The following is a 57671-nucleotide window of genomic DNA, read 5'->3' on the forward strand; positions in this document are numbered from 1 at the left end:
TACATTCCAAAATTGTCATAGTAAGTTGTTGTACTATTTGAACCCTCGGTTTCAGCATAATTATACCAAAACTGGGCAACATCTTTACCTTCTTTCATTTCCGTTTCGGCATCAGTTAAAGTATATATACGATTATACAAAGTTGATTTTAATGAACGATAATATACCAATCCTAATTCGCCGCTAGTATCGCCATTTAATTTTGTCTTTTCTATAGTTATAGAATTTTGAAGTGCCACTTTTGTAACAGTAGCAGTAGTGATACACTGATTTACCGCACGTAATTTTCCAACACACACTTTATAATCTTCATATTCTGTACCAGCTTCTTGTTCATAAATTTGAATTAAATCCTCTAATCGCTCTTTTTCAACTAATAATTGATTGTATCCAAAATTATCATAATACATTGCTGGGTGAGAAGAAGTCGGGTAGTTGATCCAAAAGCTGTTATCATATAGTCCATATTCATCTGAAGCAACGGTACATATTTTATTTATCAACGTGTCAAGTTGAGTGGTGTAAGTTACTAAGTCGCTTACACCACCAACAGTAAGATTTTGATAAATTACTTTTTCAATAGCAAAATTATCGAGATAATTCTTATATGCCACAACTAAATCTGCACCCATCCATTCATCAGTGTGGTAAAAGGATAAGTCAACTATATTTGATTGTCCGAGATTTAACTCTCTAATGTTAAGATTTTCGCCATCACTTCCTTTATCTTCTCCACCATTTACCTTTAAAGAAGTGATAATGTCATCACACTTATAATCTACATTTATCTCTTTGATTAAATTTTGAAATGACACATAAATACTTGTATTTTCGCCTATGTTATCTTCCTCGTAGATATTAATTGTATTATTGTAAGTATTAAATAGAAATACACAACCAAGAGAGTCGGATACGTTCTGTTTGAGAAAACTGTATACATCCTGATAATCTATACTGAAAGAGTGTTTTTTTGTTGTTAGTCCAATGTCAATATGCCCGATTGACCAAGCCGACATTTTTTCTAGACAAATATGCAAAAGACTTAATGATGTATTGTTCGTATTATAGAATTGCACATCATCGATACTATTATCTTCACCGGTATTAATATCAAAATCATCCAAGTATACCCTTGTAAACCTATATTCAAGGCTAAATGCAAGTATTTCTTTATATTCTTTACTGTCGCCTTCTTTGACAATTTTTGGTTCTTGAATTTCAAAATAACCTAATTCCTCTACATAAATCACACGCAAGGCTTCAATTTTGTCATAGTACGGACAAGTTATTCTATTACCGTTAATATCATAATAAGAACGCGGTACATTGAACGATAACTCATTTATATCGTTAAATTTTGCGGTAAAATTTAACTCATTTACCTTTAATGCTCCAATTAAAGATTTATCTACTTCACATAGATAGACATTTGGATATTCGACTACATCAAATGGATTAAAACGAAATGACATTAAAAATCACCTATCTTTCTTATAAATCTATATTTAAACTCAATTGTACCAGTACCGCTGATTTCAAGATTATTTATTCCAGATTTCATTTCAACCCACTTAAGATTAAACATATCTTGAATTGGACGATATGTGCTGGTGTCATCTGTAATAATTTGATTAAAATTGTCTATTACAATAGTTTCAGCATTAACTAATCCAGTTAATTGTGTAACTCTATTTGTAGACATATTTTTAATTGTAAAAATTGAGCTTGTGTTTGAAACTAAAGCGGGAGTAGCAATAGTAACAATAGGACATAAATATCCCTCATAATCAGAGTCGTTGTAAAATTCCATTTTAAATGGAATATCCAATGTGTGATTAATCTTATACCTTTCAGTTTTCTCACTAGAAAATGAGAATGGTGAAGTGCAAGTCCATGCTAATTCCAATCCGGCAACCTGACTACCTATTTTCTTTTTTGTGATATTTGTACATCTACAATGAAAGTTAATATCCTCAATTTCTTTGTCAAATACCTCTAACCACTGAGGCTTATTAAGACCTAATAACCATTGAGATATTTCTCTAATCTGTGACCTTGTAAAATATGAATTATTTTTATGAACAACCTGAATTTTAAATTCTAGAACTCCACTGTATTTTATACCATAATCAGTTAAAAAAGGAGAGTGTCCTTCATCAGAAATGACCTCAATTTCTAACCCTGTATCGGCATCATAAAGTCCCGAATCATCAAATGAGGCAATACATAATCCAAAATCTCTCGAATCATATCCATTATAATTAAAAGAACTTCCGTAAACCATATTAATCCTCCTTTCATCATAGTTTCGCTTATTTATATCATAAAAATCCACCCAACCTAGATGGACTGAATTACCGTTTTTTGCATCAAAAATAGCACCTATTTTTAATCAGTAGGTGCTTAGTATTGTATTTGCTATATTAAATTATCTTAGTTTCATATACATTGGAACACAATTTTCATTAAAATGTTCCCTTGGAATTTCTTCAAAACAATTATTTATACAATCGAATTTTAACTTTTTATAAAATCCTTCTGCTTTGGGATCTGCACACAAAACAATATATTTTACACTTGAAACTTCGTTTAGCTCGTTTGCTGTATTTATTGCACTCATAACCATTATTGTACCAATTTTATTATTGACATATTCTTTGTGAACGGCAAGTTCTGATATTTCTAAAGCAGGATAACCATGTTTTTTGCAACCGTCTACGTCTTTGATTAAAGAAGACATTCTTAATGTTATGTATCCTATAATTTTTTCATTATTAGAATCATCTGCTTCTATAAATAGATATGTAACTCCGTGTCCGTTATTTAAATCTAAAAGAGCATTATATTTTAAATAGTCTTCATAGTGTTGTGGGTTATCACACATGTCCTCAGAAACTTTAAATGCCCACGCTAGTTCTATATTTTTTGTGTTGATTTTCGTTTGATAGCGTTCCATTACCTTTTTGGATATTTTGCCGCAACTTTTTTGCAAGCTTCTAAAAATTCCTTAGATACTACCTTTTCTTCACATTTGTTATCTGTTTTTACTTTTACTTCATATACATAATTTCTTGCTACTGCTGACATAATATCATCCCCTTTATTCTTCTTCGGTTCACTTTGTTCATTTTCGTTTACTTTTTTATTATCCATGATTTGTTCCTCCAATAATCATTTATATTAATAAGGTTAATAATTTATGACTATTATTGGACATTTAGATATTTTTTATGTGGGATTTTCTTTGTAATTACATCTTAGCACCAAAACACTCTTATATCAAGTGTTTTTTGTTATGTAATACTTTGCATAGCTATGTTTACTTTGAGTGTTATTAATTTGGTTATGAAACTAATTTACTCAACGTAACAAAAATAATAAAACATAAGATGCCTAGCACTTAAATCTACTTAGCGTTTTAGAACATTAATAATATTTTGATAATAGCACCTCTAAGTAGGAGGTGCTATTTAATCAGGAACCACTCTTTTTTAAAGAATAGTTCAAAGTCTTGAATGTTTTATTAATCTGAGCTGTGACGACCGACTTTATTTCATTTAAATTAGAGTCGCTTACACTTCCTTCAATATTGACCAAATTTCCAATCTGTACAGTTTTACTTGAGGAATTTGTTGTTACATTTGGAGCAGAAGATAGAATATTACTGGACAACGTATTACCAAATAAAGAACTAGGACTAATATCCCAATCTGCCAATCTAAAAAGATTATCAGTTTGTTTTTTAGTGAGGACTTGGTCTCCCTCCTCCATTATTCTCCATTTTCCGGACTGTGCCTTACCCAGAATTAATTCTGCGCCTTCTTCATCGACATTAGCTAGTCCAGCTTTTGCACTTCGAGTTCCGTTTTTATAAGCTGATACAGAAACGGTTTTCCCTTTTGTTTTGGCATAACTTGTAGCAATTTTCTGTGCATATGCTTCAGCTTCGGCTTTAGAGGAGAACTGTTTAATTACAGTCCCACTGCTGTCAACAACTTGGTATCCATTTACTTTGCTCGAACTTCCACCACTTGAAGAACTACCAGAGCCACTAGAACTAGAAGAACTACCGCTTGATGCATCAGGGATGTCAGCAGTACCAACACTCTGACTATTTAAAGCATTTAAAATACTTGTAGCTGCCTTATCAGCAGATGCGGCGATATCATCAATCGCATCTTTTACATTATTTAGTTCGCCTACAAATGCGCTTGAAGCACTCGAAAGAGTTTCACCATAACTAGCAATAGCACTCTCTCCTTGTGTCCAAGGGTTCATAATTGCATCAGATACAGTGAGATTATATTCGCTTGCTAATCCGTTCAATGTCGAATATACAGTTTCATAGTTTGCTTGAACTAAAGCCAAAGAAGTAGAAATTAATAATTCTTCATTTTTTAGACTTGCTTCCAATGTGTCAATTTCGGACTGCTTTGTTTCTTTGTATTTCTTTAATTCAGCATCTAACGCATCAACTGCCGCATCATAAGCATTATCATGATAGGTATCATCTAAGTCTGATTGAGCATCAGCCAACTCTGCTTCAAGTTTTCTACGTTTTGCCACTCCAGAAACACTAGTATCTCCAGACAAAGCATCAATTTTACTTTGTATCGTATCAACGTTATCTTGTTGTTCATTTAGCTTTTTCTGTAATTGATATTCTTCTTCAGCAACTTCTAATGCTTCTTTTCTCTTTTCGATTAACTCTTCATAAGCATCTATTTCATCTTCAATTATAGATTTGGCAGCTTCCACACGTTCTTTATTTAATTCGATTATTGCCTGACGTTCTTCTTCAGCAGCATTTACCGCTTCAAGTTGGGCAGCCTTTAATTCATTGAGCTTCTCCATATATTCCGTTGTGGAATATTTACCCTTGCGATAATCCTTTTCTAAATCGTCGATAGCTTTTGCATATTGTTGTGCCTTGTAGGTACTTGTTTCATACTGTTGAGCCAAAAGTGCAAGAGAAGTAATACCTGCGTCAGACCAACTTCCGTCCTCATTAGTCATGGACTTATTGTCGAGCAAATCCATTAGTCCGTCAATTTCATTTGATATATTGTCAATCTGATCCGTCAACAATTCGAACTTTTCCCATTTGAGATCATTAATTGCATTTTGAAATTCTTCAATCTCAATGGTACACTGCATGATTTCGTCTTTGGTGTCTTCGATACCCTGAGTTAATTTATACCAATTTTCATCATACTTATTAATTGTACCATTAGCTAATCCGTCATCTAATAACTTTTGATACTCGGAGATTTTCTTATTTAAAAGAGACATCTCTTTATTTGATTCAGATATTAACTCTTTATACAACTTAGACGATACTAAATTGCCTTTTGTTTCTTCAAGTTTAAGAGCATTTTGAATTTTCTCTAAACGGTCAGTTAGAAGAGTAGACATCTTATCGTAATCAGACTCTAATTTAGAAATTGCATCAGCCAGTTCTTCAACGGCCGTCTTAGCTTCTTTAGCTGCCTTTTCTGCATCCTTTAAGTTATCAGCCAATGCATCTGCCGTTTTTGCGCCACCTGAATAGTCAATAGAAGGAGCCGAATTTGATAATGAAGTCGTTGATTTTAATGCACTATCTAAAGCGGCTTGTGCCTCTGATAAAGCATTTTTCTTCATTATCTCCATATCTGCTTGGCTTGTTCCGCCCATTCCAATCTGACCGGATTTAGCAGCATTATAAATGCCAATAGCGGTAGTAGCTCCACCGAGTGCTGCAACAAGAGCTTGCAGATTTTGAATGTCAGAGGCCGTGCCTAAGACATTTTCACTAGCTAATTCTTTTTGTAATGCATAAATATAAAGAGCTTTAGCTGTTTCACCCGTAATCTTTTCTTCATTTATTAATGCCTGAACCTCTTGATATGTAATATTCGCAAGGTCAATGCCACGCTGAGCGGCAATAGCTTTAAGTTGAGCATATTGGTCGATTGTTAATCCTAATTGTGAATAGACATATTCCTCTGCATTGACAACACCCATTTCTTGTAGTGCCTGAACTACAAAGTCAGCTGTAGCTAAGGTCAAGTTATCCATTGCGCCACTGTTATTGATGTATTCTGTAGTTAAATCACTAAATGCTTGTTGTACTTCTTCAGCAGTAGAAGCAGTATTGGATATAACAGAGGCAAAATTTTCAAATCCATCTAGTTCACCAAAAACTTCGTTGAGAGAAGTTAAATCAGAGAAATCTATTTTGTCATCGTTTGATATGATTTTTGCACGGGCTTCATCTAGCTTTGTCATTCCATCTGAAATTTTAGACAGCGAATCGATTGCATCAGAAGTATTTAAATCTCCAATACGGTTTGATGTTTCTAAAATTTGATCTGCAATAGCGGTTATACTGTCAGTTAATTCAGTAGGAGCAGAAGTACCTAAAGTTTGTAATAATGCCTTTAATTCGTTGCTTATGAGTTGTTTTATTGCACCTTGTAGATTATCAGTTTCACCGGAAAGTGTTGGAAATTCTTGAATTAAATCTACCAAGTCTGAGTCTGAAAAATCACCAGATTTCAAACTTTCTAAAGTCGTAGAAAGTGAAGATACTTTTGACTGAAAATTATCTATTGCGGTTGACTGGTCATCGGTGAGAGAGAATGAAATTGGGTTTTCATTTGACGATGTGTTTTTTACACTTTCATACATATTTACAGCTTGTGCAGCACTTTCTGCACCATCTGTTACATCATTCCAATAATCGACCTCTTCACGAGTATTTATTGAATTTTCTTTAAAATAAACATCTAAATCTACAGTACTCGTGTTATCTTTGAACTTATTAATAGCACTTTTATAGTCAGCTACTAAAGTGTCAGTATCTTCAAAGCCTAAAGCGATTTTTAATTGGAGCTTTCCTTCTTCACCAAGATTAAGAGCATTTGCAATTTCTGTTAAAATAACATCAATTTTTTGCTGAATTTCTTCTGGTGATAACGTAGTTGCATCAAGATCTAAATTAAATAACTCATTAAACGCATCATTAACTCCATCTTTGTTGTCTTTCAGCGAAGAGATAAGGCTATTTACAAAGTTTTGCATACCTTCTTCTGTATCTAAATTATTAGTATCAACAAAAGCTGGAGTAATTCCATTTAACAATGTTTGAAAGTATGTTTGTAGTTCTGAATCTAATCCCCAGTAATTGTCAGACATTTTTCCGTATGTGATAGCAGTAGAAGCAATTTGAGCCATCTGTGTGTCTATATCAGTCTGTAACCCCTGTAAGTCTGTTTTAATATTTTGACGAACAGTTTCAATTTCTTGGTCTGTGCTATCTTTATCTAGTCCATATTGCCTTAATATATTGCCTAATATAGAATTATTTTCTTCAACACTTCCTTCAGAATAATGAAGATATCGTTTTGTAGATAATCCTACTAAATCTAAATTACTTAACTTGGATAACTGTTCAAGAAAATCAAGCTGTTGATTTCTGGAAACTTTTGTATCATAATAATTTGCAAGTAACTTCCAATCATATGATGGCATTGAAGAAGCTGACTTGGAGTTCTTATAATTATCAAATATTGATTCAACGTCACCGTCGTTGTATGTTTTTATTGCCTCGTTTTGCTTGTATTTTTCATATTCGGCATTTAAGTCAGCTAAATTTCCTTTGACAGTTAGTATTGCATTTCCTTGATCATCATAGCCCTTTACTAAATCAGGTATAATACTGGCAACCTGATTACAAATATCTTGATAGCGAGAATATTCGTCGGTCGTTAATGATACATTTTCTCCAAGTCTATTTACTCCATCTGAAAGAGCCTTATATTCATCATTAAGTTCAGAAATAGTAGAAGAGTTTGAATTTTGATTTTCTTTTAAATCATTAAAAGTATTTGTTAGTTCTTCTGCATTTTTCCTTGCTATATTTGCTTGATTTGCAAAGTTATACAGTCCCTCAACAACTTTTGAAACGACGATAGCTATCGCCATCCCGGCTATCATATTACCTGCAAGTGCAAGCCCCTTTAATGCCACTGTACTTGCTTTAGTAGCTACAGTTGTTTGTTCAATAGAAGCTCTAAATCCTTTTTCTGTTAGCTCACCAGCTTTAGCTGTCTTAGCATAATTTACAACTGAACTGTCAACTTCTCCGTAAGTTTCAGATAAAGCCTCTGCACTTAATCCGGTTTCCATCATTTTTTTTCTGAACGCTGTAAATTGAGGAATTAAATCATCTACATTTTTTTGTACACTCTTTAACGAATTTATCCACGTTTTTATTCCAGTTACACTTTTTGTAGTATCATTATATTTGAATATCAAATTTGCTTGGAGGCACTATATAATATTTTTTTATTTTATGATACAATATAAAAAAAGTAGGGGGATTTTTATGAGCGATATATATTTATGTACTAAATGTGGGTATTTTAAATTCTTTTTCAAAAAACCAGAAAGTTGCAATATTTGTGATGGTGATGTTGTCGAAATCACAACTCTAGATGACTACACTTTTGCACACATGACCGACACTGAAAAAGAGCAATTCGCAATCAACTATGTAGGTCACGATTTTGATCCCGTACTTAAAAATAAACGTATAGATTATGATGCAAATAGGAGAGCAGAGATACGAGAAAATTCTAATAAATTTGAAGCAACACATCCTGAATGTCCTTATTGTCACGGAAGAGACACTAAGAAAATTACAACAACTGCAAAAGCAATAAATACAGTTGTGTTTGGATTACTAGGAACCAAAAGACATAAACAATTTCATTGTAATAATTGTAAGAGTGATTTTTAAATATTTTTATTTATCGGCAATGAAGTAATTTATATTTTCACATTAAAATAAGATAAAAAATGAACTTCAACCGAGAATGAACTGAGTTATCATATTTTTGCATATAAAAAGCACCTTCAATTAAATGAGGTGCTTAAAAATTTATGTATTTAGTTTTGTTCTTCTGTTGCAGCTACTTGGGCTTTTATGTCATAATTTAAATATATCGATTCTAATAATTTGAAATCACAACATGCATAATTGAGTTTATGATTTTTGTTACATCCTATTTTATATACAGATGTAGCCTTTTTGTAGATTTCATCCTTATGTTTTAAACAATACATATATTCCGAATACAACAAGTCTGCATATTTTTGATCTTGTTTCGCAATCTCTTTAAATTTTTTTTCGACTAGCACGTTGTCATACGCTGGTATCATAAAAGAAAATTTTATCGTTGAGATGACTTTGTCATCTTGAAAAATTTGTAAGTTTGTTTGTTGTTTATTTGTAATATGAGAAATGGGAGCATAATAAGCTATCCCATTACATTTAAATACAACTCCACAGACAAATTTATTATTGGTTGAGTATTCTATATTTGGCACTTTCTTATCAAATTTTTGCAGATATTTAACATAATCTTTATCAATATCGTAAAATTTCATTATATTCTCCCATATGTACAATAAAAGAGCGAAGATATTATCCTCGCTCCGCATTAAGCTTTCACCTTTTCGGTAGTGAGACACCTAGCATTAAATCCTTCTGTCACGGTCGAAGAACACCTCGCATTAAACCCTAACTTATGGTGCTAGAAACCAAGCATTACTTAAATTAAAAATTATATTATAATAGGCATTTGCCCAGTATAAACATTTATTAAACGTTAGATAATTGATAACGTTATCACTTCTTGTATGTTTACTATAACACAGTAAAGTAGAATACACAATAGTTTTTATGAACAAAAGTTCAATATATTTGTTAAAAAACTGCCCAAACGGTGAACTACCCACAAGCTAAAGCTAATGGGATTTCTGACGGTTTTCTTGTTAAATTTCATCACTAGATGTACTATTAAAATAATAGAAGAGTAGTAGAACTCTTTAGAACAATATAAAAATTTGCCTCCAAGCAAGTGGCTAACGACGCCACCACAAAGTAATATCCATAATTCCCTTGTGTTTTGGACTGTATGTTTTGAGCTAATCAACTTAGCCCAGGATTGTCAGTCTCTGGGGCGTAACCCATTCGTTAATAAACGAGTTGTTCTACGCCTGCTTTCCTCTATAAAATAGAGTACCTATAGACCCTCCCTTAAACAGAATAAAAATATGGTCTGCCATATGTATATGTCTTTTGAACTTATACAAAATCAATATGTTTTTTCCGGATTTCTCCACCATTGCCGTATATTTGTTTCCAAATTCCGTTTTGGTATATTGATATAGTGGGGGAGTTCCCAGCATATTCTCCACGTAAAAGTCTGTTATCTTTCATTTACTACGTTACACGAACGGTGCTTATAGTAAAGGGCAATTCAAATTATGAAAACTTGAGTGTTTTACCTACGTCTTTTGCTCCTAATATAGAGCCTATTCCCGCTCCCAAAGTTCCTAATGGAGTAAGAAAATCTACAATTCCAGTCCCCGCTTTTGTTAAAGCAGTACCAAAATCTATGAAAAAGTTTACTAGTCCAGAATCGAGCATAGTATTAGCAAATTCAATACCTGCATTCTTCATTTTTTCTAGATGAGCAGTTGTTGATTCCTGATAAGCATTGAATTTATCCATTGCTTGTCCAGAGGAATTTAATGATGCATCAGTATATCTAAGAGCCGTGTCATAGTTGTTCATCAACACAAGGAAGTTTTCCATGTGGTTTACACCGGCAAAAGCACTAGCAATTGCTCTTTGCTGAACGTCTGAATAAGTACCCCAATTAGCACCAGTTTCATCTAATACTTCATCAAAATCTCTAAAAGTATCCATAGAATCTCTTAAAGAAATTCCGACACCTTTAAGAACCGTTTCAACATTACTTAAATCTTCACCTGAGTTCTGATAATCTTTTAATCTTGCTAATTTAATATTACCCATTCGTGAAAATACAGCATTAAGTGATGTTCCCACTTCAGACATGCTAGATTGAGTTACTTCACCAACAACTGCAGCATAACCAAGCAACTTGTCCATGCCTACACCGGCTAAGTTGGCATTATTAGCAACTTGACTCATTGCCTCGGCTAATCCACCTACGTCGGTTGCTGATATCAAGTCGACCGCCGACAATTTATCTACCACATCTAATGTATCTTTTGCGGCTACATTGTAACCTTTCATTGCACTGGTAAGGTATTTGGTACTATCCGCCGTTGACAATTTTCCGATTTTTGATAGTACTATTGCATCTGTAATAAGTGTTTCAGTATCGGCTATACTTTGTCCCTGTTTTAACCATTCAGTACCAGATTCAGTAATGTCAATGACAGTAGCACTTAATTTATCTCCTAATTGTGAATATGAATCCATATAAGATTCTATTTGCGTCTTGGAAGCACCAGTAGCCATAGTTAAGTCGGTTATTGCGTCATTAGTTTCCTTAACTGCTTTTGGGATTTTCTGTATTTGGTAAACTAATCCCATGACGGCAGAACTTACAGATATCCATTGAAGGAAACTATCTCGCGCTTGCGTTAATTGGTCTTTTACTGAAGCTCCAAGTTTTCCAATGCTTCGCATAGAATTTTCAGCAGTTTTAAAACCATTAACAATTTCGTTAAATTGCATTTTGGTCATTTGAGAGTTTAGGGCTCGTAAACTGTCTATATATGCTTGGTTTGCAGCTCTAACAGACTTTGTTGCTCTAGTATTTTTTAGGTTCCACGCTTCAATAGCATCAGCCTTACTTAGTCTTTGTTGGTTTGTGACTAATAAGCTATATTCAGAGCGAAGCATAGATAAGTCATTTTTTGTTTCACCAATCGCAGATTGAAGTTTGTCAAACTGTGCTACAATCGCAATATCATCGCCACTTTCCATAATAGATTTTAGCTGAGTAAACTCAGTATTTACAGACGACATTTTCTTTTCTACAGTTTCACTAGAAAGCCCAAGTTTAGTAAAACTGTTTGTAATGGTCTGTATTTGCGCAGTAGTGTCTCCGTTGTCACCAACAAGTACTTGAATCTTATCAAGCTTTTGATTTAATGCATTTTTAGTTCTTTGAGCTGTTTCCTCTGCCTTCTTTGCTGTTTTTTCTAGCTCAGTTTGCAAACGTCTATTGTCACCTATTACCTGATTTATAGTTTTTTCAATAGTCTTGTCATCAATTTTAATATCAATACCTGTGACCTTTTTCAATTCAGCTTCAAGTTCAGGTAATATTTGTTTAACTGTTTTTATTAATTCAGCTTTATTTAAGTCAGCAGCTAGATTTAAGTGATATTTATCTAAAACTTTTTGAACTTCTGAGATGTCTGATTTTCCAATTCCACTTGAATCTAAGACTGCTTGTAGTAGGACTTTAAATTCATCCATTTGTTTAATTTCTCCCTTCGTGAATTAATTTCTACATAAAAATAACTCCCCACAAAAGGAGAGCAGTGCAATCTTAATTAATTTTTATTTTACATTTATCACTCAAATATTTTTTGAAACTTTTAAATATATCATAAATTCCACCTTCGCCAATTTCGTCTAAAAACTTTTCCCAAAACCTACCGGAAGTTACCCCAAATTCAGTACTTCCGTGTATACCTTGTGACATATTTCGAAACACATCGTCGGCATCATCTCCCTTAATATAATAGGTAACTCCATGTGAAGTCCAAAATGACGGGTCGTAAGAAACTCTAGTTGGATCTAGATACAACTCAAATTCATATCCGTTTCCAATATCTCTAATTTCGCTTGTCATAATAGCTTCAAGAATACGAAATTTCCGTTCGTACATTTTTGGAGAGTATTGGTCGTAGTATTCAGAAATTATGAATTCTTCAAGATAGTCTGGTAATTTTTCTTTTATGTTTACCATCCATTTATAGAGCTGTTTTTTCAATACTTTTTGCAAATCATTATTGTTTTTAATAGTTTTTGTCATTATTTCTTATCATCTTTATGAACATCGTCATGGATAGCACCTGCTAATTCTTTCAAAAACTCCTTTTTTACTTCCTCAGGTGTCATATCTTTAGAAGCTATAGCCAGTTTAGTTAGCATACCAATATAGTCCTCACTGTGCTCCAATGCTTTAAATATTTCAATTTTTGATTTTGCATAGAATAATTTTGATTTGATATAAGTTAACATATTTCTAATTCTCCTTGTTATAATTTACTATCTGTAAAAAACTTTTCTAAGTTATATCTATAATTAGTTCTTAACAATGTATTATCTATTTTAATTGGGTTCATCTGCAAGACATCATCAATATTAATTGACTTCTTTGATAACGTATTTGTATAGTCCAAAAACTCATCAATCATTACAAAATACGTTTGATTTGATTTATTGCGGAAGTTAAATACAAATCCAAATACACCTAAATGGCTACTAAATTTTAGCAACCCCTTTATTTGATTTTTCTTTATATTAAAACTGCACTTCTTTTCTATATTCTCAAAATCTTCACGCCAAAATGTTAGTGAACCAATTGTTGATTTTAATTCAAGTCCATAAAATGTTCTTGTGTTATCATCAAACATAATAAAATCACATTCATTAGTTGTGGTAAATCGTGTACCAGATCCGCCATTCCAAGATGATGCACTGTCGTTTAATCTCTTGACTAATATATGGTTGGGTACTGACTTAACAAATGAATCCTCGAATATTTTTCCTGGATTTTTTGCTATTTTATTCACTCCTTTTCTTGATTGTAGGATAGGAGAGTTGTTCAGCTGATTGCTCTCCAAACAAAAAATACCCACAAGTATGCAATAGAAAATAGATGTAGATATCTTATAATTGAAAATGTTCCAAATAAAAAGAACCTCTAAATTATAGAGATTCTTTATGACAGTACGAGAGAAGTAATAAATGTCTCCCATATATATTTAGTCGGGTCAATAACTTCCGACAGTTAGATATTTAAAATATCTATATCAACTTATTGGTGCTCATATAGATATTCTCTGATTTTATTAAAATTGTTCCTCCCATCTTAAAATAGGATAGGAGGAAACTGTTGTTTCATTTTGAATAAACTTCCTTGTAAAATTCGGCTAGTACCAAAAATAACCTTTCATTTTTCTCATATTTCCAGACGGATATTCCGTTTACTTCTTTTGCGAAGGTATATCTAATCCCATGTGAGGTTAAATAATTAAATTCCTCCCACCACAAGCAGGAATATTCTTTATCAATTTTTATTTTATTTTCACTCCTATCGTAAAAAATAGGCAAGTCATATATAATAACCTAAAAATAAATAGATTAGCATATATTACTTGCCTATATAATTACACTAATCTATTTTCACACATAATACTTACAGCCACTTATTTGTTTATAAGGTATATATTTATCCTTATCTGAACAAAATCTCTGACACGTACACAATCCCAATAATTCGGATTGTTCCATTTCCTTTGATTTTAATTTACAAAATAGCATAGTTTTTTCACTACGTTCTACATATTTTTCGTAGCAATTTCCACACATAATATATCACCTACAACTTATATTCGAAATTAGCTGTTCCTATTTCTCCACGATACTTGATATACGCAAATTCACCAATTTCAACAGTAATGTTTATTAATCGAATACCATAACCACGGAAATCAACATCTAATTCTCTTGTTTCTTTATTGTAAGATAATACTTTACATTTCTCTGTTTTAAATTTTTCAACAGCCATGATTTCCTCCAACATAGGAGAGGGCGGTAGTGTTAATACTACAACCCTCTACAATATTTATTCTACTGTAACTTTAATAACGTCCTTTACACCATTGTAGTCAATATTAATAAGTGTATTTCCGGCGGAAATACCCGTAATGACACCGGCAGAAACCGTTGCTACAGTTGGATCGTCAGACGTAATAGTACAATCTGCTACATCAATTCCTACATTGCTATACAAACCACCTTTAATACCAATGATTGAAATTGACTTCGTTCCATCTACAACAAGACTAATGGTAGCTGGTGTAGCTGCTATATCAGATACAATAACAGATGTTTCATTTGAAGGAATTTCAGTAATATAAGCATATACAGAACCATCAGAGCATGTATCGCCTTCGACTGCCAACGCATCACCATCTAAGTTAGTAGTCGTACTGCCAGTTGCTTCTAAAGTAATATCAAAATTACCGGACAACTGGAATGAAGGAATTTCAATTTGAACTTCTCCAACTTTTCCTTTCTTGCTGTTGTGCTTGTCGGCTGAAAGCACTAATCTACCAACGAGAGGACTGGTTTCAGCATCAATGGTAACTCTCTTAACATTGGTATTATACTGATATGTAACTTTGATGGTATCATTATCATTTCCAACAGTAATAGTAGAACCGACTGGTTCTACTTCGCTAGTAGAACCATCTGTTTTTTCCACAAATACTTTCCCCGTAGGGATTTTCGCAAGAGTTCCTAAGCCATTAACTAAAGTGACACACTCTGCAACAGCATATACGTCTTTCAATCCCTCTGAGATTGTCGAACCCACGTTAGCTGCGATATAAGCCAAGTTCCATTCTGCCATCTCAATTGAAGAAGCTAGTTTCCTTCCATACTTATATTTATAAAGTGTCTTTCCGCCTTTTCCCCCTGTTATTTCCTGATCCTCGTTTGATACATTTATAGATGTGTTGAGAGAAGTTGTACCAGTAAAAGCTAACACATCGTTATGAAAAAACGCTACGTCAGCGGTTGATACTAAAAAGTCTTTTGCATTACCTGCCATTATAAGTTCCTCACTTTCTTTTTATAAATCATTTTTTGTGCATAAAAATAAGAGGTAGTCATTAACCGACTTTACCTCTTAGCTCATCCTCATCTGTTTTGAGGTTAGCATATTTATCTTCAACTTCAATACTGGTCATCCAATGTTGTATTGGTTCTTTTAAAGTGACCATTCCCGACATTTTAGCAGTGCATGAAGTCTGATAATTTTCATGTTTATTTATTCGCTTGATATATCTCCAAAATTTTCTGATGCTTAAATTAGATATATATTCTTCAGTAACCTTTAATCCAATAACCAACGAATCAATGTAATCCTCAATGTCAGCCTTTTCTTTATTTTTCTTAGCTTCAAATTCTCTTGCTTTTTCTAATGCTTTTATTGTCTCAATGTTCATAAATTCATCGACATCGAAATCAATATCGTTTTGAATTAATATTACCTTCCTTAAATCATCAAATATTTCATCAGTAATAATCTGACCATTGATTGTAATATCATGATTTTGAGCATAAGCAATTTCCGCGTCAACACAAGCTAATCGAAATATATTAAGAATTAAATCATAATAAAAATCTAGTCCTTGAACCTCATATTTACTAGCGAGTTCAAAATTATGATGGGCATATTTGATAAATTCAAAATAACTCATTTTAATCAATTCTTTTTCTTGAAATATTGAGTCTTTCCGCAATGTTAAAGCAGACTGGCATTGTTGAAATAATAGTATGTTTTTCATCCTAATAGGAGACAATACTATATTTTCATTATAGGGAATTTCAGAATCATATAATAAATATGAATGTAATTGTTGATGATTAATCTCCACAATTATCACCACCCGAATTATAGTTTGTTATTTGATATTTCAAGACCTTCCCATAATATTTGCTGTTTGGTGAATATAAAGCCATATGATTTCTTGGTGCCGAAGATACCGAACCTATTCCATATATTTTATCAGTTCCATTTAGCGTTCTATCTATACAATCACACAATACGCCAATACGGTTTCCATAGGTACTTGCAAAATAGCCCATGTTTTTGACCTGCTTTATAGTTGGAGAAGTGGAAGAGTTTAATCGTACAAGTTTTTTACTTGTGAAAACAAAAACATATAAGTTAAAGTCTGTGAAAATTCCATTTCGAATAGTATCTATGTCTGTTTCAACTAAGATAAAAGTTTTGTCTTGTGTCGTTGTATCATCAACAAAATTATAGTCAAATATATGACCTTGTTCTTCCCACTTGGTTCCGTTTATTACCCACGATCCGCCTAACATAACGTCAATGATATCCAAGTCCTCGCATTTACTAGGTGTTGGATTTACTAGTGTAATAAAGTTTTCATTTTTTAATAAAAGATTAATGATTTTACTTTTATATTCTTCTGCTACATATAAATTCGAAATCTACATCACATCCCTCTACGTCTACATAACATCAACTATATTAATTTTAATATTCGACAAAACATTACCATCCACAACAATTTCCAATAAAATAGAAGAGCCTATTAACTCTTCATCATTCACCTTCAATTTAATTGTATTTCCACTTACAGCTTGCTCAATTTTGTCAATAAAACCACTCACAACATTCCATTCAAAGTTTACTTCATTAGTATCAATAACATTATCATCCAAATCCTTAAATGTAACAGTATAACTCCTTGCAAATCCTATTTTAAGGCCTGCATTTCCGCTGATAGTAGCAGATAAATTCGATGTTTCATCGGGTAAATTTTTGTCTGATGTGGTAGTGGTAGAGTGATAATTACATATCCATACAGATTTTCCATCTTCTAATTCTACCAATTTATCCTTATCTTTATTATACTGAACCTGTGTAAATACTAGATTTAAAACACCCTTTTCACCATATCCGTAAGCAATGTCATCTGGTCTAGTCAACTCGTAAGGTTTGCATTTTATATTGCTGCGAGACATATGCATACGAAGTCCATTATCCAACAGGAGAGTGTCATTATCATATGGAATATATACCATAAACTGATTTGACTGTAAGGTGATTGTATTATTGCCAGATTCTCCATTGTTGTAAGCAGACGCATTCTGTACCCAAGCGTACCTTGATACGATATTACCATCTGCATTTTGCCAGAATAATTCATACTGGCATTGCCTTAAATTACCATCAATATAAATCTCATCATCACAATCTGCCTCATATACCAACCATATACTATTTGCCCATTCCACATAGTCACCAGCCAATATTTTCTGACCAGGTAAAGATTCGAATTCTTTGTAATAAGGTTTTGTACCGGTATTGATTATCAGATATGAATCTTCTCCATTTAGTTTGACTTCTTTGCACGATGGATTAGTTGGAGCATTTTTTAAAATGTTATATTTTGTTTGATTTTTACTTCGATCTCTTTGTGTTGTTCCATTTATTGTAAGACGTTTATTATAAGAGTTCCAATCCATATAACACCGCCTATTCCTGTATCATTTTCTGCAAAATGTTTGTACATCTTAAAACTTCACGCTTGCATTGTTTTTTTGTAAAACTTTCTTTTCTTAAGAAATTCACCGAATTGACAACAGAGACATATTTCTGATTTGTCGCTAATTCAGGATAAGTATCTAACGCACCAACTAATTGAATTGCTACGGAATCTATATGGTCTTGAACACCATAATTATTTTCATCATTTAATGGTAATATTTTGTAAATACTACCTATCATGTATTTCAAAAATTCAGTCATAAGCCACCTCGTTTCGGAAGTTTTCCATGACTAAATGAATAATTTGAAACCATTATAGATGAATTTTTCTTTGCTAATGTGAATACATCAGTAAGTTTTGCTAATAGGTTTGCAGGACTATAAAGACTATAATCTTTTGTACTAAGTGAATTAACGAGATTATCTTCATTATTTAACTTTGGCTGTAACCATGCAACTACCATTGTTTCTGAAATAATATCTAATATTTCATCATTTAAGGTATTATTAAATACTCTTAATTCATCATCTCTATCTGTCAAATCCACCTTACAACACTTAAACTTCGCACATGCACTTCGCATATATCCATATACAATATCTTCTTTTTCAGTATCATTAAACATAGTAAGGCTATATGCGGTTACCTTATCAAGAAACCAACTGTATACTTCTGAATAGTTTGTTGTTTCCATAAGTCCTCCTAATCTTCAGGAGAAGCTAATTCACAGTTTAGGACTTCCTCTAACAGTTTTACTTTAGAAATAGAATCCAATGAGCCATCTTTGATTTTATCATTTGCTCTAATTACAACAGTCCTCTTAATAGTATCAGACATAATAGAGATTGTTTCTCTCATTTCTTTTTCATTCATTGTGAAAATATCATCTAATTCAAAAGCAATAGCATTTTCATCATAATATCTTCCAACTTGTAAAGCATCATAAATATCTTTGAGCGTATATATAGTCATATCTACACTGTGAGAGTCAATAATAGACACCCAATCTTCTTTAAAGAACATCTGTTGTCTTGCTTTCATGTCACGAATATCTTTGGCAGTAAGGGTTTGTTCTTCGCCGTAATTTTCCCAAATAAATTGATCGCCAGTTCTATCGTTAATATAAATTAATTCTCCAAAAACATTGCTTTTTACTACTAATTCATCTAAATCGCTTAATACTAATCTTTTCTTTTCAACTGCATTAGGTGACGTAGCCGAAATAGTGGTGATTTTTATATCTTCATTTTCGATAACCTTTTTAGGTCTACCTGGCTTCTTTTTTACATCTTCCATTTTATTTCCTTTCATTCATTAATTTAGGCACCTGTATAAAAACAGATGCCTAAATCGTTTATTAAGAGATGGTATAAATACCAAGTTTGTTTGCGAATGCTACACCCACACCAGCTTCTTCAGCATAGAGATAATTCTGGGTGAAGTCAGGTGTCTGTAAAGGATCGGTTACTGATAAAATACCTTCGCCCTTTGTAACATACTTAATAGGTTTCTCGTCACCAGCAATAACGACAATCTTATTATCATTGAGTAAGAATTCGTCAGAGCCAACTTTATGTCTTTGAGGAACATAGATCATATTTGTACCATTGAACTTACCATAGTAACCCATGTTATACAAATCTGTTTTTGCTTCATCAGAAACAGTAGCAGTAGTAATCTTTCTTAATGCAGACTTTGTTCCAATAATTGTACCGATCGCTTCATTTGCTGCTTCGGTATGCTGAATCAATGTCAGAAGAGTATCCTCTGAGTATGTACCAGTCTTAACATAAGTAGAATTTAATCCACGAGTAGTGGCTGTAATTCCATCATATGCGGTGTAGATATTATCATATCTATCACGGATGAAAGCCTTAGATACAGCAGCAATAAACTGATTGAAGTCGGTTCTCTTTGCAAGCAATTTCTTTAGCTCTTCGTATACTTTTATAACCTTGAGAGTAGTATCAACATTGTACTTATCTTTTTTACCTAATCTCTGTCTACGAATACCGCTTACGCCATATGCTGTATCAGCAACAATCAATTCGGTTTTATCCTCTGTCCAGAAATCAATATCATCACCAAGAGCAATGTTTCTATAATCAACCATGTTCATAAAGAACTCATTACCCTGAAATCCTTCATGTACGATTAACGGAAGAATCTCTTCAATGATTTCAAAGCAAGCATTTCCTCTTTGAAATGTTTTCCAATTTAATTCGGTTGAGCCACCGTTTGCTGAGATTAATTCATCAATCATGGCGTCAGAATTTTTAGAAGCATCTGCAAAGTTACCAGAAACTTTATTTGTAATCATATCTGTAGCCAATTTAATCACTTTTAATTTATCCATGTTATAATATCCTCCTATTTATTTTTCAATTAGCCATTAACCTTGACAGCGTATTTACCGTTTGTAAAGTCAACAATTTTACCAATAACTGTAGATCCAGCGGTAGCAGTAGCAACAACTTTTAACTTATAACCAGCCTGTAACTCTACAATTTTCCCAACAGCAGGTGTGCCATCAAATCCTTCAGCAGTGAGAGAAAAGATATCTTTTGCTGTTAAATAATCACCAGTAGCTGGTAATAAAATATCTGCCTTATTAATGAAGTCTGATAAGTTTTTCTTTCTTTCATCAGCATCAACTTCTGGTGTAGTAAGGATTGCGATATCAGTAAGTGCTGTACTTGCAGTTGGCTTAGTTGTAGCGAAAACTTCCCTCTTTCCACTTACTAAATCACCTACTACAACTACAGAACCGTTCTGTAAATCCTCATTAATTTTCAAAGATACTCTTTTAGTACCGTCATATTCGCTCGCCATTTTTTCACGAGTAATTACTGCATAATCTGCCATAATTGTATTTCCTCCTTAAAATTTGCATAAAAATAGAGCCTATTATTGGCTCGTTTAAAATGTGTTGTTAGTTGTACTTTCTACTTAAGATTCCACCGTATCCGTCATCTTCTGGTTCATCAACAGTATTATCAATGCCTGTATGAACAACGTCTGGTGTATTTTTATTTGCTACTGAGAAATTAGCGTTTTTCTTTCCGAGTAAAGCAAAACATTTTTCTTCAATCGCATCTAATTCCATATTTGAGAAATTGGCTTTTAGAGTCATATAATCAGACATGTTTGCTAGAGACTCATCAAACTTTTCAAAGATAGCATTTACAGATGATTCAAACTGTGCATCAAGTGTATCTTTCTCAAATTTCTTCAATCTTTCAAATTCAGCATTTTGGGCTTCAAAAGTTACTCTTGCTTTTTCAATGCTTGCATTCTCTTCAATAGTTACCCACTTTACAATCATTTTTTCAAAATCAGATGTGAGAGCTACAACATTGTTAACAATAACGTAAGCAAATCTTCCTTTAGAATAAGTCCACTTATTACCATCATATTCCTCTTTTTCTACATAAACAAAATTATCATCGAAATCTGCAATCCAGTAATCAAGTGCATAGAGTAGTCTACCATCTTCATCACGTTCCTCACTTCGTTTTAATGCTCCTCTTAATAATTCACGTTTCTCATTATATGTAGAGAATACTGTACTTGTTGGGAGTTCTGCTTTAGGTTCAGTTGCTTTCTTTTCAGATGCATAATTAGACACTAATGATCTAAAATCATTTTCTGAGATATCCATAGAAAATTCGCCAATTTCCTCTTTAGTTAATTCAAATTCAGCTAAGACAGAATTGATTAATTCGTCACTCAATGAATCTTTCTTAGTAAATTCAGTAAGATATGTTCTTAATTCATCTTCTGTAGTAGTGTCTGTAATTTCAAAATCTATGTTGTCTAAAGAAACTGAAAATCCAGCTAGGATATTATCAATAAATTCCTTTGTCAAAATACTTCCTCCTTCCGTATTTTCGTTATTTATGTCATCGTCATTAGACGTTTGACTTTGCTTTGAAAAATAAGTATTAAATTGTTCTAGTTTTGTTTTTATTTCATTTAATGTAAAGTTTGTATCAATTGAAGAACCAATCATTGCCGGCGTTGTATTTTCACCTAATGCACAAGCACCGTAAAATACAATCTTTGAAAATACAAAATGTTTTTCCTTATCAAAATCGCCTTCTATAGAATCTTCATCTAATTCCATACTCTGTTTTTTGATTCCGTCTCGTAAGAAAATATCTGAGTCTTCAATTTTAGTCCATACAAGACCATCAACTACTAAATATTCTCTCTCGATTCCATCTTCACACATTTCTTTTTCATATCTTGGATTACAACTTTCTGGTATTACACCATATGAAGAACCTTTATATGTGACAGAAATTTTCTTTTTATCAATAGTTAAGACGCTTCGATGATCTGAAAAATCTTTGTCGCCATTTTTATCCTTTTCAACATAACCAAGTATTGGAGTGTTATATAAAGTTGGAATAGCAGCATCAACAACATCTTTTGTAAAAATACTATTGTTCAGATTTAAACCGAGATGCATTAATTTTATTTTCACACGAGTAAATCGAGTGTCAGTTATATCTACACTGTCAAGTTTTTCAAACGTAACAGGTATCGTACGTAATTCTTTGTCCACATTTCACCACCTTTCTATGCATCAGCATGTCTATTATCATTTTCTCTTGTTTGAATGCCAGAATCAGACAGTTCTGTATCATCTACTTTTGGTCGTCCATCTTCATCTGTTGTATCAGAATTAGATTGTGTATTACTTGACTGAAGAGGCTTCCATGAGTTTACGATATCTAAACAATCTTCAAGAATAGAAGTGCCATAGGATTGTGCCGGTGTATAACCAAAACATGCTAATAGTTCATTTTTTATAGGCGCACCATAGGTACAAGCTTTTAACAGACTATCTATGTATTCTTTTTGGTTATATGTGGTAACATCAAGCATTTTCATTTCAAATTTATACTTGTCTGGGAACTGCTTTAACTTTTTATTAATTACACGCTCAATCATTCTGTGGATATGGCATACCATTTCACTGTCATTTTTTATAGAGGATGAGATAGTAGCAGAAGATGATTTTGTACTATTAAATAATAGCTCTGAAACACCACTTGCGGTAAAGAAAGATGATACAGATTCACTATAGGCATTTACTTGACTTGCAGTGCCACTTTGTTCAAATGAGAAATCTTGAATCTCATATGGAGACATACCAATTCCAACATTGTCATCAACACATTCACTAAGAAAGTCATAATATTCTAGTGCTTTATCAAAATCACCGCCAGCAAAATTGCCTTGTTCATCAAGTGGTAATTTCATAAGTAGCAATTTATAAATATTGAGTTTATCTTTTGCTTTTTCTATTTTTCTTAAATCTTCTAAATCAAAGATAGTAGTAATTAAGTTTGCAAAAATTGGGATAGCATAGTTCACATTGTCAGATAGTTTTACAGCAAATGAATATTCATCATTTAACTCTTGCCAACGATATTTTGTCCTGTCCTTCTTGTATGAATTATATTTGGCAATAAATTCTCCACCATAATTTGCAAGTTGTTTTGGATATTTATCAAAATATTGAAAATCAAATTGGAATTGTAATACGCCATCAATGTTACTTGACACTTCGCATCTGTCATATGGGAGCAATCTACAAAAATAGCTGTCGTCAGTCTTATATTCATAAACATAAGCAACGTCAGCTACAAATAATTCGGTTATAATTTTTTCCCATTCGCTTTTGATATTCATTACACCAAGAACATCAATAGTGCTTTTATAACAATCTAAGAAATTTTTTTTGCTAAATCTTTTCATATCCAACTTATATGGAACAACCACATAGGACAAGAGAGACATTTTGCTGAAATAATCACAAATTCTTCTATAATGTGGACTAACCATGTAACAATACTTTGATATTTCTATCAATTTCTTTTCGAACTTTTGTGGCGTTTCAATCCACTTAATTACATCTTCACGATTATACTTTTTGAAGAATTCGCCTTGCAAATTGGATTGATTCATATCTTTAAGAATCATTTTTGCTTGCTTGGCAAATAATGCAAAGTTCATTAGCTTCATTTTTTGCTCATCAGTAATTTCATTTTTGTTAGGCATTATGTCCTCCTCTCTACGTGTATTTTGGTTTACGGAATTGTAATTTACTCTTATCAAAAGGCTTTTCATTAGGTTTCTTTAACTTGGTTTCTAATTGACACTGAACCCAATAATTATAACCAACACTAGAAACCCTATCTTTGCGCATTCCGGCTTTTTCATAAACTTTAATGTTTACACCTTTTGCTTCATATTCAAGATTTATTAACTCATTAATTAATAGTGTTGTATGAATATAAGGGAGCTGCAATAGCATTTTGTCACTCATATTGAGCGAATTATATCCACGCATTCCTTTTAGTAACTCCTCCGCTTCAAATTCGTGCAATAAAAGGTTTATTTTATGTTGTCTAAAGCCTTCACGCAATGATAAGTACATATCATTATTAAATTGAGCAGTAGCTTGGATAGCCCAAATAACTTTTGGAGCATTAGGAACCTTACACCTTTCAGCATACACTTTGTCATTACAACAACTTAATGCCCTATACGTTTCTCCTGTCATTGGATCATACATATCTTTGATTAAGCAATCATAGACGCCCAATCCAATACCCTTAACATCTAATGCTATGTATGTACATTTAAATATTTCATAATATCTACGAATTATCAATGCAAGTTCATCTGTGTTTAAACCTTCATGATTTTCGGTATATATCATATTGCCAATGTATTTTTGATTCTCTGTTGGAATAGCACTATTGATAAATATAGAAGCCGCATCATTGTTTTGCTTTTTAGAAGCTAATAATGCAACGTCAGTAGAAATTATTCGTTGTTCTTGGGGTTTCAATTCTGGTATTTTTATTGATTTATCCGATAATAATTTGGAAATATAATCTGGATATACACATCTTTTGAGCAACCTAGTTTTCGATGTGTCTTCATATGAAAAAAGACTACCATCCTTATCTCCGTACCAAAGACAACCCATTTCCATATCCCAAGCCATTTCGGAGAAGTCAGCCTCAGACATCTCGTCAGCTACTTGCTCTCTTGACAATAAATCTTCTTTAATTGATATTTGATATGGTAAACCACAGATGAAGTATTTTTTTGTATCATTAACTAAATTAGCGCAATATGCTTTTGCCTTTTCAAAAGACCAATGGCTTTTAAACCAACAACTTGACATATAAATTTCTTTGTTTCGTTCTACAAGATGTTTATATTCCTTTTTATTTAAGTATTTTGGCGTTCTTGGAGCTGTTAAGAATTTACGCAAAACAGTATTAATTACGGTTAAATCTACCATTCTAAATTCGTCTGTGATAAGTATATTTGCTCTAGCAGACCGTCCAGAATCGGATGCAGTAACAACTTTTATCCATGAACCATTTTTAAAAAGCACATAGGCTTTATTTTGACCGACTGAATAGTCATCAATTTCTAATTTTAGATTGTCCGATTTATCTAAAAAATCAGTAGTTATCTTTTCGAGAACTTCGTTTGCCTGATTACGATTTTTTGAAGCAACACAAATTTTTGTTCCGGGATAAAGGATACATCTAATTGTACAAAAGAGAGCAGTTAACCATGTTTTTCCTTGCCCACGAGCTGCAAGGTACATGAAATAATTGCTCACATTCATCATATATAGCAAAATTATCTGAAATAGTTTTAGGGTAATTCCTAAATAGTCTTTTGCAAATCTATGTGGGTTAGCACGATAGAAACTGCACCATGTCGCAACACCGTTCATTATTTTGGCAGCTTTATCATTTGCAACTTCTTGTTCTGTTTTTTTATTAGTTTGAATCATCTAATTCACCGCCAAAAACAGCATCAAAAAGAGCTTCATCATCATCCTCGTATTCGGGCTTATTTACTTTGTATTTTTCCATTTCATCTTCATACATACGAGAATAAGTATTTTTAATGCCCATCATTTTGCATAGATGCCCAAGGAAATAAACAGTAATATATTTTACAATACCATCTACATCTTTCCATTCTGGGTCTGGTTCAGGAATAGGCTTTTCATTTTCCCATTTTCTGATTAAGGTTCCGAATGTGTTTTGTTCTGCTAATGTATTGTCTTTTGTTTGCTTTGGTTGTAAATTTGCTGTTGCTAACAAATCTTGAAATGTCTTAGTTAAGTCTTTGGTTGAAAGACCCTCTCGTTTTGCCTTTAAAATATCTAATTGGGCATAACATATTTGTTTAAAGACTTCTTCTTGAGATTTAGTGCTACATTCATGTCTGGTAGTCCAATCCAAGTATTCATCTTCAAGAAATACATAATCGTCCTCATCAAAGCCGATTCCGAAGAATTTAACCGTTTTTAATTTAGCCTTTTTTGAATCTTTTATGTCGTCAAGTGTTTCAATTACACCCTCAACACGTTCCTCATCCAGAGTGGTATCATAAGTTTTTCCTGAATATTGGGTTAAGTTGGATTTTGATATGTAACTGTGAATGCGAGATCTATTTTTGGTTATTTTACGACTTGCACTCAATAAACTGGAAGAATAATAAATATCATATTTCTCGCACATCCTTCTTATTGCTGCGTCTTCGTCACCACCATAAGCAGTGGTATAATGCTCAAATAGTTTATCCGTACATTTTTTGCAAATAGGTAAATGATAGTTCCAACCAGCATATAATTCACTTTGAGATGAAGGAAAGTTATCATCTAGCTTAGTATAATTTGTAGAACAAGTAGGGCATTTGTAAAAATTAGGTTCCTCATCTTTTGAGTATCTTATTTTTTGAATTTCTGTACTTTTAGACGGTGCAGTTACGACAACACGTCTATTTGATTTTTCTTGTGCCAATACAAACGCACCACCTTTCTTTGCAATAAAATAAGCACTCACCGCCAGAGCAGTAGTACTTGCAATTAATTTTCTTATTTATTTTTACTACCATATGAAAGCGCAGTTTAATTTGAAAATCCAATAACAATATGATTTTCCATAAGTTTATCTAATTGTTCTTGACTTAATCCAGAACCTTCATCAATAAAAAATATTTTATTTCTGTATTGACGTAAAGCCATAGCGTCTTTGTATGTAATAATAGTTGTTTTAAAATCAAATAATTTACAATTATTATCTATACCAGTAGCAAGATGCCTGTTTTTATCAACAACAATACATCCATTATATTTATCACAAAGACTGGCTAACGCATATGATTTTCCAGTTCCTCTGTGGTGCTTACCATTACAATAAAGATGACTTTTACCAGAAATAATATAATCTTCAAACATCTTTGACCATCTATTTGTATCTTCTTTTCCTTGAGGTACAACACGCCATTTTTTATGCCTCTTAATTTCACCACAATGATTTTGTTCCCATACTGCGATTTCTTTATGACCATCTGTTTCATATTCAGAATACATCAATTTCCAATCGTATTCTTTAATAAGTGAGAGAGTGTCTTTCAAAAGTCGCATGGTGTCAAGTGCACCACGAAAATCATTCTTTTCTTGTAGTGCGGTGAATTTCTTTTGCAGTGATTTTGCATCACTAATTAATGTCTCAACTGTTTCCTTAAAAATGTTTTGGTTTGTATTGCTCATAATTTTCCTCCGGCAGTAAGTTGCAAGCTATTAATTATAATGACAATAAATGTCATAACCTGAATAGCAGGGCTTGAACCTGCAACGTCTGGCTCCCAAAACCAGCGGACTTCCAATTGTCCTATATCCAGATAAAAAAGATGTGTGTAGCAAACACATAAATAATTTCTAAAATACACATACTATTACCAAAAACGGAGGTAATTAGAATGGCAGCTCATAAATCAGCGATATCAGTAGGTCTTTTATATATTCCGGTCGGATTATATAAAACAACTAGAGACACCAGCATATCTTTCAATCAACTGTGTAAAGATACTCATGAAAGAATTAAATACAAAAAAATTTGTCCTTCGTGTAATAAAGAAGTTAGTAGTAGCGATATAATAAAAGGCTACGAATACGAGAAGGACAGATATGTAACTTTCACAGAAGATGAGCTTGAAAAAATTAAATCTCAAAAAGATAAAACTATTCATATCGAAAATTTTGTAAAAATGTCAGAAATAGATTCCATGTACTTTAACAAAAATTATTATCTTATACCAGAGCCGGGTGCTGAAAAAGCATACGAACTATTACGTCAGTCTTTACTATCTAAGAAAGAAGCAGCTCTAGCTAAGACTGTATTAACAACTAATGAAGACCTTTTAGTTTTATATCCAACCAAAGAATGTATAATAGCAAAAATGCTTTATTATCAAGAAGAAATTCAAGAAATCCCCAAAACTATTCCGAAGGTTGAACTTTCAAAGCAAGAAGTAGATATGGCTAAATCTCTAATAGATTCAATGACAAAACGTTTTGACATATCAGCCTATCACGATGAATATCAACAAAAACTTCGTGAAGCAATTACAACAAAAATTACAGGGAATGAAATTGTTAATTCCGATACAAGTGCTCCTAACAACATTATTAATCTAATGGAAGCTTTACAAAAATCAGTAGAGTTAGCGAATAAAAATAACATTAAAGGAACAGCTTAATGAGTGATATCTTTGATAAAAAAGGAATTAAACCAATGTTAATTTCCGAAATGGTTGAGCCTTATGACGATGAGAATTCTATTTTTGAATTAAAACTAGATGGCATAAGATGTATAAACTATTGTGATAAAACATCAACTGATTTGCGCAATAAAAGAGATATGAAATTATTACCTAGATTTCCAGAGTTGCAATCGGTATTTAAAAACTGCAAAGAAAAATGCATTTTAGACGGAGAATTGATTACGTTAGTTAATGGAGTACCAGATTTCTATGTATTACAAAAACGTACTTTGCTAACCGATCCTTTTAAAATAGATCTTGAAAAAACAAGACATCCTGCCAGTTTTGTTGCTTATGATATTATTTATTATAAAGATAAATTAATCAAAGACTTACCATTAATGGAACGAAAGGAAATATTAAGTAATATAATATCAGAAAATAATCTGATATCTGTATCGAGATATATTGAAACTAATGGCATTGCGTTATTTAATCTAGCAAAACAACAACAGCTTGAAGGAGTAGTAGGCAAGAAGAAAAATAGCCTCTACTGGCTTGGTAAAAATACAAAAGAGTGGAATAAAGTTAAGGTTATGAAAGACGATGACTTTATTTGCATAGCTTATATAGTAAAAGAAAAAGCTACAAGTCTTGTACTTGCAAAATATGACATAAATAATAATCTTGTTATTACTAATCATGTTACTCTTGGCGTAAGTCTTTCTAAATTGAAGCAAAACGGCGCTACTCCATCAAAGTGCCCATTAAATGACATACCCAAGGGTCATGAAAACGCAACATGGATTAAACCACTAGTTTGCACGGTAGAATTTATGCCTTCAAATAAAGAGGGACTTAGACAAGCTGTACTCAAGGGTTTTAGGGATGATAAATCACCTGAAGAATGTAGAATAGGAGAGAAGTGAATTCTCTCCTTATTTATAATATTAAATCATTATCTCGAATTATCTCTTCTTGATATTTGTTCCAGTCAACTTTAGTAACTTTTGCTTCATCATATGTCCATAATGTGATAATTTCACCTTCCTCAGAGGATGATCTCTCAACTTGCTCAATATTCTTACGAATATATACATATACCTTTGAACTTATGTCGTCAAATGCATCTGGTTTAGTATCTTGTGAACCTTCTACGTGTTCCCAATCCAATAGTTTTTCCATAAACGTTTTCACCCACTTTCAATTATTCAGTTCCAGCCAATGGTCTACATGAAATAAACGTTCCTATAGCTGTGCCAGTATTAGTTGGTGTGGCATTATTGTGCATAGAGAATATTCCGCCTTGCTGTGTATTGGATGTTCCAACGTTCGACATTCCCATAGCAGGACATCTTAGGCCTGTGTCAGTTGTACCTCCATTGGCATAATCACACCAATATGTACTTGACGACCCAGTTCTAGTATTTGGAAAGAAGCCATATTCGCTAATATTCATAGTGTTAATATACCCACCTGATGCGGCTGTGGTATTTGATTCGAATGGCATTGCTATATACCCACTCCCAGTATCATTGTAATTAGCGGTGGTTGATCCATCATACATCCCTTCAGTTAATTTAACTTTATAAATATGGTTCTGATAAAGTAATCCAGCAACTCTACCAGATCTAGCTCCCCAGTAGTTTTCGATACCAAATAACTTGAGGTCTGTATTATTTGCGTTATTTCCCCAGAATAGCCCTTTTGCATTAGCAGTTCCATTATAACTTGCAGACATACTATCCCCACCAGACGAGCATCTACTATATCCGAAACGAGCCTGACTGTTTCTAGATTTACCCATTAATAATAGAAGTATCTGAAACAGCAGCCTATTGGCATAAGTATCTATATTCCAGATATCCTTGTTACTTGGGTTATTTGCTTTTGCTCTGGTAAGTTCAGATGATAGAGAAGAAGCACCATATATATTATTGGACAAACTTCTATATCTAGGATTAATATATGAATGACTGTAAATTGCTATGTAGAAATATGGTATTACATCACCGTTTATATCAATATGAGACCAACACTTAAAATCATCATCCACTTGTTTATCAGACACCAACACCGTTGTTAGATTTGTAGTTTCGTTATGACTTATTTTATAATATACCAGCGGTATTCCAACCATCGCATTCCCACCGTACGATGTATTACTAATGTCTGATGCCGTACCATCTAATTTCTTGGTATAATCATTTGGGTCTAACAGATATCCAACTGTACCATCATACTTTAACATACATGGTTTCAATCCTTTTATAAACCAAGCATCTGTCCAACTACCATACTCAAATTCACCTGTGGTGAAATTCATCTTCGCGGGTGTAAAATATTTATTATCTTCTATATATGAAATACTTGCATAAGGGTCTGATTCATTGTTATCAATAACAAACCCATACAACGTGTAGTCTCGGTCATCATCGCCTTTTTTCTTTTGCCAAGTTATATCTAAGGGAAATTGTCTAGGTGAATCATATGATTTACTTTTCGCTTGCAACCAAGAATTTTCCAGTGGTGATTGTCTTGGAATATCAGTTATATTGTCTGTCATCTTAATCACCGCCTACTTAAAGTAAATTTGTTACATAAATAAAATAATCAATACTAGTCACTGAAGTTCCTTTGTTATTAAATTTAATATGTATGCTTTCACTATTATCTTTATCTTCGCATGGAGTATTAGCAATATCTTGTATCGATGATGCTTCCAAACTTTCATAGATAATTAATCCATCGGTACTTTTATTGTAAATTTCGACAGATATATTTTCATTTGAAGAATTACTAATATATAATGTACGGATATCGTACTTATTAAATCCCGTATTTAAGTGTAAAAACGAACTGTCACCCGCAGCAACAGTCACCTGTCCTGATATTTCCTTTAACTGTGGCACGCCACCACCTCCTCCTACATTATCCCAATAACTAGCATCTGTTTCAAATGATGTACTTGACAAATGGTTTGTGTTACATCTCTTTGTGGTATTATTTATCCATACTAAATCACCAATGATATAACTTGTTGTCGATTGCCATTCTAAAACAGCCATTCTTAAGCTAGGCTTATTTGTCAAATCATTGTAATTTCCACTAAAATGTTTGTTCCAGCTCTGTATCATTTCAGTAGTAATGGTTTCGAGAAGTGGAAGATTGCCGTGAGTATGCAATTCTTCATGTGTATGATTTGTATTTGATTTTTCATTCAAGGCTGATTGTAATTGAGAAGTTGTAATATACTCTTGTAAATCAATATTTGTACTTCCGAGGTTAGCCCAACTATTACTTATGTACATATATTGATTATATACAGACTCTCCGGCAGACATTAAATAAATAGTGGTAGGAGATATGTCTATAGTTGGTAATTCTTCAACTATTAAGGTTGTAAGTTTATTAATATTACTTACAAGATTAGTTACTTCATTTTTTGTATATACTTCATTTTTTGAATAATAATTAAGAAGATTAGTTACCGTATTTTTGATAAAGTTTTCATCATTGGTTAGCTGAGACAATGCAGTTGGAATAGTAGGTATATCAGTCAAATCATTAAAGCTTATGATTGTATTAGGCACAGCAACATAGCCAGTGTCGTAATCACCGATAAACCATCGTCCAGTAGTATCGTCAATACGAGGAGTAGTACCAGCTTCGCCACGTTCCCCCTTAATTGTCGACAATGAACCAACCGGTATGGTATTACCATTTGATAAAATAGCAGTTATATTATTGTCTTCTGAAATGTTCATAGAAACAACATAAATGCCGTCTTGTCCCTTAGTTCCCTTTATAGATTCTAACCAATCAGACTCAGTTCCCTCAAATCCATTTAAAACGGCTATTTCATAAGCGGATTTTCCGTTTTCTCCTGGATCTCCTTTTATGGCACCACCACCCACCATTGTCTCTTCAACAAAAGACTTAGTGAATGATTTGGTTAAAGATGAACCAATAAAATCTATTGCCATTTTTACACCTCCGATAAATTTTTCCAACCGAAGCCGAAAAGCATATATACCATAATTCCTCCGCCTACGTTGCCAACAACACAAGTTGAACCCATTGGTGCAAATTGCTGATAAGAATTAAACGCCCCTTTTCCTCTTGACGTAGTTGTGGGCAAATCATTTATTTCTTCTTCTGTATCACAAACAAATTCCATTAGTCCAACGGTTGATTTGTCTCCGTATCTAATACATGTTCCTGCCATTTTGTTTCCTCGCTTTCTTTTGTGTATTGTCGATTTTTGACATAAATAAAACCGACAATCATAACTTGAAAGTCGGATAAATAGTTGCTTATTTTCTAAGGAAAGGGTGAGATTCGAACTCACGGTGGTTTTACCCACTCCTGTTTTCAAGACAGGCGCAACAAACCAAGCTCTGTCATATTTTCATTTTATGTCAGCGTGAAGCATTGTAATTAGCTGATTTCGGCGTGTACTTTGCCAGTTTTGAATCCACATAATGGAAACTGCTTAATGTCTTTACTCGGTGAAAAAACTTTAAAGAGACAATGTAATATTTGCCACTTTATACAAAACTCACAAGCCAAGTTTTAATCCTGTATAATAATGCTTCTATGATTAACTAAATGTAATATCAATCGAAGCGGTTACATCACTTACAATTCTAATAGAATCTGTCGGATATTCTTTATATAATTCTAATAATACAGATTCTAATTCCTCTAAATCATCGGTTTCGAAGATGGTAGTGGTAGAGCTTGACTCTGTTGTAGATGTAATCTTGTAATATTCCCAAAGATTCTTATTTTGGGTGCCATATTTCATAAGAATGTTGTATTTCATTATTTATTCTCCCTTTCAATCATTTTTCTGTTAATGGGCATAATAGGATTTGAACCTATGACTCATCGCTTAAAAGGCGATTACTCTAACCAAACTGAGTTATATACCCATGAAAAATAGGAGAGTACTGACGACTCTCCTAGGAATTCCGTGGTTGTCATGTTATTTTAGAAGGTGACTAGACCTTTAGGCTCCACTGGCACGTTATTACCTACGATTTTAAGCTATTCACTGCTTTTTTAATAAATTATCCAACCACAATTGGACAAATAGACCTTGAACCACGCAGGTTATCAAGGTACGATCACTTATTATTATTGGCTGCTTTACGCTCCATTATGCCCATAGGATTGACCACATTTAATCTAACTTCCCACGCACGTCAGAACCAATAATGTTATATATTATTGCTTATATGTATATATTCTCCGTTTGAAATTTGGAATTCAAATTAAATAATTACATTATCTTTTAGTTTTCTTACTTTAGACGTATCGGTTTTGATGTAAAATTTCTTAGTTACATCGGTTCCGGCGTGGTTCAACATAGTAGAAACATCCTCTAAGCTGATACCAGAATTTTTAAGCAATGTAGCATACGAATGGCGAAAATCATGAGGATGTAGCGTAGGAACTGCAATCATATTTCCAATTTTCTTACACCATTCATTCAAAGTCCCATCTTGAATAGGCTTATCTTCCCTCACATACGGAGTGATAAATAACCAACCGTAATCATTTATATTATTTTCTTTACGATAGTCTATAAGTTTTTCTAAACATTCTTTTGTTTCCACACTAAATGATAATTCAACTAACTTTCCCTCTTTTTCAAGTACATTAGAACAAATACGTTCTTCCAAGTTAACTTGATCCCATCTTAAATTTGCAACAGCATGAACTCTTGCCATTGTAGTTAAAGATAGAAAAGCATACGTTTGTAACTGAACATCACCATATTCCTCAAGCTTTTCACGCATTAATTGTACTTGTTCTTTTGTAAGATATGTTTGAACAGCTATAGGTTGTCCTGCTTTCGGTCTGTCTATAAATTCGACAGGGGATTCTTTAATAATTTTCTTTTTTCGAAGGAATTTATAAAACGCTGATATAGAAGACATAACTCGCTTTTGTCGATTTACGTTATTGCCCTGTTGCTTTCGCCAATAATAGTATTCGGTAATATCGTCTTCTGATGCTTCAGTAGCGGATAGATTGAACTGCGTATCATGCATAAATATAAACCATTGCTTTAAATCTGAGTTATATGCATCAATAGAATTCTGTGATAAATCTCGAATTGACATATCTACCTGATATTTCTGAAATAATTTCAATGTTTCTGGATTAATATTTTTAAGTTTTTCTTCATCGTGCATTTTAATTCGTTTACTACGTTCTGCCATTTTGTCACTTCCTTTCCGTCCATTTACTAACCAGCCTCATTTACTGGTAGGTAGCTACTTTCACCGCCCACATATTCTCTAAAATAAATTACGCTACTTCCTTAAAATACTCTAACAACTTCTTTGTAAGCCAAATTTGTCCTTTTCCGGATAATAGAGGGGTATAGGTTATGTATTTCTTACCATTTCTTTCATTTATATTTTCCTTGTATTTCATATATCCTGAATCTAGCATTTGTTGTGAAGGTTTATTTTTTAAATTGTAACTTGAACACAAATATCCTTCATCTCTACACCAATCCATTATTTTGTTTCTACCAAAAGATATATTGCTGTTATTTTGAAACGTTCCAGCAAATTCGCCAAAATTTATACAATTTTCAGCGACCGCTATAGCATCATGAAATTCCTCTTTTGGTTTCATTCTTTCGTTATCAGCTATAAGTGGAGCAGTGGCAAGTTCTACTAATTTATTGTGGGCATTGACAACTTCTAAAGAATCTTTACTAAACAATTGTAATTTGAGTTTTTCTTCTTCTGAAAGGTAACTGCCTGCTTTTAATTTTTCTTCCATAACATTAAAAGCATTAATGTATTTTAATTTCCATTCTAATGCTTTCTTTCCTGTAAATCCCATAGCTAAAAGCGAAAATCCGTCACGATTAATATCAAAACATCTATATTCTTTTCCACGATTTTTGTAGGTAGTTTCATAAAACATTTCGCTATCCAAATTTGGACAGCCAGATATCAAATTATCAATATCTCTTAATACGTGATTGTGATTCTTTCCAAACTTTTCAGAAATGTCACGACTGCTTGCTAAAATTTCTCCATTTTTACTTTGTAAAACGATTTCATTCATAAATAACTTTCTCCTTTTATTTTATATCTGTGTGGTTATTCCCACATATTTTTTAATAAAAGGAGAGGATTTATTACTGTCTCACGACATGTACCTCTCCATGATGTAATCAACATTTCGCTGATTACTTGATAGATGGAGGCTCGGTGTTCTCCGAGAAGGTATCCTTTTGTGCAATTAGGAACGTACCCTAATATTCGTTTGCACAAGTGAACCGCCCACGCCAATGGAAACGGTCATTTTGTGTTAATTGATATTTAATCTGGCAGGAGAGTAATCTCTCTAATGAGTTATTCTCCAAACAAAAAGAAGATTGCGCTATAACACACAATCTTCCTATAAATTACATTTATTATTTTCGTCTACCATATAATCCGCATAGCAAATCATCAAACTTATATATCTCGTCTAACATATCTTCGAGATAGTCCTTGCTCTTTAATATAGTAGAAAACATAATCATCCAATCGGTAAAATTATCAAGTCCGTCGCTTAGCTTGTTATTTAATGTGTTTGATAATGTATTACAATTACATTTTTCACACCCACATTCGTAATCTTCATCAACTTCTTCACCAATCTCAAACGCATAAACTATATCACTTTTTACATATGGAATTATCTTAGAATTGCATTCGTTGGAAATATATGTAATTGTAGAAGCCTCGACAACATAGTTATTATTTCTTTTAAATTTTTCACACCAGATTCCGTCAAAATTAAGAGAAATTACGTACTCGTCCCAATAATCTTCAAATTCTTCACGATGAATATCTATGGATGCAATATCATATCCGAAACAGATTAATCCTTTAATGATTTCTCTTGCTTCTTCGTATTTTGCAATGATTGATAAATCACTATAATTCTCTTTATTTAAAGATTCAAATTTGTCTGCAATATCACAGCACAGTTCTTCTACATTCTCAAAATATAATGTTTTCAAATAAATTCACCACCAATCAGATTAAGCCAACTGCTTGGCAGTTTTACTCATCTTAAACGTAATCTCATCATGCTCAGGAACACAGTACTCTTCGCCCTTGCGTTCGCCTAACATAATCTTTCCGGTTCTTTCAGGAACATTTTTTACTTTAAATGCACCAAGATTACCAAGTGCAACCTTTTCATCTTTGTTTTCTGCTAAAGTTTCAGTAACAACATCAATGTATGCTGATAATACTGCCTCGACATCTTTTCTTGAAATTTCCACCTTTTCTGATACTGCTTTTAATAATTCGTTCTTTACCATATATTTTAAATCTCCTTAAATTCTTTAATTTATTTTTTTAATAAAATAGAAGAGTAGTACAAACCATTCTTCATAGATAAGCACACGACGCCTACAACATCTGTACTTTGCAGCAATAGTTTTTTCTTGTGTCATTGCTGAATTGTCCACATTATTTAGTAGGAATTTTCTTTTCGGCTAATCCTAACTGCCATATTACGTAATTATGCATTGCCGTAATCAGAAGGCTCATGGACTCAGGTTTGGTCAACGCTACTATAATCCATTTTTCGCATAATAATAGCCAATCTACTTGTGATTGACTTATTGTTGTTAATCTAATGTAGTTCTATCGGACAATAAGCCCTTACACCTTTATTAGTACAAATACAAACCATTTGACTAGGTTTGCCCGTTAAACGTTTCTCGATGGTATAAGAGTCACCACATCCAGCCAAAGAGCCACCACGAATCATTTTTACACTGTTTGTTTCATCAACAGAGCAAGTGTGCATATGTCCAAATGTGATTGCGTAAGGTAAAAAACCTAAACTCATACATAGACTTGAAACTCCAGATTTACTAAAAGCATCGTAGTCACCATGTACCCCGATATATGTTTTTCCTCGAATGGATATGTCAGATATACCAGTATCTAAATTTCTCTTAAGCACATGAAAATTTTCAATATGTTTCAATGATAATTCCACGCCCCAACTAATCACATCATCAAGTCTCTCGTCGTGAATAGAATCGTCTTTTCTGTCCATACGAGAGTGATTGCCGCTAACATTGGACATGAATACTGTCTGAAAACATTTTGTTAATTCATAACAAAAAGATGATATTAATTCTGTCGCTATTTTTATCTGCTCAATTACATTTTCTCTATTTGTGACTTGTATTGACTTATGAATATTTCCTGAAATAAGGTCACCTTGGCAAGAAACATAGCATTTTTCAGAATTGTGCAGTTTTTGAATTGCAATAACTTCGTTCAATAACTGATTTAACCTTCTTTTAGCTACGTCAGAATTATATTCTCCAAAAAAAGAGGAAAATGTTTGTCCAATATGTAAATCACTCAAAATAATTAAAATGTCATTGTCTGAGTCGATAGTTACTTTTTCGTGAGTTTCAAAATTTGCATTACCTAAAGAAAGCAATTCATCTTCGAGTTTATCTAGTTTTTGTTCAACTCTAGCATCAATATAATTTTGCTTTTGCCATGCATTTCTTTCATCTCTGAACTTAATTTTTTCCCGTTCCAAATTTCGCCTTTGAATTTCAAATTCTTTTAATTGATTATCTGACTCTATAAATTTGGTTTTGTTTGCATTAAGCATTTTTTCAAAAGCTTGATACTGCTTCCTGAATTTCGATTCTGTAAATACTGTGTTTAAAAGATTATTTAAAATATTAGCAACTTCTTGCCAAGATCCTATAACTTCTTTATTAGAACAAATTCTATATATTAATTCTTCATCTGATTCATTCTCTAATCTTTTTAAGTCAATTCCGATAAGTCACACCGCCCTTACTCATTTGATAAATCAGAAGTATCCGCAATTTCTTCTTCCGTCTTTTCTTTCATGGAAACATCAATGTGCTTGCCTGCAAATTTCTTGTAAAAATCAGCAAGGTGTTTAATTTCTCCGTCTAAATCCATTGTTAATCCATCTTCGGATACGATACCTGATAACTTAATTTCTTCGGTAGTTGTTACTTTATGTACAATTGCATTCTTTGCCATATTATAAAATCTCCTTTTCATTACTAAATTTGAGCATAAAAATAGAAGAGTAGTGTCTACTCTCCAAATTAATTTACATTACCTGTTTAACAATATTTGATTTTCGAATCTTATTTAGATCAATCATACCTTTTCTGGATTCGGTAAAATAATACTTTTTGTATCTGGTGTAAGTATGATGTAGATCACCTTCATTTCCAAACGAATAACCTAACTTCTGTAACTCAACACTTTCTGATTTTGTAATCTGAATTATGAAAAAACCTTCTTTCTTGTTTTGTATTCCGTAAAATACGGTAATTGGGCATGAGTGATTTGAACACTCGACATCCTGATCCCAAATCAGGTGCTCTGCCAAACTGAGCCAATGCCCATAAAAATACCAATGACAACACTACCAGAACGGTAATGTTGCCATCGGCTTGAAAGGAAATAAGATTATTATTAATCACTTTTATATTCTCTTCCTATGGTTCCCTTATTTTTAAAAGAGGAAAAATCACGGGAGTTACCCGTATAGCATATGGAAGTATCCCATATTTTTTAGATGGGTCGGTTTTCTCAAAAAGTAACTTTTCAGTAACTATTTAATGTTTATATGTATTTTTAACTCTGGTTTTTATAGTATTCGATATGGAAAAAGAGGGATATATAACGCCTGCTATTGTTTTTTCTTTCACGCCAAATAAATTTTTGTACGTAGTTTCTTTTCTTGATTTCGTTTTATAAACACCTAGTCCGGGCACGTCAACACTTTCTCCATTAATTAAACTTTCAATAATTAGGTTAGAAGAAACATTATACATCTCCTCCACAGCATAGTTAGAAAATCTTCCTCTCTTTGCAACTTCCTTGATAAATTCATTTTTTGTCAATCAAACTTCCTCCGTATCTCTTGAATTTTATGTCATATAGTTTTAAATCCCCATCGTAACTTTCATCAATATATGTATCAGATGGATTAAGTTTTTTCATTAATTCTAAAACTGCTTCATTTTCATAATTAAACAAAGCAAAAAATAATAATTTGGAAATATGAGAGTATTTTTTCATATCAACATATTCCACCAACGAAAACATAGTATGTACGTTAATTTTTATGTTTTGAATATTAAATACCAAATCATCTTTATATTGAGACGTTAATAAATATTTTTCGCTTACTTCATAATAATCTTTCGACCAAACTGCATTAATTGACGACATTGTAGTTTCACACATTTTCACAATTTTGCTTAGCTGTTTTTTATTCACTGAGTTCTGATTAAATTCTGCAAATCTAAAACAGTGCGAGAGAGGAATAAAATCATTAGCATCAGTTTTTTTTGAACGATATTGATTTATTTCTCTTAGCAAATAATCCATGGTTGTTTCATGATAGTTATATTTTTTTCTTTGTGAGTCTCTATAACCCTTTGTTTGAGCTATAAATCCAAGAAAAGCCGGCTTAATTGTCTTATTACTAAATGTTGTCTTTTTCCACTTCTCTTTAATTTCTCTTATTTCTTTACCAGATGAAATGTCAAACTCTTTTTTTGCCTTATCAATCTCGATACAGCTTAAAACATTTAATATACAAATATCATGATATAATTCTTTGATCTCATCGTAGCATGAATTTAATGTTTTTCCAGACTTATTAATATAATCCCACATCAAAGTATTTAATTCCTGTGATAGATTCACGATTTCGCCAATCTTATTTTCACTGGTTTTATAATCCAAATCAGATTTTTCTTTTGCCGTGTATATTCTTTTAACCTTATTAGCAGGGACTCTATTAGCTGGGACTTTAAATACATCATAGTTTTTTAAAGCAGCATTTATAAGAATTGAATTGTTTGTCACTATCATCTGATCTGAGTCGTAGTCAGCACCAGAAAGTCTTTCCAGAATATTCTCTCCAATAGCATTTAAACACACGATTTCATCAGTCAAGTTAAAATACTTATCAATCATATCGTGTTTAATATTTGTTGAAACAAGAAGGTTTGAAGTTGATATATGAGGACTTCGACAACCTAACACTTTTTCCCCAAATGGGTATCTGGTTGTATGTATATTTCCACACGGAATAGAAGAGTGTCCATTAAACAATCCTATACTATGGAGCAACATTTCATAGGGATTGCCAAATAAGACTGAATAATTTCCATCAATTAAAACGTGTCCTCTTTTCATATTTTTTAAATATGCCTTACAGGCTTCCCTTTTAAAGTCATAAAAATATTTTGTTTTATAAAATTCATCTGATAGATTCATCATAGTGTAAACAATATCATTTTTATCTTTGAATACATTTGAAAGACTTTCATCTATATTATCAAGTAATGAACATTTTACATGATATTTTAATACATCTGTATCAGTATTTAATAAATTCACATAATCCAAAGATGGTTGTAATAAAGTATGAACGTCTTTCCTTGACAATTGTAAAGTATTCAATAACTGATAGTGGCACTGAACCATCCTACCTCCAAAAAAATGAGTCTTTTTTTCATGTTTTACGACACTGAAAGTAGAGTTTATATTTTTTAACCACTGCATAATAGGAGCAAATTTGGCGTACTTAATGCTATTTGGGGTTGTAATCAATTTTATATCTTCAATTTTGTCAGTCAATGTAATAGATTCTGGGTGTAGTTGTGAAATTTGAGTAATGTTGTTATCAGAAAACCACGTTTGAATATTTGTATTAAAACAACAGGATTTGAAAAATCTATTCCTTAGAAGAACCATACCATATTCTTTATAATCACCCATTATGCTTATATCAATTAGAGATTGTCCATCGAAAATTGAATTTGACACTTCTACATCATCTTCTTTAACTGTAATTCTTTTATTTTCATCCATTCCGACAACTACAGAATTTTCCACAAAAGTACTATCATGGTCTGGTATGATTAGAATACTCTTTGGGTCAATGGTAAGAATATCAATAGCACTACTAGTTGGAAGAGAGATATACGATTCCAAAGCCGCTAAATCTACTGCATCCCCCTCTGATATGTCTAATCCACACATTTCCCATAAATGAATTTCTGGATACAGGCTTTCCTCGACAAATAAGCATTTGCCAACCCTTGACGAACCAGACGTTCTTTTAAGCCTTATGTAGTGATATCCATTGCAATTAAAACCTTTTTCATAAAGATAATCTCGTAATTCCTTTTTAGAAAGAACAACTCCTACATTTTTGCTATCGTACACTAAATTTCCGAATTTATCCTCAACAAAAACAAAACCACTTGGTAATTCTAACGAAGTCATGTTTTGCGTTGGAATAGAAGTAATTATCCCAACTATAACACCAGAATCCTGAGCAACGTTATCTTTAAAACATAATTCTTCTAAAGAATATCCGTCCATTACATAGGTATTCTTTTTTACTTTATTAAAATCCCGACTAGTATATTTGAAGGTTACATTTATGATTTTATCACTGTACTCTTTTCCATTATGGGAAAATGTAAACTTCATGTTTTTGGAATAGATAGACTTTACAATCTCTCTAATTTTTTCGCTATCAAGGCTATAGTCTAAAGAGTTTACAAATCTGTTATAATTAATATTTCCTGATTTTGTCACAAGTCTGTAACCAATTTTATTTTTTTCTTCTTCTTTGAAATTGTTTGCCAAATATAAATCTTTGGCATCAACTGAAGGTATATAGATGGAATTTCTCATTAACAAGCCTCCATAAATCTTATTCCATAATTATTCTCTGTGTATTCTAATAAGGATTTCATATTATCAAAAATATCTTGCTTTATATCACTTGAATTACATAGTGAGATATATTTAAATTTAAGTTCTTTATTAGTATTTGGTTCTATTAAACAAAGCATAATAAAATTTCCGTCAAAATTTGTAATTTTCCACATTTTGTTTTTACAAGAATTTACTAAGTCTATATACTTTGAAATCTTTATATGCTGCTTATTTTGTTTTTCTATGCATTTTACAAACATTTCTCTTATATTTTTTTCAAAATTTCCAAACACATCTTGATTACTATACTCATACTCAGAAACTAAAGTACACCCATTTAATAAAGTAATACGTCTATAATCATCAGAAACTCTTATTTTTAAATAATCATTTTGATTACACATCTCTGTTAGTTCAAAAACAACATTTTGATATAGTTGATTATTCATCAATGCTGCTTTAATTAGTTCATTTTCTAAATCAACTAATTTTCCACGTTTATATTCTTCATATTTTTCTTTGATAAAACTTTCAGACAGCTGTGTTGAAATGATTCTTATTTCTCCAATTAATTCTTTTATTTTTCCGCTATGTATATTATCTTCAAATTCGACATCAAAATATAACATGTGAAAATTATATTGCTGTGAAGCCCAATGACTATACGGAACAATGCTTTTGACATAGGATAATGTAGAAATATGTGTTATTCGTTTGAGCAAATTTTCGCATTGTTTAACACGTTCTTGGAGTCGAGAGAATCCTTTCTTAACATCTCCTTCATAATCCAAAGAAAGAATATCTCCTTTTTGAATTTTTACCTTTATAATTTCTTCCTCAAACAATGTATAATCCATATATAAAAATTCTGTTCTGAACTGAATCTCATATATCTTAGGAGAGACTTGTTTTAATGCATATACAATTTTTTTGTCCTTAAATGAATCTAACATATCAAAAAAATAATGATTAATATTATTTTTAAAAAGTTCCTTTAAATCAATACATGATTTTTTCTTAATTGAATAATAGCACCATAGTTTATCTGAATAGTCTAACTTATCAAAATACGCTAAAACATTTTCATCTGTATTTTCTCCATTTTTATATTTCTGTATTGCATTCCAGAACCAATCCAGTCGTTCCCATTGGATCTTGTAATTCAACTTATCCTGACGCTTCCATTCAATTTTTCTCAACGCGATAGTACTGTCGTAATCATTTCTCGTATAGGTTTTAATAAAACAATCTCCATCAGAATAAATTAAATTAAATACTGAAATATCGTTCTTGCATTTTTGATTAATAAAATATCTAGTATCTACCTCAACAACATCATTCCCTAATTCGTCCCATTTAGGAATATATTGCTCCGTTTTTCTATTCGTTGTCCTGATCTCAAAATAAAATATTTTACCAGAAACAGTAGTTACGATAATATCTGGGCGATAATCTCCAAATGAAGTATGTAAAGTTTTTTCAGTCGATACATCTTCAACTTCATATTCAGTGTTATTCACTATAAATTTGCAGCCCTTTTCAAATAGCCAAGTTTTACAAATATAGTGAACGAATGTTTCCTCATTGCAGCCACCCGTTTCATGATAGAAGTGTGGTTGTACTTGATAATTAATATCCTTCTTGTAGGCTCTTGGTTTAATAATCCCCTTGCAACACGGACAATAGTATTCTATACAATCTTTTGCATCGTCAATATGAATGTAATTTGCCGACTCATCGGCAGAATCCAGGGCAACTATTAGTTGTGGTAAATCTCTTGTTTCAAATAAAATATCTTTTATGATTTAACCCTCCTTTTCATTTCTACTTATTAATTCTCCAAACGATCCACAAACCGATTGAAATTTCTAATTCATTATTCTTTTTCAATCCTCAATGTGCTACAATACTTACAATGCTATGTGGCAATAGCAGAAGTAAATTCAACCAATAAAGGAGGTTCATAGTTGAGTAATATTTTAATTGTTGCAATAATATCCATCACCATGTTGCAATCAATATCAATTCTGCTTCTCATTTGTAATTCTCTCTCAAAGAATACAAAGAAATTTATCACTTGCGCCAACAAGAAGATAACGAAGCGAATTTTAAGACTCTTGTTAATACATAAAGAGTAACCTTATTGGGATTGAGTTTATGTATATATTGTGTAGGGTCTGGTGTCTGAAAAAATGATATCAGACCTTTCAATCTATTAAATTCAAATCCTCTGTTTTTATTTCGTGTCCAAGCCAATCCAGTAACTGTCTAATTCCACGTATGCACTCATAATGAATAATGTCACCATCTATGTTCTCTAAAAATTCTTCACCATTTATAATACCTTGTCCGCAAATAGAGCAGTGGTAGTCATATTTTGGTGATATATAGTTGGGACAGTGGCAATTACAAGGATCGAATAAGCAAATACTACACATTTTCACCAACCTGACTTTCCGTATGCAATCTAAATCTTTCCTGCTCAAATAGCTCATTTCCTCTATCAAAGCATTTCATCATATACTCATATCTATCTATGTAATATTTAAAGAATCCGTCCGTTAGGAGAGTGGTAATATATCTAGTAACTTCCAATTTGATTTGGTTTCTCTCAGATGCAAATTCAACATTTGCCTGTTTTCCGATTAAATCAAGCATGGATACATCATTTCTTTTTAAATACATGGTGGCGTTGTATTTTTCAGTTTCCCTTTTGAATTCAATCATTGCAACGATTGAATAGTCGTTCATTAAATCTACCTCTATAGTATTAGCTGCTATTATTTTATATCTCAACATTTTAATTCCTCCATTTTTCAATTTTTATTATTTATTTAACTTAACCATACTTCCCAATATCCATCACAGTATTTTGTTTTTAATTCTCTGTTATTAAAATGAAATTTAGCAAGATCCATAATCTGATATATGTAATAACAATAATCCCTTTGACCAGAGCGAATACAACTCAAAATATCATTTATATATGAACAATATTCCTGCCAGTTTGTACATCCATTATATTCACCTTGTGTTTCTTCGTTCCATTTTCCAGATTCTTTTGAATACTTATTTCCAAGTTTTTTTACATCCTTACCATACGGACTCATAAATAGTTTTCTAACATTAAATTCCTTTTGCCACTTTTCATCTGTTAAATTTGGTAGTGGTCTGCCATTTGTATTAGATACAATTTTCATTTCCCTTAATTCTTCAAGTGTCATATGCATGTATTTATTCTCCTCATCTTTGTGTTTTTTCTTTTCTTGTAATAGATTTTCTAACTTGTTAGCATCTATCTGATTACTAATTCTCTTTTTGTTTGGGAAACTAGTGTTAAAATCTTCAATGTTTATTTCACCTGAATAAATGGTAGTGCTAGTTTTAGTGTTGTGACCGGTGGTATTATGATTTCCTAAATCTGTGCAAGACGTAGTTTTTATTGTCATATATTGCTTTGTTTCTCCTTTTCTGTTTCCAAATAAATTTGTTATTCATTGACTTCTCCTTTTGTGATTGCCAATTCTGGTTAATAGTTGTTTGACGATTGTTTGTTGATGTGGTAGGGTAGTGGTGTTGTATATTAATTCTCCGTTTAATTTTCATAAACTCACTTATCTTGATTTTTCTTTCTTCTAATTTGATTTGGTTATTTCGTTTCCTTTCTAATAAAATCATATTTGTTAAAAATATCGGTGTCTCGTATTTTTTCCAAATATTCTTCATATTTATTTTTTTCATATAACAACTCATATTTTTTATTTTCAGAAACGACATAGTTGTATATATCTTGTATTTCTCCATTTGAATATTTGTTTTTTTCATTATTTTCATTTGACTTTTTTAATTGGTTAAACATTTGGGCAAATCTACGATTGTTATTAACCGTATTGATATTTTTTTGAATATATCTATATGAAGATTTATATTTTTGCTGATTGGATGCGAAAATGTCTATATACTCTTTGTCACATGGCCTTCCGTATACATTTGATAGCTGCTTAATATTATTTTTGTCATCAATAACAAAATCATTTTGGCGATTAACATATAGTAATCCAAGTTCCTCTAATATTTTCGTATATTCAATTACAGTTCTAATAGATATACCTGATTTCTCGGCGATAAAGTCAATTGTTAAATTACCGACTACTCTTGTTTTACTTTGATGTGCGTCCAGATATACTTCAATAGAAGCACTAATGGTTCCAATTAAAAATACACAGAACTTTAATAATAAAAAACAATTTACATTTTTTGCTTTAAATATAATCTGAACTTCATTAAAGCTTATAATGGTGAATCTTTCTTTTTCAGTGTCAAACCAAATACTATCGCAATTTAGAAAATAACAAGTCTGATATGAGCCTTCATGAATAACCACTCTGTTCTCAATTAATTCATCAAGCCCGGTTTTAATGTATTTAATCATTCGTTTTGTCGGCTTTTTATCCATAGTGAGATAGTATGTAATTTGATAGGGTGTTAAACAATGATGGTTTATGGATGAGTTACACAAAGCCTTTATTGCACAATAAGTAGCAATGGCATAAGTAGAGTAAGTTTGTGAATTATAAATTTTTTCAGGAATAAATAATTGTAAATCGTATTTTTCTTCTTTTATGGGATAAAATCTCCTTTCTCCTTGAAAATTCAAGGATATTTTTTATCAGGGTGCAAAAAACGTGCCAAAATGAACTTTCTATCCTATAGACGTGGTGCAAAAAACGTGCCAATCTGGTACGTTTCGTGCACACTAATTCAACTACTAAGTAATTCAAATACTAAGATTATATAGGGTCTCTATTGATTTGGTTTTTGTGACGGTAAATGGGTACATGGTTTTATTCTCTATTCAATTTCTAATTCTTTTTCTTGTAAAATTCCATATTGGCTATTCTCCTTATTTGGTTTGAACATTTCCTTCTCTGTTGGGTATCCATATCATATAAATTCTCTAATTCGTTTAAGATATTTCTGTATAAGGAACCTTTGTTAATATTGAAATGTTCTTCTAGCAGCGTATATTTTGGAGACATTTTTCTAAACCATGGATTATAAGGTTTTCTATATATAGGTTCTGTTAATGCTGTTTGTTGAAGAGATTGAGATTCTTCTAATTTAGATATCCGAATATCTCGTCGTTTCTATTGCGATAGAAGTCACATTCCATCTCTCCAAATTTTTCAGTTGTAATAAGTTTTAAATTGCTCATAAAATAAATCTCTCCTTTGCATATTGAAAATTTGTGATTTTGTTTCCAATATTTATTTCTCCGTTTGTGATGCGATTATTTGTAAAAATGACGATAAAATATTGTCAGTAATAATAGGGATAGTGGTGTAAGATATAATTCTCTACTTGAAATTCAAAACTTGGAAAAATATTAACAATAATTTTGTTATGGTTGTGTGTAGTGAAATTTTCTATTTAATGTAAAATCTAATCCATTTGTTTTTTGAAATTAAATTAGTAGATATATAAAATTCTTTATATGCGATTGCTTAACTTTTTGGGTACTTCTAAGAGTAAATTTCGTTTTAAATAGTCTTGGCGATAATCAGATAGGGTAGAAGAGTAAATTTGAAATTTGAGTTGTGAGAGTGGTTTTTTGTAAGCAATAAAAAATAGATGAGATTATTCCCATCTATTTATAAATGTGATTAAGTAACAATATATTTTGTTACATTGATATTCTTCTTCATAAAATTTAATGCTCACAAGATAAATTTCGATTTTTATTTATAAAATGATAAATTGGTCATGTGATTTAGTTTTATTGAAATTTGGTGCTAAAACGTATCATTTTTGCCTTATTTCTCGGTAAGAAATAGTTGAGTTTTGGTGAGATATTTAGATGATATTGTTTAGATGGCTGTGAAAGATGCAAGGAATTGCTATGTAAATTTACTATATAATTATAAATTAAAAAGGAGAGTTCGGTAGAAGGGTTGTTTAAAAATTTTTGAGTGGTGTAAAAGTATTAATATCAGTAGATTTGCGTGATTTTTAAGTGAAAATATTAGTGGAAAAATCTAGACTATAAGAGTGGTAAAATGAGATTTTGAGTATTGTTCGACGGAGAGTAGTAAAATCAAGGGTTTGAGGTAATTTAAGTGGTTATTTTGATGTGAAAACAATTATCAGAAAATTTAGTTTTGCTTGTGGTTGAGAGATTTGTTCGAAGTGTTAGTCGAAGTGAATTTGAGCAATTTGGGTTAATTGTTTGTATTCGAAGTGCAATTTTAGTGGTAATGTGTGAGTTGAACTGATAGGGGCTTTTCGCCGGTGGAAACTTTATTTTAATATGTAAACGTACCCCCTATGCATAAAACATACCATAATACTACACTATTACGGTATGTTTTGCTAATAAAAGAACATATGATCAGTGACTAGCAGCAGTTGTTTTACCGTTATGATATTATCAATATGATAATAACAATAGTTCGATTATCATCTTATCAATTAGATTAATATCGAAAATATATCAACTATATTTCGAATAGTAAATATAAAAATAATATAAACTATATAATATAAAGTAACTATAAAATATATACGTACTATCTAAAAGATACCAAACAATATATCAACGCTTTTAGCAATATCATTAATAACATCATTCTTGATCAGTCGCCAATCAATCACCAATCATTCTATAATTCCGGTAAACTTATTTCTACATACATAATCTCTATTTACAGTTTATATTGTAGTTATATTATTCTTGTACCTTATCTCGCTCTACGATATCAATCACCAGGTCACAGCCGATCGCATCGCAATACATTTTTAAAGTATCTATAGTAGGATTGGTACTTTTATATTTCAAGAAATTACTAACAGTGCCTTTATTCAATCCTGTATATTCTACAATATCTTTTTGTTTCTTTCTTGTATCAATCATTTTGTGCTTAATCAAATCTATAACTTTATCTGAATTACCATCATAAATCATTGTATTATTATACCTCAATCATCATATTATAAAACCCTTACTATCTAAATCAGCCTTAATTAATGCTTTGATATAGCTGTTTACACTTTGTCCGGTCTGATCTAAATATGCCTTAACTCTTTTACCTTCTTCTAAATCTTCTTTCTTATAAGCTGCACTTACAACGATAGGTTTATATTTCTCTCTATATCTTCTGTCTGCTTCTCTTTGTGCTTCAGTCATTGCCATTTTAAACCCTCCATATAATATAAAGTTTTTCATTATAACATAATATCATGAATTGGTAAACCTATCAATTGAAATTGTACATATTATATAAATTGGTATACCTATACGGTATTACTTATTGTGAACAATGCTATTTAATAAAAAACATTGGTTTACCTATTGATATATTGGTATACCTATGCTATAATTATATCAAGATAAAGGTAAGGCAATCACACAATTCCAATCACAAAATAAAAGCCTAACCTATTCACAGTAGGTCAAGCCTTTATCTAATAATTACATAGGAGGTGTAAGCATGACGTATCCGATTGGATATCGTAGTAATTGCTTTCTAGCAATGATTAACGGCGAGTTAATGCAGTTTGCAAGCGATAGCGAATACTATGATTACATAAGCTAGCTAACACCATTCACAAGGCAGCTATAAGCGTAAGTCCTTGCGATCTTCCTAACAACAATTATATCAACATCATTCGCACCTTGTCAATTACACTTTCTAAATTGTCTATAACTATGATATAATCATTGCAGTATAATAAATGTATTAAGGACAATAGGAGGTAATAACAATATGAATATAAAAACTAATCACGAACTACAACAAGCGGTGAACAAAGCTATTGAAGAATCAGGAATTAAAAAGACATTCATAGCCGATAAGCTTGGTATAAGTAGACAAGCATTCTATAAAATGATAAATGAAAAAGAGTCTTTTTCTTTAGACGATGCAAATAAAATACTTTCTTTGTTAAATCAAGAGACAGAAACTGTAATAAAGAAAGTTGATAAAAAGTAATAAAATAAGTTGACAGTTACTTCGAAACATGATATAATTATATTAAGTTAAAGGAAAGGAAACAGCGGATCATGAGCTGTTCTCAAAGGTTCATAACCTAACTTTCCAATCGCTCTAATAATCAAATAAAGTAGACAGTAGGCAATTACGACACTGAATAGGTGCAAATCCTTAACCGATTATTAGGGTAACAAAAAAGTCCAGTAGCGACAACTACCAGACTTTTCGGGAATACTGAAATGTGTAAAACAAATTACAATACTCAACCTTCAACAAGTAGAGTATAACACATTTCAAAAAGATTTTCAATTCAGAAAATCAATTCCCAAACAGAGAATTAAAATGTAACAAAGTTTTACAACCGATTGACAATGATCTAGGCAGCCAGTCGTTAATCTTCAAAAGTTATGAGATAGACACAATTCAATATCCTTACTATGAAAATGACAAGGATATCTATATCGTAACTTTCCTATTCTATAAGGGAAGAAGTGAAGCGAAAAGGGTTATAGCTTGAATATATTCTAGTGTGATTGTCAGAGGGTCACAAGCTAGACACTGTTAGTCAATCCTGTAAAAGTAGACACTTGATAGAATATATAGAAGCCGTTACGGCAGAGCCTAATACCACAAACAATAAAAGTTACTGGTTAAGAATGAAATAGGCTTGCATATAATACGGCATAGAAAAACATAACGAAAACAAAAAAACTTACAGACTTCCTTATTATATAGGTAGTCTTTTTATATCTACAAAATTTATTATTTACACAATGCAAGTGATAAAAAGGATCATGAGTATAACGGCTTTTAAAGTATCACGAACCACCGCCAAACGGGACATAGTAAACGCTTTCAAAGTAACAGTTAAGAAATGAAAAGCCATACATCGCTTGTATTAGTAAGTAATAAAACAGAGAATTAATAAATGTGAACAAAACTTTTTAATTATGGAAAGGATGATAAAAAATGAGACTATCAAAAATTAATGAAAATGATTTACTAGAAAACAAAGAATTAAGAGAGCAGATGGCAAATAAAGTCGAGGTGTTAGAAAAAGTAAAAGAATTACTTTTAATTCCAAACACAGACAAAGCAACTATACGCCAGGTTGCTGAATATTATGAGGTAGGGGAAGAAGCAATTAAATCAATCACAAAAAGAAATCGCGATGAACTAGAAGAAGATGGAACAGTCAATTATTCAGGTAATCAAACGAAAGATTTTTTAGTAGGGTTCAACCTGAACCTAACTAACGGCAAAGGCTATTTTGAAACGGAAGGAATTAAATTTGCATACAAAAGCAATACACTTTTACCACGTAGAGCAATCCTAAGAGTAGGAATGTTATTACAAGATTCCACCATAGCAAAGGAAGTGCGTACACAGCTACTTAATATAGAAGAAAAGACATCCAACGAAACAAAAACGCAAGATATTAACGAGGAGCAAGCATTGGCTCTAGCTTTAGGTATGGCACAAGTCAGCGGAGATATTACCGCTATTACAATAGCAACTGGTAATCTGATAGCCTTTAAAAATCGACACATCGAAAAACTAGAACAGTCGAACAAAGCACTTGCAAACGGCATTCTTGAATGGGAAGACAGAAGCCGGATTAATTTTGCGGTTAGAAAGATGGCAGCCTTTGCTAATATTCCAGTTGGACAGGCTTGGAATGAACTATACAAACAAATCAAGAATAAATTTCATATTGATTTACAAAGCAGGGGTATGAAGCCATGGATACAGCATATCAACGAAAAGGAATGGCAATGTGTTATAAAATCTTTTACTGCTTTATGCAAATACTATGAAATAGATTCAAATGAAATGTTTCATGATTTAAAGATTGAGTAACAAAACAGACTTTCACTTGTCAAAGATGAGAGTCTTTTCTAATTAATAACACGAACTTAACATTGATTAGGAGGGCAATAAGATGAAAATAAAAGTAGAAGATATAGGAAGAGGAACACTACTAGACACAAACGGAAATACCTACATTGTAGACGGTGAAGAAGTAATGGACGATAACGGAAACGCTTATAATATTTCAGATTATGACGAATACGACAACGTGACAGAAATTGAAAAAATTGTTTAAATTTTATCTTTATAGGTATTCATAACTTAATTATTCATTTTGTTGTGGGTATCTATAAGAAATAAAATAGAATCAAATACAAGAAACTAGGAGGTTTAAATAATGTCAAAATTTATATATTACAAGGACAAGAACAGCGATAAAACTGCAATGCTCATTATTAGCGATACGGCAGAAATGAGAAACGAAAATAGATATATTTTACAAGTTGGTAAAACCATCACGGATCACCCTACGCAGATGGAAGCAGAAATGGAACTGTGTAAGCATGGTATTGTTTGGACAGAACAATCTAAAAAATAAACGGAGGAATGAAACAATGAAAAATAAAATAGTTAAGTCAATTGCCTTAATATCACTTGTAACGTTTTCATTTTTAACTGGGCTGAACATTAACAAACAGCCGATTAGTAATTCAATTCCTATTGCTGACATAGCTGAAATGAAAATTAATGACGATGGTTATTATCAGCTTACTTTAAAAGACATTGGACATATTGATGATGATATTAACAATGTTAGATATGACGAAGTGTTGAAAATAATTAATAAGTAGGAAGGAGACGCCAAACGCTATGAAAAAATATGATTTCTCAGAATTAGGAATTAATAAATTTTATGATACTGTATGTGATGAATCAGCCGATAAAATTCATTCAGTTATGGAAGAGGTAAACAATTCACCTTTACAGATAACAGAGGAACAGAACGCACGATTTAAAGAAATTTATGACGGTATAGCAATAATAATCACGATCGGAAATCAAACAATCTCTATTCCTAATAATGCCGACAATATAGATACTATTATAGCAGCTATTAAAGAATGTTTTAATCAAACATTGTAACAATAAAATTCTTATTTAATTGGGTGGCATAAAGGGAAACTGATATGGCTCGCTGACGACATTTAGAGATGCTATAAACAATAATGACCCATTAAAACTATTCATGTAAGCGAAAAGGAGATAACAAAAATGAAAAAACCGGACATTGAGAAAATGGACAATATGGATCTTATATACCTACTATGTATCAATCATACTAAAGAAACGAAAACGGCACGAAAAGAAGAAAAAATCTGTATAGAAACTTTATGGAAACGTGGCATAGTGAACAAGGAAACAATGTTAAAGAAGTTTGATATTGAGTAAAACATAAGAAAGAGGTATTTCGTAAGTTTTTAAATTGCTTGAAAAATTTCATATATTCAGTTATAATAATTACATTATCGGAATAAGAAAGGGTGATCTATATATTAACTACACAACAAAAAATAAAAGTTGCTTGTGACGTTGCAGGTATGAGTTTAACAGAACTTGGGGCAAAAATGGGAATGAGTCAAGCTAATTTTTCAAAACGTTTAAAGGTTGGGAAATTTACACAAGATGAATATATAGAAATGGCTAAATGCTTAGGCTGTAAATATATTTCATGTTTTGAATTTCCAGATGGTAACAAAGTAGAGTAGCATTATACAAATACGTATAGTGCTTTTTTATTACATTAAAATATAACTAAAAAGTAATAAATATTATTAAAAGGTGTTGACATACCAAAATGGTTATGATATTATAAATATAACGAAACAGTAATTAAAACAACTATTAAGTGATTATGTAAGAAAGGTTAAAAGGTGGATAATATGACAACTACAACAAATAGAGATAATTCAACAATTAAGATTTTTATAACAAATTTAGGAAAATACAATGAAGGTCATTTGGTTGGCGAATGGGTAAACCTTCCAATGACAGAGGAAGAAAAAGAAGCAGTTTTGGAACGTATCGGAATTAATGAAGAATACGAAGAGTATTTTATAACTGACTACGAAACAGATCTAAACGGCTTTAAAATCGGAGAGTATGACAGTATAGACGAGCTGAACGAGTTAGCCGATGAGTTGGAAAGTTTGGACGAGTACGAAAGGGAAATAATAGAAGCTTGTATAAGCAACGGATTAACATTTGATGAAGCAATGGAGCAAAAAGACGATTGTACGGTTTACTACAATTGTAATGATATGTCAGACGTTGCGGAACAGTACGCAGACGAAACGGGGTTATTGAATAGTATTCCCGAAAACTTACAAAGCTATTTTGATTTTGAAGCTTTTGGTCGTGATATGGGTTACGAAGGAACATTTATTTTTACTAATAACGGTAACTGTGTACAAATTTATTAATTCTTTAGCGGTGGCGGTTAAGCCGTGGGATATTCAGTTATCCGCCAGCTATTCAACTTGTGAAGTAACAAGTTACCATTTAACGGAATAACAAAAAGAGCGGAAAGCTGACACGCTAACCGCCCTAATGGAATAGAACACTTGAAAAGTTATTTCTACTCACTATCGCAAATATGAGTATAAAAGTATTTTACATTCTTTTCAAGTCTGAACATTCGTTCACTATTCCAAAGTTGGCACATTGATAACTTCATACGTTGCAGCCGTGAAGGATACGCAGAAATTACCCTAGATAACATGTAGGTGATGCTACAAGGGTATAAGTTGATTGTAAGACCTGGAACAGCGAATAAAGCGGATAATAAAGCCAGAGGAACTATAACGGAAGGATGCAACAAAAACCAAAAATAGAAAGGAATGATTGGCTTGAAAACAGAAGTAAAAGAAATACCGTTCAACGGTAACACCTTATTAGGTGTAAAAGATGCAAGCGGGCAAGTGTGGCTGGCAGTAAAGAAAGTGTGTCTTGATATAGGTTTATCAGAAGGACAGGCACAAAGGCAAATAACAAATATTCAAGAGGAAGAGCCGTTAAAATCCAACTGTTGCAAATTTGCAATAGTTCAAACAGAAGGAAATAGAGAGATAAAGAGAAAGCAACTATTTCTAAATGAAAAGGTTGTGACTTTATGGCTTGCTAAAATTTCACTAACTCCGACTGTTAAGCGAAAAAGTCCGGAAGCATATAATAAACTTCTGAAATACCAACTAGAAGCCGCTGACATACTTCACAAAGCATTTTATGAGACAGAGGAACAGAAGACTACTTTAAATTCTAAAATGGGATTAGAAGGGCATCTTGAAATTTTACAAGTACAGATTAACAACATGGAAAACATGTTAGAAACACAAACGGAAAAGCTTGATAGAGTAGTTGAAAATATGACACTCTCAACCAGACAGCAACAAAAATTATATAAGGCAGCAAAAGACCGAATTAATTATCTGTTGGGTGGCGCACATTCAAAGAACTATAAAGCTAATGCCAAAAGCTACTTTATTAACCTTTGGAATAGCTTAAAATCTCGTTTTGAGTGTGGCAGATACAAGGATCTGAATCCTATTTACTATAATGAAGCGTTTGACTTCATTTCTGAATGGGAATATACAGAAGCATAACACAATGACATAATTCACGTTTTACATACAGCTTGTAGTGGTCAAACGTTACAAGCTGATTTGTTCCACTCTGTAGAGTGATGGAAATAGTCTTGTATTTTCCTATTCAAAGAAAGTAGTTGTTAATGGAGAATATAAAAACCACTTGAAAAGTAAGTTTTATTTGAAGAATGGAGGAATTAACACAATGGATAATTACACATTAAAAAATTATAAAATTACTTTTGAAAGAAGTAATAAAAGTATCGGTTATGATTTTTTTAAAGCAACTTCAGAAGCGGAAGCAAGGTATAATTTTAAAGAATGTTATAGGCATGACGTGTATAAAATTATATCAGTAGAACAAGTAAGGTAGTCTAACAGCTACCTTTTTATATTTAGAATGGAGGGTTAGACATATGGCAGCCTGTAAAACATGGAATTATCCAGAAACAGAAACTACAAAACAGTTTGAAAAGTTGTTTTCTAAAATAGATAACATTATTATTAATAAATGGTACCAGATTAATAATAATCCTACTTTTATTTATGAGAATAACAAATTTTATTATCACATGGCCATAACAAAAAGGAATAGTATAGGGTTTTATATTGATGATTATGTTCTAAGTCGTAAAGGAGAATTGGTATACATTACAACGTATGGATATTTTAAGACCAAAGAAGATCTAATGAAATTCTTGAATAGTAAAACAATGTAGCGGAGGTATAAACATATGGAGAATATAGCATTAAACAACGGTCAAACCGTCTTAATCGGCTCAAATAGAGACATTGTAGAAGTAGTTGAAGAACATTGCAGCTATGAACTTGCAAGCCTTATATCGTCAAGAATAGTGGATATAGACGCAGAAAGATTATATGCAGAAGAACGAGCACAAACTGATGCAGACAGTTATCTTTCAGATCTGGAAAGTAAAGAATGTTGTTTGCGTGACGTATTGGAAATTGCAGAAGGATTGACGGAATATATTGAAGATGCAAAGAGGATTAACAAGGACACTATTTATCAAAAGATAAATGAACTTATAAAACTAATCGGAAATGAATTATAAAATGGAGGAATCAAAAATGGAAATCAAAAACTTATCACAATTAAAGAAAGCAATTGCAGCCGGTAACATATTTATTATCAAAGATCACAGAGTATCGGAGTTTATAGGGAAAAAGCGTAAAGGTAATGTAATTCAGACCAATGGAATATATTCCATTGTACCAGACGAACCAGAAAACAGAATTAATCAAGCCAATGGAAGAAAGGGTTCCTGGTTAGAATATGGTAAAGCTTCAGAATGGAAGTTTGATAATGGAATATGTACACTTTATAACGGAGAACATAAACCGGAAAATCTGGTAATGTCCTTCGTTTTTGAATGATTGGAGGAAATAAGATGACGAATATTATTAAAGCAGGAACATATAAGGTGGAAATTGAATTTACACTAGAAGAAGATACAGCAGAAAGCGTATTAGATAATATCTTTGAAGATGCGATGTATAATAACTTCAATGATATTTCTTCAAGTGATGTTGGAGAATATGTAAAAGTGAATGAAGATAATAAAAATACAATTATGTAATGAAAGACGAATTTCAAGCCTGTTTGGGCAGAAAGTAGGGGTTAATATATGAAAGAATTTAGAGTTGTAGACGAAGAT

63 protein-coding genes and 4 tRNA genes (2 of these 67 running past the window's edge) are annotated in these 57671 nt (G+C 32.0%); 19 read left to right on the forward strand and 48 right to left on the reverse strand.

The window, feature by feature from the left end; all coding sequences use genetic code 11:
• The 5 genes from CTY48_RS06585 to CTY48_RS06605 form a co-directional block, all read right to left on the reverse strand.
• Positions 1-1472: the beginning of a hypothetical protein gene (locus CTY48_RS06585; RefSeq protein WP_099467727.1), read on the reverse strand. Its footprint begins 2062 nt before the window's first position; 1472 of the gene's 3534 nt are visible here — the first part of the coding sequence; its start codon is at positions 1470-1472; its stop codon lies off the left edge, out of view.
• A complete protein-coding gene (locus tag CTY48_RS06590) occupies positions 1472-2284 on the reverse strand; it encodes a phage tail domain-containing protein (protein ID WP_099467728.1) in 813 nt (270 codons plus the stop codon). Before CTY48_RS06590 ends, CTY48_RS06585 begins: the two co-directional genes overlap by 1 nt.
• Positions 2285-2428: 144 nt before the next feature.
• Complete coding sequence (locus CTY48_RS06595) at positions 2429-2956, reverse strand: GNAT family N-acetyltransferase (RefSeq protein WP_099467729.1); 528 nt, start codon at positions 2954-2956, stop codon at positions 2429-2431.
• Entirely contained in the window at positions 2956-3153 is a 198-nt protein-coding gene (locus CTY48_RS06600) for a hypothetical protein (RefSeq protein WP_099467730.1), read from the reverse strand. The genes CTY48_RS06595 and CTY48_RS06600 overlap by 1 nt, the downstream gene beginning before the upstream one ends.
• Positions 3154-3474: 321 nt before the next feature.
• Positions 3475-8172, reverse strand: a complete 4698-nt coding sequence (locus CTY48_RS06605; RefSeq protein ID WP_099467731.1) for a coiled-coil domain-containing protein — start codon at positions 8170-8172, stop codon at positions 3475-3477.
• Between the two features lie 199 nt (positions 8173-8371).
• Between CTY48_RS06605 and CTY48_RS06610 the strand changes: the two genes are divergently transcribed.
• Entirely contained in the window at positions 8372-8785 is a 414-nt protein-coding gene (locus tag CTY48_RS06610; RefSeq protein ID WP_099467732.1) for a hypothetical protein, read from the forward strand.
• 149 nt (positions 8786-8934) lie between these two features.
• Here CTY48_RS06610 and CTY48_RS06615 read toward each other — a convergent pair whose 3' ends face one another.
• From CTY48_RS06615 to CTY48_RS06720, 21 genes are all read right to left on the reverse strand, one after another.
• Positions 8935-9435, reverse strand: a complete 501-nt coding sequence (locus CTY48_RS06615) for a type III toxin-antitoxin system ToxN/AbiQ family toxin (RefSeq protein ID WP_099470091.1) — start codon at positions 9433-9435, stop codon at positions 8935-8937.
• An 880-nt stretch (positions 9436-10315) separates the two neighbouring features.
• Positions 10316-12310, reverse strand: a complete 1995-nt coding sequence (locus CTY48_RS06625; RefSeq protein WP_099467734.1) for a phage tail tape measure protein — start codon at positions 12308-12310, stop codon at positions 10316-10318.
• Positions 12311-12383: 73 nt separating this feature from the next.
• Entirely contained in the window at positions 12384-12872 is a 489-nt protein-coding gene (locus CTY48_RS06630; protein ID WP_099467735.1) for a hypothetical protein, read from the reverse strand.
• Positions 12872-13081 (reverse strand): hypothetical protein, encoded by a 210-nt coding sequence (locus CTY48_RS06635; RefSeq protein ID WP_099467736.1) that lies wholly within the window; start codon positions 13079-13081, stop codon positions 12872-12874. Before CTY48_RS06635 ends, CTY48_RS06630 begins: the two co-directional genes overlap by 1 nt.
• Positions 13082-13098: 17 nt before the next feature.
• Entirely contained in the window at positions 13099-13686 is a 588-nt protein-coding gene (locus CTY48_RS06640) for a PDDEXK family nuclease (RefSeq protein ID WP_143452701.1), read from the reverse strand.
• 758 nt (positions 13687-14444) lie between these two features.
• The gene (locus tag CTY48_RS06645) at positions 14445-14633 is read right to left on the reverse strand and encodes a hypothetical protein (protein ID WP_099467738.1); all 189 of its coding nucleotides are present in this window, start codon (positions 14631-14633) and stop codon (positions 14445-14447) included.
• A gap of 57 nt (positions 14634-14690) precedes the next feature.
• On the reverse strand, positions 14691-15680 hold the full coding sequence (locus tag CTY48_RS06650; RefSeq protein WP_099467739.1) for a hypothetical protein: 990 nt from the start codon (positions 15678-15680) through the stop codon (positions 14691-14693).
• Positions 15681-15741: 61 nt separating this feature from the next.
• The gene (locus tag CTY48_RS06655) at positions 15742-16509 is read right to left on the reverse strand and encodes a hypothetical protein (protein WP_099467740.1); all 768 of its coding nucleotides are present in this window, start codon (positions 16507-16509) and stop codon (positions 15742-15744) included.
• Complete coding sequence (locus CTY48_RS06660) at positions 16499-16981, reverse strand: hypothetical protein (RefSeq protein ID WP_236354786.1); 483 nt, start codon at positions 16979-16981, stop codon at positions 16499-16501. Before CTY48_RS06660 ends, CTY48_RS06655 begins: the two co-directional genes overlap by 11 nt.
• A gap of 132 nt (positions 16982-17113) precedes the next feature.
• Complete coding sequence (locus CTY48_RS06665) at positions 17114-18133, reverse strand: hypothetical protein (protein WP_099467742.1); 1020 nt, start codon at positions 18131-18133, stop codon at positions 17114-17116.
• A 10-nt stretch (positions 18134-18143) separates the two neighbouring features.
• Entirely contained in the window at positions 18144-18416 is a 273-nt protein-coding gene (locus CTY48_RS06670) for a hypothetical protein (protein ID WP_099467743.1), read from the reverse strand.
• Positions 18413-18850 carry a hypothetical protein gene (locus CTY48_RS06675; RefSeq protein ID WP_099467744.1) on the reverse strand — a complete coding sequence of 146 codons (438 nt, stop codon included), beginning with the start codon at positions 18848-18850 and terminating at the stop codon, positions 18413-18415. Before CTY48_RS06675 ends, CTY48_RS06670 begins: the two co-directional genes overlap by 4 nt.
• An 8-nt stretch (positions 18851-18858) precedes the next feature.
• Positions 18859-19452 (reverse strand): hypothetical protein, encoded by a 594-nt coding sequence (locus CTY48_RS06680; protein ID WP_099467745.1) that lies wholly within the window; start codon positions 19450-19452, stop codon positions 18859-18861.
• Positions 19453-19513: 61 nt separating this feature from the next.
• On the reverse strand, positions 19514-20512 hold the full coding sequence (locus CTY48_RS06685) for a hypothetical protein (RefSeq protein WP_099467746.1): 999 nt from the start codon (positions 20510-20512) through the stop codon (positions 19514-19516).
• Positions 20513-20541: 29 nt separating this feature from the next.
• Positions 20542-21021, reverse strand: coding sequence for a hypothetical protein (locus CTY48_RS06690; RefSeq protein WP_099467747.1), 480 nt, complete (start codon positions 21019-21021; stop codon positions 20542-20544).
• 67 nt (positions 21022-21088) lie between these two features.
• Complete coding sequence (locus tag CTY48_RS06695; protein ID WP_099467748.1) at positions 21089-22726, reverse strand: hypothetical protein; 1638 nt, start codon at positions 22724-22726, stop codon at positions 21089-21091.
• A 14-nt stretch (positions 22727-22740) separates the two neighbouring features.
• The gene (locus CTY48_RS06700; RefSeq protein WP_099467749.1) at positions 22741-24228 is read right to left on the reverse strand and encodes a hypothetical protein; all 1488 of its coding nucleotides are present in this window, start codon (positions 24226-24228) and stop codon (positions 22741-22743) included.
• 13 nt (positions 24229-24241) lie between these two features.
• Positions 24242-25993, reverse strand: a complete 1752-nt coding sequence (locus tag CTY48_RS06705; RefSeq protein ID WP_099467750.1) for a terminase large subunit domain-containing protein — start codon at positions 25991-25993, stop codon at positions 24242-24244.
• Positions 25980-27011, reverse strand: a complete 1032-nt coding sequence (locus CTY48_RS06710) for a hypothetical protein (RefSeq protein WP_099467751.1) — start codon at positions 27009-27011, stop codon at positions 25980-25982. The genes CTY48_RS06705 and CTY48_RS06710 overlap by 14 nt, the downstream gene beginning before the upstream one ends.
• A gap of 107 nt (positions 27012-27118) precedes the next feature.
• Positions 27119-27763 (reverse strand): hypothetical protein, encoded by a 645-nt coding sequence (locus CTY48_RS06715; RefSeq protein WP_099467752.1) that lies wholly within the window; start codon positions 27761-27763, stop codon positions 27119-27121.
• A gap of 58 nt (positions 27764-27821) precedes the next feature.
• Positions 27822-27894: transfer RNA gene (locus tag CTY48_RS06720), tRNA-Pro, on the reverse strand.
• A 78-nt stretch (positions 27895-27972) separates the two neighbouring features.
• Between CTY48_RS06720 and ku the strand changes: the two genes are divergently transcribed.
• On the forward strand, positions 27973-28752 hold the full coding sequence (gene ku / locus CTY48_RS06725; RefSeq protein ID WP_099467753.1) for a non-homologous end joining protein Ku: 780 nt from the start codon (positions 27973-27975) through the stop codon (positions 28750-28752).
• On the forward strand, positions 28752-29684 hold the full coding sequence (locus CTY48_RS06730; RefSeq protein WP_099467754.1) for an ATP-dependent DNA ligase: 933 nt from the start codon (positions 28752-28754) through the stop codon (positions 29682-29684). Before ku ends, CTY48_RS06730 begins: the two co-directional genes overlap by 1 nt.
• 13 nt (positions 29685-29697) lie before the next feature.
• Here CTY48_RS06730 and CTY48_RS06735 read toward each other — a convergent pair whose 3' ends face one another.
• From CTY48_RS06735 to CTY48_RS06840, 22 genes are all read right to left on the reverse strand, one after another.
• Entirely contained in the window at positions 29698-29940 is a 243-nt protein-coding gene (locus CTY48_RS06735; protein WP_099467755.1) for a hypothetical protein, read from the reverse strand.
• A 22-nt stretch (positions 29941-29962) separates the two neighbouring features.
• Positions 29963-31321 carry a hypothetical protein gene (locus CTY48_RS06740; RefSeq protein ID WP_099467756.1) on the reverse strand — a complete coding sequence of 453 codons (1359 nt, stop codon included), beginning with the start codon at positions 31319-31321 and terminating at the stop codon, positions 29963-29965.
• 16 nt (positions 31322-31337) lie between these two features.
• The gene (locus CTY48_RS06745; RefSeq protein WP_099467757.1) at positions 31338-32741 is read right to left on the reverse strand and encodes a hypothetical protein; all 1404 of its coding nucleotides are present in this window, start codon (positions 32739-32741) and stop codon (positions 31338-31340) included.
• A 2-nt stretch (positions 32742-32743) separates the two neighbouring features.
• The gene (locus tag CTY48_RS06750; protein ID WP_099467758.1) at positions 32744-32983 is read right to left on the reverse strand and encodes a hypothetical protein; all 240 of its coding nucleotides are present in this window, start codon (positions 32981-32983) and stop codon (positions 32744-32746) included.
• A 98-nt stretch (positions 32984-33081) separates the two neighbouring features.
• Positions 33082-33168: transfer RNA gene (locus CTY48_RS06755), tRNA-Ser, on the reverse strand.
• A gap of 190 nt (positions 33169-33358) precedes the next feature.
• Positions 33359-33583: a hypothetical protein gene (locus tag CTY48_RS06760; RefSeq protein WP_099467759.1), complete on the reverse strand. Its 225-nt coding sequence runs from the start codon at positions 33581-33583 to the stop codon at positions 33359-33361.
• Between the two features lie 34 nt (positions 33584-33617).
• Positions 33618-33692, reverse strand: a tRNA-Lys gene (locus CTY48_RS06765).
• Positions 33693-34034: 342 nt separating this feature from the next.
• Positions 34035-34988, reverse strand: a complete 954-nt coding sequence (locus CTY48_RS06770) for a tyrosine-type recombinase/integrase (protein ID WP_099467760.1) — start codon at positions 34986-34988, stop codon at positions 34035-34037.
• Positions 34989-35076: 88 nt separating this feature from the next.
• Entirely contained in the window at positions 35077-35853 is a 777-nt protein-coding gene (locus CTY48_RS06775) for a phage regulatory protein/antirepressor Ant (protein WP_099467761.1), read from the reverse strand.
• 352 nt (positions 35854-36205) lie between these two features.
• Positions 36206-36799 (reverse strand): hypothetical protein, encoded by a 594-nt coding sequence (locus CTY48_RS06780; protein WP_099467762.1) that lies wholly within the window; start codon positions 36797-36799, stop codon positions 36206-36208.
• Positions 36800-36820: 21 nt separating this feature from the next.
• Positions 36821-37105 (reverse strand): HU family DNA-binding protein, encoded by a 285-nt coding sequence (locus CTY48_RS06785; RefSeq protein ID WP_099467763.1) that lies wholly within the window; start codon positions 37103-37105, stop codon positions 36821-36823.
• Between the two features lie 317 nt (positions 37106-37422).
• The gene (locus CTY48_RS06790; protein WP_236354788.1) at positions 37423-38430 is read right to left on the reverse strand and encodes a hypothetical protein; all 1008 of its coding nucleotides are present in this window, start codon (positions 38428-38430) and stop codon (positions 37423-37425) included.
• 191 nt (positions 38431-38621) lie between these two features.
• A complete protein-coding gene (locus tag CTY48_RS06795; protein WP_099467765.1) occupies positions 38622-38837 on the reverse strand; it encodes a hypothetical protein in 216 nt (71 codons plus the stop codon).
• Positions 38838-39137: 300 nt separating this feature from the next.
• Positions 39138-39211, reverse strand: a tRNA-Pro gene (locus CTY48_RS06800).
• Between the two features lie 213 nt (positions 39212-39424).
• Complete coding sequence (locus CTY48_RS06805; protein ID WP_099467766.1) at positions 39425-39712, reverse strand: HU family DNA-binding protein; 288 nt, start codon at positions 39710-39712, stop codon at positions 39425-39427.
• Complete coding sequence (locus CTY48_RS06810; RefSeq protein ID WP_099467767.1) at positions 39699-42530, reverse strand: hypothetical protein; 2832 nt, start codon at positions 42528-42530, stop codon at positions 39699-39701. The genes CTY48_RS06805 and CTY48_RS06810 overlap by 14 nt, the downstream gene beginning before the upstream one ends.
• A complete protein-coding gene (locus CTY48_RS06815; protein WP_099467768.1) occupies positions 42530-44074 on the reverse strand; it encodes a hypothetical protein in 1545 nt (514 codons plus the stop codon). The genes CTY48_RS06810 and CTY48_RS06815 overlap by 1 nt, the downstream gene beginning before the upstream one ends.
• 910 nt (positions 44075-44984) lie before the next feature.
• Entirely contained in the window at positions 44985-45353 is a 369-nt protein-coding gene (locus tag CTY48_RS06820; RefSeq protein WP_099467769.1) for a hypothetical protein, read from the reverse strand.
• Between the two features lie 35 nt (positions 45354-45388).
• A complete protein-coding gene (locus CTY48_RS06825; RefSeq protein ID WP_099467770.1) occupies positions 45389-46003 on the reverse strand; it encodes a hypothetical protein in 615 nt (204 codons plus the stop codon).
• Between the two features lie 200 nt (positions 46004-46203).
• On the reverse strand, positions 46204-47211 hold the full coding sequence (locus CTY48_RS06830) for a hypothetical protein (protein WP_143452702.1): 1008 nt from the start codon (positions 47209-47211) through the stop codon (positions 46204-46206).
• Positions 47212-49278: 2067 nt separating this feature from the next.
• Positions 49279-49515 carry a helix-turn-helix domain-containing protein gene (locus CTY48_RS06835; protein WP_099467772.1) on the reverse strand — a complete coding sequence of 79 codons (237 nt, stop codon included), beginning with the start codon at positions 49513-49515 and terminating at the stop codon, positions 49279-49281.
• Between the two features lie 21 nt (positions 49516-49536).
• Complete coding sequence (locus CTY48_RS06840) at positions 49537-49743, reverse strand: hypothetical protein (RefSeq protein WP_236354791.1); 207 nt, start codon at positions 49741-49743, stop codon at positions 49537-49539.
• 574 nt (positions 49744-50317) lie between these two features.
• Between CTY48_RS06840 and CTY48_RS06845 the strand changes: the two genes are divergently transcribed.
• From CTY48_RS06845 to CTY48_RS06905, 16 genes are all read left to right on the forward strand, one after another.
• On the forward strand, positions 50318-50542 hold the full coding sequence (locus CTY48_RS06845) for a helix-turn-helix domain-containing protein (RefSeq protein ID WP_099467773.1): 225 nt from the start codon (positions 50318-50320) through the stop codon (positions 50540-50542).
• A gap of 969 nt (positions 50543-51511) precedes the next feature.
• Complete coding sequence (locus CTY48_RS06850) at positions 51512-52402, forward strand: hypothetical protein (RefSeq protein ID WP_099467774.1); 891 nt, start codon at positions 51512-51514, stop codon at positions 52400-52402.
• Positions 52403-52484: 82 nt separating this feature from the next.
• Positions 52485-52649, forward strand: coding sequence for a hypothetical protein (locus CTY48_RS19580; RefSeq protein WP_180272659.1), 165 nt, complete (start codon positions 52485-52487; stop codon positions 52647-52649).
• Positions 52650-52751: 102 nt separating this feature from the next.
• Positions 52752-52952 (forward strand): hypothetical protein, encoded by a 201-nt coding sequence (locus tag CTY48_RS06855; protein ID WP_099467775.1) that lies wholly within the window; start codon positions 52752-52754, stop codon positions 52950-52952.
• Positions 52953-52968: 16 nt separating this feature from the next.
• Positions 52969-53205, forward strand: coding sequence for a hypothetical protein (locus CTY48_RS06860; protein WP_099467776.1), 237 nt, complete (start codon positions 52969-52971; stop codon positions 53203-53205).
• Positions 53206-53224: 19 nt separating this feature from the next.
• Positions 53225-53497 (forward strand): hypothetical protein, encoded by a 273-nt coding sequence (locus tag CTY48_RS06865; RefSeq protein ID WP_099467777.1) that lies wholly within the window; start codon positions 53225-53227, stop codon positions 53495-53497.
• 129 nt (positions 53498-53626) lie between these two features.
• Positions 53627-53803 carry a hypothetical protein gene (locus CTY48_RS19585; RefSeq protein ID WP_180272660.1) on the forward strand — a complete coding sequence of 59 codons (177 nt, stop codon included), beginning with the start codon at positions 53627-53629 and terminating at the stop codon, positions 53801-53803.
• Positions 53804-53895: 92 nt separating this feature from the next.
• Positions 53896-54120, forward strand: a complete 225-nt coding sequence (locus tag CTY48_RS06870) for a helix-turn-helix domain-containing protein (RefSeq protein WP_099467778.1) — start codon at positions 53896-53898, stop codon at positions 54118-54120.
• A gap of 174 nt (positions 54121-54294) precedes the next feature.
• Entirely contained in the window at positions 54295-54834 is a 540-nt protein-coding gene (locus CTY48_RS06875) for an antirestriction protein ArdA (RefSeq protein WP_236354794.1), read from the forward strand.
• 426 nt (positions 54835-55260) lie between these two features.
• Positions 55261-56013 carry a phage antirepressor N-terminal domain-containing protein gene (locus tag CTY48_RS06880; protein WP_180272661.1) on the forward strand — a complete coding sequence of 251 codons (753 nt, stop codon included), beginning with the start codon at positions 55261-55263 and terminating at the stop codon, positions 56011-56013.
• Positions 56014-56200: 187 nt separating this feature from the next.
• A complete protein-coding gene (locus CTY48_RS19590) occupies positions 56201-56368 on the forward strand; it encodes a hypothetical protein (protein ID WP_180272662.1) in 168 nt (55 codons plus the stop codon).
• Between the two features lie 43 nt (positions 56369-56411).
• A complete protein-coding gene (locus CTY48_RS06885; protein WP_099467780.1) occupies positions 56412-56714 on the forward strand; it encodes a hypothetical protein in 303 nt (100 codons plus the stop codon).
• Between the two features lie 15 nt (positions 56715-56729).
• Positions 56730-57068 carry a hypothetical protein gene (locus CTY48_RS06890; RefSeq protein WP_099467781.1) on the forward strand — a complete coding sequence of 113 codons (339 nt, stop codon included), beginning with the start codon at positions 56730-56732 and terminating at the stop codon, positions 57066-57068.
• Between the two features lie 16 nt (positions 57069-57084).
• Positions 57085-57390, forward strand: a complete 306-nt coding sequence (locus tag CTY48_RS06895) for a peptidylprolyl isomerase (protein WP_099467782.1) — start codon at positions 57085-57087, stop codon at positions 57388-57390.
• A 14-nt stretch (positions 57391-57404) separates the two neighbouring features.
• On the forward strand, positions 57405-57593 hold the full coding sequence (locus tag CTY48_RS06900; RefSeq protein ID WP_099467783.1) for a hypothetical protein: 189 nt from the start codon (positions 57405-57407) through the stop codon (positions 57591-57593).
• Between the two features lie 48 nt (positions 57594-57641).
• Positions 57642-57671, forward strand: the 5' end (the start) of a protein-coding gene (locus CTY48_RS06905) for a hypothetical protein (protein WP_099467784.1). Its footprint extends 171 nt past the window's final position; only the first 30 of its 201 coding nucleotides appear in the window; it begins with the start codon at positions 57642-57644; its stop codon lies beyond the right edge, outside the window.

The organism is Konateibacter massiliensis (genome assembly GCF_900184995.1).
Classification (GTDB): domain Bacteria; phylum Bacillota; class Clostridia; order Lachnospirales; family Lachnospiraceae; genus Lachnotalea; species Lachnotalea massiliensis.

Bases quoted from the DNA above. Each gene is read 5' to 3' on its own strand.
- CTY48_RS06850 (WP_099467774.1), top strand. From the start codon at position 51,512: ATGAGACTATCAAAAATTAATGAAAATGATTTACTAGAAAACAAAGAA.
- CTY48_RS06895 (WP_099467782.1), top strand. From the start codon at position 57,085: ATGGAAATCAAAAACTTATCACAATTAAAGAAAGCAATTGCAGCCGGT.
- CTY48_RS06825 (WP_099467770.1), bottom strand. From the start codon at position 46,003: ATGACAATAAAAACTACGTCTTGCACAGATTTAGGAAATCATAATACC.
- CTY48_RS06855 (WP_099467775.1), top strand. From the start codon at position 52,752: ATGTCAAAATTTATATATTACAAGGACAAGAACAGCGATAAAACTGCA.
- CTY48_RS06665 (WP_099467742.1), bottom strand. From the start codon at position 18,133: ATGGATTGGAACTCTTATAATAAACGTCTTACAATAAATGGAACAACA.
- CTY48_RS06700 (WP_099467749.1), bottom strand. From the start codon at position 24,228: ATGCCTAACAAAAATGAAATTACTGATGAGCAAAAAATGAAGCTAATG.
- CTY48_RS06860 (WP_099467776.1), top strand. From the start codon at position 52,969: ATGAAAAATAAAATAGTTAAGTCAATTGCCTTAATATCACTTGTAACG.
- CTY48_RS06770 (WP_099467760.1), bottom strand. From the start codon at position 34,988: ATGGCAGAACGTAGTAAACGAATTAAAATGCACGATGAAGAAAAACTT.
- CTY48_RS06840 (WP_236354791.1), bottom strand. From the start codon at position 49,743: ATGGCAATGACTGAAGCACAAAGAGAAGCAGACAGAAGATATAGAGAG.
- CTY48_RS06615 (WP_099470091.1), bottom strand. From the start codon at position 9,435: ATGAAATTTTACGATATTGATAAAGATTATGTTAAATATCTGCAAAAA.
- CTY48_RS06890 (WP_099467781.1), top strand. From the start codon at position 56,730: ATGGAGAATATAGCATTAAACAACGGTCAAACCGTCTTAATCGGCTCA.
- CTY48_RS06630 (WP_099467735.1), bottom strand. From the start codon at position 12,872: ATGACAAAAACTATTAAAAACAATAATGATTTGCAAAAAGTATTGAAA.
- CTY48_RS19585 (WP_180272660.1), top strand. From the start codon at position 53,627: ATGAAAAAACCGGACATTGAGAAAATGGACAATATGGATCTTATATAC.
- CTY48_RS06750 (WP_099467758.1), bottom strand. From the start codon at position 32,983: ATGGCAGGAACATGTATTAGATACGGAGACAAATCAACCGTTGGACTA.
- CTY48_RS06600 (WP_099467730.1), bottom strand. From the start codon at position 3,153: ATGGATAATAAAAAAGTAAACGAAAATGAACAAAGTGAACCGAAGAAG.
- CTY48_RS06605 (WP_099467731.1), bottom strand. From the start codon at position 8,172: ATGGAAACCGGATTAAGTGCAGAGGCTTTATCTGAAACTTACGGAGAA.
- CTY48_RS06775 (WP_099467761.1), bottom strand. From the start codon at position 35,853: ATGAATGAAATCGTTTTACAAAGTAAAAATGGAGAAATTTTAGCAAGC.
- CTY48_RS06675 (WP_099467744.1), bottom strand. From the start codon at position 18,850: ATGGAAACAACAAACTATTCAGAAGTATACAGTTGGTTTCTTGATAAG.
- CTY48_RS06625 (WP_099467734.1), bottom strand. From the start codon at position 12,310: ATGGATGAATTTAAAGTCCTACTACAAGCAGTCTTAGATTCAAGTGGA.
- CTY48_RS06885 (WP_099467780.1), top strand. From the start codon at position 56,412: ATGGCAGCCTGTAAAACATGGAATTATCCAGAAACAGAAACTACAAAA.
- CTY48_RS06790 (WP_236354788.1), bottom strand. From the start codon at position 38,430: ATGCTTAATGCAAACAAAACCAAATTTATAGAGTCAGATAATCAATTA.
- CTY48_RS06745 (WP_099467757.1), bottom strand. From the start codon at position 32,741: ATGGCAATAGATTTTATTGGTTCATCTTTAACCAAATCATTCACTAAG.
- CTY48_RS06785 (WP_099467763.1), bottom strand. From the start codon at position 37,105: ATGGTAAAGAACGAATTATTAAAAGCAGTATCAGAAAAGGTGGAAATT.
- CTY48_RS06610 (WP_099467732.1), top strand. From the start codon at position 8,372: ATGAGCGATATATATTTATGTACTAAATGTGGGTATTTTAAATTCTTT.
- CTY48_RS06595 (WP_099467729.1), bottom strand. From the start codon at position 2,956: ATGGAACGCTATCAAACGAAAATCAACACAAAAAATATAGAACTAGCG.
- CTY48_RS06900 (WP_099467783.1), top strand. From the start codon at position 57,405: ATGACGAATATTATTAAAGCAGGAACATATAAGGTGGAAATTGAATTT.
- CTY48_RS06705 (WP_099467750.1), bottom strand. From the start codon at position 25,993: ATGATTCAAACTAATAAAAAAACAGAACAAGAAGTTGCAAATGATAAA.
- CTY48_RS06740 (WP_099467756.1), bottom strand. From the start codon at position 31,321: ATGACAGACAATATAACTGATATTCCAAGACAATCACCACTGGAAAAT.
- CTY48_RS06730 (WP_099467754.1), top strand. From the start codon at position 28,752: ATGAGTGATATCTTTGATAAAAAAGGAATTAAACCAATGTTAATTTCC.
- CTY48_RS06670 (WP_099467743.1), bottom strand. From the start codon at position 18,416: ATGACTGAATTTTTGAAATACATGATAGGTAGTATTTACAAAATATTA.
- CTY48_RS06690 (WP_099467747.1), bottom strand. From the start codon at position 21,021: ATGGCAGATTATGCAGTAATTACTCGTGAAAAAATGGCGAGCGAATAT.
- CTY48_RS06835 (WP_099467772.1), bottom strand. From the start codon at position 49,515: ATGATTTATGATGGTAATTCAGATAAAGTTATAGATTTGATTAAGCAC.
- CTY48_RS06685 (WP_099467746.1), bottom strand. From the start codon at position 20,512: ATGGATAAATTAAAAGTGATTAAATTGGCTACAGATATGATTACAAAT.
- CTY48_RS19590 (WP_180272662.1), top strand. From the start codon at position 56,201: ATGGATAATTACACATTAAAAAATTATAAAATTACTTTTGAAAGAAGT.
- CTY48_RS19580 (WP_180272659.1), top strand. From the start codon at position 52,485: ATGAAAATAAAAGTAGAAGATATAGGAAGAGGAACACTACTAGACACA.
- CTY48_RS06680 (WP_099467745.1), bottom strand. From the start codon at position 19,452: ATGGAAGATGTAAAAAAGAAGCCAGGTAGACCTAAAAAGGTTATCGAA.
- CTY48_RS06650 (WP_099467739.1), bottom strand. From the start codon at position 15,680: ATGGCAGGTAATGCAAAAGACTTTTTAGTATCAACCGCTGACGTAGCG.
- CTY48_RS06810 (WP_099467767.1), bottom strand. From the start codon at position 42,530: ATGAGAAATTCCATCTATATACCTTCAGTTGATGCCAAAGATTTATAT.
- CTY48_RS06590 (WP_099467728.1), bottom strand. From the start codon at position 2,284: ATGGTTTACGGAAGTTCTTTTAATTATAATGGATATGATTCGAGAGAT.
- CTY48_RS06875 (WP_236354794.1), top strand. From the start codon at position 54,295: ATGACAACTACAACAAATAGAGATAATTCAACAATTAAGATTTTTATA.
- CTY48_RS06645 (WP_099467738.1), bottom strand. From the start codon at position 14,633: ATGGCTGTTGAAAAATTTAAAACAGAGAAATGTAAAGTATTATCTTAC.
- CTY48_RS06635 (WP_099467736.1), bottom strand. From the start codon at position 13,081: ATGTTAACTTATATCAAATCAAAATTATTCTATGCAAAATCAAAAATT.
- CTY48_RS06845 (WP_099467773.1), top strand. From the start codon at position 50,318: ATGAATATAAAAACTAATCACGAACTACAACAAGCGGTGAACAAAGCT.
- CTY48_RS06715 (WP_099467752.1), bottom strand. From the start codon at position 27,763: ATGAGCAATACAAACCAAAACATTTTTAAGGAAACAGTTGAGACATTA.
- CTY48_RS06795 (WP_099467765.1), bottom strand. From the start codon at position 38,837: ATGGCAAAGAATGCAATTGTACATAAAGTAACAACTACCGAAGAAATT.
- CTY48_RS06865 (WP_099467777.1), top strand. From the start codon at position 53,225: ATGAAAAAATATGATTTCTCAGAATTAGGAATTAATAAATTTTATGAT.
- CTY48_RS06760 (WP_099467759.1), bottom strand. From the start codon at position 33,583: ATGAAATACAACATTCTTATGAAATATGGCACCCAAAATAAGAATCTT.
- CTY48_RS06820 (WP_099467769.1), bottom strand. From the start codon at position 45,353: ATGTTGAGATATAAAATAATAGCAGCTAATACTATAGAGGTAGATTTA.
- CTY48_RS06735 (WP_099467755.1), bottom strand. From the start codon at position 29,940: ATGGAAAAACTATTGGATTGGGAACACGTAGAAGGTTCACAAGATACT.
- ku (WP_099467753.1), top strand. From the start codon at position 27,973: ATGGCAGCTCATAAATCAGCGATATCAGTAGGTCTTTTATATATTCCG.